Origin of the sequence: Geobacillus sp. Sah69 (assembly GCF_001414205.1) — a bacterium.
Lineage (GTDB): Bacteria > Bacillota > Bacilli > Bacillales > Anoxybacillaceae > Geobacillus > Geobacillus stearothermophilus.
This window is the reverse complement of the sequence record NZ_LLKS01000048.1, coordinates 1-57,671: the sequence shown is the minus strand read 5'-3', so window position 1 is coordinate 57,671 and position 57,671 is coordinate 1. Positions and strand designations below refer to the sequence as shown.

Genomic DNA, 57,671 nt, shown 5'->3' with positions numbered 1-57,671 from the left:
AACGACCGCTTGTCCCGCTCCTTTTTTATCCAACTGATGAATGTCCGTAATGAACGATTGTTTTCCGCTGTCTGTCAATGGCTTTCCTCCTTCCGAGATGAACGATGTTGTCACCCTTTATGTATTGTACACGATCAGTGGACGAATCCAAAGAAACTTCGCACAATGGAACAGTGTTCCCCAAACCGTATAAAAAGAAAAGCCTAAGCTGGCGATGCACAGTCGTATCCTCCTAACCAATGGGAAAGATATAAACAATCGCCATCGCTTAGGTTGTTTCCATTTTCTTCTGGCCATAAAAAACATGGAAGGCTCGTCCATTGCAGCTACGAAAGGATTTCAATAAAAAAGCTCTTCAAGGGCTTTTTTTTACACCACCGTTGTAACAAAAATAGTTACAACAAAAAATCCCTAAGGAGGTTCAGTACAATGAAACTGTTAGTCACCGGCGCCACAGGAAAACTCGGCACAAAAGTGGTCGAGGCGCTGCTGAAATCCGTGCCCGCCAACCAAATCGCCGTCAGCGTCCGCCAACCGGAAAAAGCCGAACATTTTCGCGCTCAAGGAATCGATGTTCGCCACGGAGACTTCGACCGTCCGGAAACACTGGACACTGCCTTCCAAGGCATCGACCGGTTATTGATCATCTCGACGGATGGGGACAATGAAACAAGAATCCGCCAGCACACAAATGCAGTTGAAGCGGCCAAACGCGCCCAAGTCGGATTCGTTGCGTACACAAGTCTAGCGAAGGCAAGCGAAAGCCGTCTCTCTCTTGCCGAAGTGCATCGGGTCACGGAAGAAGCTATTATCAAAACAGGCATCCCGTATTCGTTGTTACGCAACAACTGGTACTTGGAAAATGAAATCGGAACCATTCAAGCCGTTTTGGCAGGAGCGCCTTGGGTGACGTCGGCGGGCGCAGGAAAAGTCGGCTGGGCTCTTCGCCAAGACTACGCGGAAGCTGCAGCCGCCGTCTTGGCAGGAAGCGGTCATGAAAACACGATCTACGAGCTGTCCGGCCCGCTGATGACCCAAGAACAACTAGCGGCCGCCCTCGGCGCTGTCCTAGGCAAAGAAGTACCGGTGCAACAAGTGGATGACGCTGCCTATGCCGACATCATGAAAAACGCCGGTCTGCCGGAACCGCTCGTGTCGTTTCTCGTTGACATCCAACGCGGCATCCGGGAAGGCTCCTTAGAAGTCGAAAGCAACGATTTCGAAAAACTGCTCGGCAGACCAGTGACGCCGATCAACGAAGCACTGACGCAAATCGTCCATGACATTCGGAAAACAGCCCATTGATTTCCGCAAAAACCGGCCGCTCGGCCGGTTTTTCCAAATGCATCTCCCTCGCTCAACTTTCCGTTTGATTTTAACACCAAAAGCAGTGGGTGGAAACAGACGAAAAGCCCTGATGACGACAAAATCGCATCGTATTCGCGGAGACGCAAAGGCGATTCAAGCGATGGATATCTCTGCATGCCTCTTATCACTCTGTGAGGAAGGAGAACGGGAAGATGGGTCCTTTCCTCTCTTGCGCGCAGTGCACAAATCGGAAGGGTGTCCCAAAAGCAACGGAACACCCTCCACTTGAGAATCATTGCTATTCACGTACTAGGCAGCCTAAACACGGACTGCTTCGGCAAAGCAACCGTTATAAAGCTTCCTTTTTATTTTCTTCAGCTTTCTTATACCCATTTTCCCAGAATGTGGCGTTCTTGATTCCGTATTTCGACGCGTTGAACTCCGGATCTTTCCCTTGCTTCAGCTGTTCTTCATAATCTTTCAAGGCCATATAGGCCGGTTTAAACAACAACAAGATCGCAATCAAGTTGAGCCACACCATGATGCCAAGCCCGATGTCGCCCATCGCCCACGCCGTCGTCGCCGTTTTGACCGTTCCATAGAACGTGGCCGCCAAAAAGACGAGCTTCAAGGCAAAGAAGGCCGTTCCCCTCTTTTCACTGCGCACCAAATAGGCGAGGTTCGTCTCGGCAATATAGTAATACGCGTACATCGTCGTAAACGCGAAGAAGAACAGAGCGATCGCAATAAAGGCCGACCCGAATCCCGGGAAGAGCGTGTCCACCGCCGCCTGCGTATACCCTGCGCCCGGTTCCACCCCTTTCAAATGCTCGACAATCGTCTCTCCCGTTTTTTCATTGATCACATTGTATTGACCTGTAAACAAAATCATCAGCGCCGTCGCCGTCACGACCAAGAACACATCCAAATAGATCGAAAATGCCTGCACAAGCCCCTGCTTCGCCGGGTGGGACACTTCCGCCGCCGCTGCCGGGTGGGCGCCCGTCCCTTGCCCCGCTTCATTCGCATAAAGGCCGCGTTTGACCCCCCACATCACCGCCGAACCAAGAATGCCGCCAAACACTTGATCAGCGCCAAACGCGCTTTTGAAAATCAAACCAAACACATCCGGGACTTTTTCAATATTGGCCGCAATAATGGCAATCGCGACCAACAAATAGCCAACTGCCATAAACGGCACGACAATTTCCGCCGTTTTCGCGATCCGCTTCACTCCGCCAAAAATCGTAAAGCCAAGAACGGCAATCACGAAAATTCCCGTCACCAATTTCGGAATGCCAAACGCATTCGAAAAGCTGTCGGCAATCGAGTTTGCTTGAATTCCCGGCATCAGCACCGCCATCGAGAGAATAATCGCCGCGGCGATCACCACCGCAAACCATTTCCAGCCAAGGCCTTTTTCAATGTAGAACGCCGGACCGCCGCGGTATTGTCCGTCTTGTTCCTCTTTATAAATTTGCGCCAGCGTCGACTCGACATACGCCGTCGCCGCTCCGATAAAGGTGATCACCCACATCCAAAAGACCGCGCCCGGCCCCCCGTACGCAATCCCCGTCGCCGTCCCGGCCACGTTCCCGACGCCGATGCGGCCGGACAACGACATCGTCAACGCCTGGAAAGAAGACACCCCGGCCTCAGAACTTTTCCCCGTCGTCACAAGCCGGACCATCTCTTTCACATGGCGGATTTGCAGAAAACGGGTGCGAATGCTAAAATACAAACCGCAACAAACAATGAATGCAATCAAAAAAGGACTCCATAGCCACCCGTTCACCGTTTCTACAAGCTTTTCAATCAACCCAATCCCTCCTATGCCAGCTGATTATTTTTGTTGTACAACACACAGATAATATTATAAATATTACACATTTCAGCTTCAATAATTTTTTCATATATCATTCTTTTCTGCATTTTCTTTATATTTCCTGCGCTTGTCCTCGTGTAGAAAAATGAACGACTTTCTTCGCTTTTTTTAAAATAACTTTGAAGCCCAAAAATGATAGATGAGGCAAGACAGAGAAATCCGCCTCGAACGGTCCCCTAATGCCAGTCCTTGAGGCCTTGAGCGCGAGCCCCATCTCCCCCAATGATCCCCATCTGAATCGCCGCAAACGCAAAGCCGAACACACAGAACAGCGTGTTCGTCTTTGGCTGTTGTTACATATAGCCGATGAGAAACACGACAAAACCCGCTAATCCGACCGATGCGACGAAGAGGCCAAAGGCGATCCGTTTCGCGGCTTTGCTCTTTTGGACAACACCATACACGAGCAACACGATCGACATGATCAACAAAAGCAAAATGAGAGACGAAATGCTCACGTTCAGCGCTCCTTATCATGCACTGCCACTTGTGGTGAAGAGCCTATTCTTTAACTTTTAGCAATCGCATGCTGTTTAATGTTACGATTAATGTTGCTCCCATATCGGCAAATATCGCTAACCATAGCGTTAACCAACCAGGCACAATTAACAGTAATGCCAATGCCTTAATCCCTAAAGAGAAAGTAATGTTTTGCTTAATAATCGCTAAAGCTTTGCGGCTCAATTTAATCGTATATGGCAATTTGCTTAAATCATCAGACATTAAGACAATATCGGCTGTTTCTAGGGCTGTATCGGTTCCAGCACCACCCATTGCCACACCAACGGTTGAAGCTGCAAGAGCTGGTGCATCGTTCACACCATCTCCAACCATCGCCACGCTTTGATGCTTGTCACGAAGCTCTTTGATGAAATTCAGTTTATCTTCTGGAAGTAAATCGGCTTTAATATCGGAAACGCCGACTTGTTTTCCGATGGCTTCGGCTGTTCTTTGGTTATCTCCCGTCAGCATCACCGTTTTTTCAATACCGACTTGATGAAGTTTTCGAATAACCTCTTTGGATGATTCTCTTATTTCGTCTGCCACGGCAATTAACGCCAGAATTTCTTTTTCCGTCCCTAATATCATGACCGTTTTCCCTTGTGTTTGAAGGGTTGTAATTTGTTCTTTTATTTCTGATTGGATGCCATTTGGAAGAAGTTCTTCAAAAAGACCTGGACTTCCGACATAATACATTGCGTTATTTACTTTGGCTTTGACCCCTTTACCTGTAATGGATTGGAATTCTTCAACCGATACATCATTAAAATTCAATCCATCTTCTTCTGCTTTTCTTATAATGGCGGAAGCAAGTGGATGTTGTGAGCCTTTTTCAATGGCTGCTGTAATGGTCATTAGTTCATTTTCATCGCCATTATAAGTGACCACATCGGTGACGGAAGGAACACCTTTTGTTAATGTTCCTGTTTTATCAAAAGCGATGACTTTTAGAGATCCTGCTTCCTCTAAATAAATACCACCTTTAATTAACACACCGTTTTTCGCTGCATTTCCAATGGCAGTTACAATCGAAACAGGCGTGGAAATAACCAACGCACACGGACAACCAACCACTAATACAGCTAGACCTCGATAAATCCATTCGCTCCAATCAGCACCCATAAATAATGGAGGAATAACGGCTAGTAAAAGAGCAAAAATGATAATGGCTGGTGTATAGTATTTGGCAAAACGATCTACAAACGCTTGAGAAGGTGCTCGTTCTGCTTGAGCTTCTTCCACTAAATGGATGATTTTCGAAAGAGTTGTATCTTCCACTCGTTTTGTCACTTTTACTTCCAATAACCCTTCTTCATTCAATGTTCCTGCAAAGACTTCATCACCGACTGTTTTGGTTACTGGAACACTTTCTCCCGTAATGGCAGCCTGATTTAATGTAGATGTACCCTTGATGACGATTCCATCCATCGCTAATTTCTGACCAGGCTTTACGATCATAATATCTCCGACTTGAATATCGTCAACAGGGACCATCATTTCTTCATTTCCGCGACGAATTAATGCTTCTTTTGGAGCAATATCCATCAACGATTCAATGGATTGACGAGCTTTATCCATGGAATAACGCTCTAAGGCTTCGCTAATGGCGAATAGAATAACAACCGTTGCACCTTCTCCCCATTCACCAATCGCTGCAGCTCCTAAAATCGCCACTGTCATCAGCGTATTCATATCAAAATTCAATCGAACTAGGTTTTTGAAACCTTTTATAAATAACGAATATCCACCGATTAAAATTGCTGCAGCATATCCAATTGTCGCAAAGATATGCTCTTCTCCGTATTGCTTCCCTAAAAACCAACTGATCACAAGCAAAACGGCGGAAATATACACTTTAATGTTCTCTTTTTGCTTCCAAAAAGGTTCACGCTTGACTGCTTTTTCTTTATCTTCCCGAACCTTTAAGTTTTCAAAAGCCCCTGCTTTTTCTAATTCTTCGATGGTTGTTGTACCCCAAACGGTAATTTTAGACGCTCCAAAGTTTACTTTAGCATCCTGAACACCTGGCAATGATTTTACATTATTTTCAAACTTTGCCGCACAGTTTGCACAAGTAAATCCTTGAACACGGTAGGTTTTCGCTTCTGATTTAGATAATTTTGCTTGTTGTTCAGACACGGACTTTCACCTCTTTATCATGTACTAACGCAATCATGATTAACTGCTTAATATGGTCATCATCCAGCGAATAAAATGCTAGCTTTCCTTCTTTTCGATACTTTACAATCCCTTGTTTATAAAGAGTCCGTAAATGATGGGAAGTTGTTGCAACAGAAGCCCCGATGATATTAGCAATATCACATACACATAACTCTTCATCTTGGCAAAGTGAATAGACAATTTTTGCCCTATTTTCATCTGCCAGTGCTTTAAACAACAGGACAACACTGGATATATCTTCTTTTTGCAATTCCCCTTGTATTCGATTGACTTTTTCTTCGTCATAACAATAAATTTCACATGTATCTTTCTTACTCATTCATTATCCCCCTTTCATATTCAAATTTCCGTTTGAATATATTATACCCCCATTTCTTTATATTATTCAATATTTATTTGAATTAAAAACAAAAAAAGAATGGAATTTAAAAAAATCAACCCAATATTTACCGTGCGATTCATTTAATTAGCTACATCAAAAAATTCTATTAGCTAAAAACAATAAACCTCATTATCCGCAAAAAGATAATGAGGTTTACTATTTCTTAACCAAAGAATGTTTGGAACAATAAATATGCGTTTAAGCTGATAATCACCATCGCTACCATCCAAGCAAGAACTTTCAACCATAATGGATTTGCGAACTCGCCCATTTTCTTTTTATCGCTAGTGAATTGAACGAGAGGCACTACCGCGAAAGAGAGCTGTAAAGAAAGAATAACTTGGCTCAAAATAAGTAATTGAGCCGTTCCGCTTTCGCCATAAAGAGCAGTTACAACAACGGCTGGGACAATGGCGATCAATCGAGTGATCAGCCTTCTTAACCAAGCAGGAAGGCGAATGTTTAGAAAACCTTCCATCACAATTTGACCAGCTAAGGTTCCTGTTAATGTGGAGTTTTGACCAGAAGCCAACAAAGCAACTCCAAATAAAATACTTCCAAGTGTTGTTCCAAGCAGTGGAGCAAGCAAGTGATAAGCATCTTCAATCTCCGCAACATCTTTCATTCCTGCTTTATGGAATGTAGCAGCAGAAACAATAAGGATAGATGCATTAATAAATAAAGCGAAAAAGAGTGCAATGGTTGAATCCCAAGTGGCATATTTGATCGCTTGTCGTTTACCCGAGCTGGTTTGTTCGTATTGACGTGTCTGCACAATGGAAGAATGCAGATAAAGATTATGAGGCATTACGGTTGCACCTAAAATACCGATTGCAATATAGAGCATGGATGGATTGTTAATAATCTCTGGGCTTGGAACAAATCCCTTCAATATGCCACCTACATCTGGCTTAGAAAGAAAGATTTCAGTCACAAAGCAAGCACCAATGGTTAGAATTAAAACAATTACCAACGTTTCAATATAACGAAACCCTTTATTCTGTAATAGCAATACGACCAGTACATCCAGAGCTGTAATAATCACTCCATATATTAACGGAATGCCAAACAACAATTTCAAAGCGATTGCCGAACCGATCACTTCGGCTAGATCACAAGCTGCGATTGCCAACTCGCATAAAACCCATAAGATCATTGCTACAGGCTTGCTGTAATGGTCGCGACAAGCTTGGGCTAAATCCCTTCCCGTTACAATTCCCAACTTGCCAGCCAATGCTTGAAGCAATATTGCCATTAAATTGGAAAGCAAAATAACGGAAAGCAACGTGTATCCGAACTGGGAACCTCCTGCGATATCAGTCGCCCAGTTTCCCGGGTCCATATACCCCACGGCAACTAAGTATCCTGGTCCAGCAAACGCAAGAAACTTTTTCATCCAAGAACCCGTTTTTGGTATACGCAAACTTCTATATACTTCGGGCAACGTTGGTTGCGTCCGTTTATTTCTCCAACCTTCTTCAACTGCTAACGGCAGTTTTTTTATATTTTCACTCATGATGATCACCTCATGATTGGTTTTTGCTAAATATTTTGCATAAGGGAAACTTTTAAGGTAAAAAAATTTGCTCCTACACTTAGAATTAGATATATGTAAGAGCAAAGAAAATGTTGCCTAAATAAATTGTACATCAGAAACTTTTTTAGTCAATGGAAACTTTTATCGCTTATTAGTCTAGGCTCGCTAAAATATTGAACAAGGTACTGACCTTGCTCTATATTGATCATATTTTTCGTTAGACTTTCATTTCCCCATGATGGATTTGAGAGGTTTCAATTTGAATGGTTGTATGCTGAATTTTAAAGTGTTCCTCAATAAAATGGATCGCTTCTTGTAAAACCTTTTGGCTGTCTTGATGATCTTCAATCAAAATATGGCAACTTAACGAGTCCAATCCTGAAGTAATGGTCCAAATATGAAGGTCGTGAACGTTAATCACTCCTTCAATACTTTCTAAGGCTTTTTTCACTTCATTTTGGTCAATGGTAATTGGCGTTCCTTCCATCAAAATGTGAACCGTATGTTTAATCACTCCCCAGGCACCTTTCAAGATTAATAAGGCAACCAAAACGGAAATAATGGGATCTGCGACATACCAACCAAAGAGCCACATGACGAGTCCTGCAACAATGGCTCCAACAGAACCTAAAGCGTCACCGATTACATGAAGATAGGCACTACGAAGATTGACATTATTTTTCACATCCCCTTTTCTCATTAACGCCCAGGCACTTAAAAGATTGGCAAACAGACCAATGGAAGCAATCAGCATCATAGAGCCGCTAGCTACGGTTGGTGGGTTGTAAAAACGCTGAATCGCTTCCCATACGATAAATCCAGCGATAACAAACAAGGTAACTCCATTAAATAAAGCGGCTAAGATTTCAAAACGATAAAAACCATACGTTTTATTCGGCGAAGCTGGTTTGGTGGCAAACCAAATAGCCACTAAGCTAAGAACAAGTGAACTGGCATCACTAAGCATATGACCAGAGTCAGAAAGAAGGGCTAGGCTGTTTGTAATTAAACCTCCGAAAAACTCTAATAACATAATTCCAGCGGTAATGAGAAGGGCAATCATAAGCCCTTTTTTATTCCCTTCTCTGCCGTGATCGTGGTGATGATGGTGTCCGTGGTGATGATGGTGACCATGGTGGTCGTGAGAATGATGGTGATGATGATGCATGATAAAACGCCTCCCTCTAGAAATGTTGATCTATCAAGGCTTTTCGGCCTCTCAGGGGTGTCCAAAAAATATTTTTCGACAAAATCCCTTACATCCTTTTTCAGTTTTGTGGATATCTTACAGACCTAGGGTGCGCTTCGCGGCCACGGCTGGGGATATTTTCCTTCCGTGGAGGAAGCATATTCGATGCACCCTTTGGATCTCCGCGTCGCTGATGAGGACGAACCCTCCCATGTCTCCGGGCGTCTTCGCGCCAACATTCCCTCGTTCGGTCTCGTCATCAGGCGGAGGCCGGCCAAGCTCCTTTAGGGACTCAAGGTCGAATGGATGAAATCACGCCAGCTTCTCCGGTGTCATCTCGTTGTCCAACGATTCTTCCGTTCGCAGGGGGGAGGCCTTAGGCCGCCCGTTGCACCTGGGACAAGACGTCCTGTTTCATTCGCTCCGCGTCAAACGCTTGTTTCTTCGTACAAATCGCAAACAGCACATTCAACAGCTTCCGGCACAAGGCGACGATGGACTGCTTTCCGGTCAGCGGATTGACGGATCGGGTCGTRTAATACTCATGCAGCTCGCGAAACGCCTCGTTATGCCGAATCAGCGGAATCATCGCCCGAAACAGCACCGAGCGCARCCGTTTCCGTCCCCGTTTGGAGATGTGCTTTTGCCCTTTGCGCTGGCCGGAGGAGTTCTCCTTGAGCGTCAGGCCCGCCAACTTCACCAATTGGCGCGGGTCCCGATAATGGGCGAAGCTGCCGATCTCCGCCAGCAGATCGATGATCGTGGCGTCTCCCAACCCGTCGACCGTTTTCAACCATTGGTACTCCATCGTCGTTTGAACCAATGCCTTCAACTCGGCGTCCAGTGCAGCGATCTCCGCCTCCAATTGGCGGTATCGGCGGACGAGCGCGGCGATCTCAAACCGGGCCATCGCTGTCCCTTCCGTCACCCCAATGGAGTCCTTCGCGGCGTTGATCAACGCCTGAATTTTGGCCTTCTGCGGGCATTTCATCCCTTCGCTTTGCCGGTACACCTCGATGAGCTCCTCGGCGGTCCGACCCGCCATATCGGCCGGAAGCGGCGTCCACTCCAACACCGAAAGCGCCGTTTTCCCCAAGTCACGAAACACGGTCCAAAACTCTGGAAAATACCGATCCGTCCAGCGGACGATCGCGTTTTTCACCGCCGTCTGTTCCTTGCGGAGCTTCTCTTTGAGCGTGCTTCCCACGCGCAAATCGGCTTCRATCTCGTGCAGCAGCCGGGGAACGAGGAATCGTCCGTCTTTTGCCAGTCTGGCAATGACCAGGGCGTCTTTGGCGTCGTGTTTCGTCGGCAGGTTGTCATCAAGTTCTTTCGACCGGCACACATGCGCCGGGTTGACCATGACCAACGGGATCCCGTGCTCCTCGAGGAAGTAGGCCAGGTTCAACCAGTAGTGCCCGGTCGGCTCCACCGCGACGATCACCTCTGACTTCCCAAACGCTTGCATCGCCTCCTGAATCGCTTTATACAGCTGCTGAAACCCCTCTTTCGACTGGAAGATCGGGAACGACTTGCGAAGCACGCGCCCCCGGTCATCCACGAAGCAGGCGTAGTGGGTTCGTTTCGCGATATCGATGCCCACGACAAGCGTTTGTTCCGTAACTTGATCAATTTTATAGTTTTGTGTACAATTCATCTGAAGTCCTCCTTGGCATGATGGTAGGTATTGTTTGACACCCCTGCATCATACCAAGAGGGCTTTTTTTGATCAAGTCCCCGGAAAAGCTCCTAACGGGAATGCTCCTTGTACTTCTCTTTTTTTCCACCTTTTCGTCCGTTTATTCACGTTATTGTTGACATCGGACAATTCATCGAAATGACCCGTGGTGCATAAAATGGAATCATGCCGATGCGGGGAGGGCTAGCGCCTTGGGGAAAATGGCGGCAGCCCACGAGATCCGCAAGAAAAAAGAACGGGCGATCCAAAGAACAATGCGAACAGTTCGGCGAAGAACAGTTGCCTGTCATTTTGATAAGGAAAGGATTGGTTCGTATGTGTGGCATTACTGGATGGGTGCATTTCGGGCGCGATTTGCGCCGTGAGCGGAAAACGATTGCCGAGATGACAGAGACGCTCGCGAAACGCGGGCCGGATGATACAAATACATGGCTTGACGTCCATGCCGCGTTCGGGCATAAGCGGCTCGTTGTGGTTGACCCGGCTGGCGGCAAACAACCGATGATCCGGAACAAAAACGGACGGCGTTACACAATCGTTTACAATGGCGAGCTGTACAATACGGAAGACATCCGGAAGGAGCTGTTGCATAAAGGTTACCGGTTTGACGGCCACTCCGATACGGAAGTGCTGCTCGCCGCTTATATCGAATGGAAAGAACAATGTGTTGACTGGCTCAACGGCATTTTTGCCTTTGCCGTTTGGGATGAAGAACGGGAGCAGCTATTTATGGCGCGCGACCGGCTCGGGGTCAAACCGCTGTTTTATCGCCAAGATGCCAAGGAGCTTTTGTTCGGATCTGAGATCAAGGCGATTTTGGCCCATCCGGATGTGAAAGCGGAAGTCAATTATGAAGGCTTGGCGGAAGTATTCGGGCTGGGGCCGTCGCGCACGCCGGGGCACGGCGTGTTTTGCGGCATCCAAGAATTGCGCCCCGCGCACGCGTTGACTTTCTCACGCAACGGGCTTCGCATTTGGCGGTATTGGAATGTCGAAAGCGACGTCCATCGCGATTCATTCGAGGAAACGGTCGAAAAGCTGCGCTTTCTATTGACGGATGCGGTCACGCGCCAACTCATTTCCGATGTGCCGGTCTGCACCTTCCTTTCTGGCGGGGTCGATTCGAGCGCCATTACGGCGATTGCCGCCAATGCCTTTGCGACAGCTGGAAAAGGGCCGCTGCACACCTACTCGATCGATTATGAAGGAAACGACCAGTATTTCAAAGCCAACGCTTTTCAACCAAACACGGATGCGCCATTTATCGAACAGGTGTCAAACAAATTTCAAACGGTTCATCATCGCTGTGTGATCACGCAAGAAGAGCTGTTCCGCCATTTGCATGAAGCCGTCATCGTCCGCGACGTTCCAGGCATGGCCGATGTCGATTCTTCGCTTCTTTGGTTTTGCAAACAAATTCGCAACCGGTTTGTCGTCAGCTTATCAGGGGAGTGCGCCGATGAAATTTTCGGCGGCTATCCATGGTTTCATCGGCCGGACGATTTGTCTCGGAAAGGATTTCCGTGGATGCGTTCGGTCGACGCGCGCATGGGTCTATTAAAAGATGAGTGGCGGCAAAAGCTTCGCCTTGACGACTATGTGCAAATGCGTTATGAACAAACGCTTGCTGAAGTGCCGCGTCTCGAGGGGGAAAGCGCCGAGGAGGCGAAGCGGCGTGAGCTGTTTTACTTAAATATGATTTGGTTTATGACGACACTGCTTGACCGGAAAGACCGGATGAGCATGGGAGCAAGCTTGGAAGTGCGCGTGCCGTTCGCTGACCATCGCATTGTCGAATACGTTTGGAACATTCCGTGGGATATGAAAATGTATGGAGGACGAGAAAAAGGCCTTTTGCGAAAAGCGCTCGAGGGATTGCTTCCCGAAGAGGTGCTCTACCGGAAAAAAAGCCCCTATCCGAAAACGCACCATCCTCTATATACGAAACTTGTCAAGCAATGGCTTGAGCAGTTGCTCCATGACCGCTCTTCGGTTTTGCACGAGTTTTTCGACCGGGAAAAATTGTTGGCGCTCATTGAAACAGAAGGGAAGTCGTTCCAAGTGCCGTGGTTTGGGCAGCTCATGACCGGTCCGCAGCTGCTCGCTTACCTTGGCCAAGTGCACGTTTGGTTTGATCATTACGGCATTCGCATTAAAGAATAAGAGCTGCGCCTACGCGCAGCTCTTATTCGATTTGGCGGCGCTACGCCATTTTTGCTTGTGGTACCATCGTTTTTTTCATCCAGACGCGCGACCGCCAGCGCCAAAGCATCAACAGTCCGCGAAGCCATTCGTCGGCGATGAACGACAGCCAAATGCCGACGAGGCCAAATCCGAGGGCGATGCCAAATACGTAAGCAATGGTCACGCCGACGCCCCACATCGACAAAATGCCCATATAGACAGGGAATTGCACATCGCCAGCGGCACGAAGCGAGCTGATAATCACTAAATTAAATGAGCGCCCCGGTTCAAGGATAATCGTTAACAGCAACAGTTTGCGGCCAAGAACAATCATTGAGCGGTCATCGGTAAAGAGCGACAGCAACGGTTCGGCAAACCAATAGGCGGCTGCGGCCAGCAACACTGAGATGGCGATGGCGCTGTACAAACTTTTCAAGCAGCGGGCGTAGGCTTCCTCGTATCGCCCGGACCCGACGAAGTGGCCGACGAGAATTTGCGTTCCTTGGCTGACGGCGATGCCGAATAAAAACACAAACATCATAATGTTTTGCGTGTATACACGGACGGTCAATGCCTCAGCGCCAAGCCATGTAATGAAATACGTAATGACCATTTGCGCCGTATTGTACGAAAGATGTTCCCCGGCTGCCGGAACACCGATTTTCAGCAGTGAGCGCAAATAGTGAAACGGAAGGCGGTGAAACGCCCTTGGTGCGAGCGAAATGTTTGTTCGTTTGCGCAACAAAGCAAGAAGTGCGAGAAAGGCCATGCCACGGCTGGCGGCGGTCGATATAGCAGCCCCTTGGATGCCGAGGGCGGGCAGGCCAAACAAGCCAAAAATGAGGACCGCGTTGCTGATGACGTGCAAAACGTTCATGCCAACCGCCACATACATCGTGTCACGGGTGAAGCCATAGCTTTTCAAAATGGCGCCGACCGTCATCATCAGCGCTTGGATGAACAAAAATCCACCGACAATCGCCAAATAATGTTTTCCTTCATCGAGCAGCTCGGCGGGCAAGTCCATCATTCGCAAAATCGGCTCGCTGAATGCGGCGAGAATGGCGCTTAACAACAATCCGAACAACAAATTGGCCACGAGGGATACAAGCGATACGTCAACGGCTTCTTGCTCTCGGCGGGCGCCTAAATATTGAGCAACAAGCACTGCTGTCGCTAAAGCGACGAAGTTGAACAGCACGATCGTTAACGCGATGATTTGGTTCGCCACCCCGACGGCAGCAACCGCGTGATCTGAATACTGGCTGAGCATCAGTGTATCGGCGTTGCCCATCACCATATAGAGCAGCGTTTCAATAAAAATTGGCCACGTCAAGGAAAACAGTGACCGCGTTTTGGCCTCATGGCGCATGTTGAGACAACTCCTTTTTCTTATTCCGACTTGAACGATATATTCAGTTTAGCTAGTTTGTTGCATAATGGAAAGAGAAAGAAGCGATTTTGCTTGCACATTTCCGACAAAAGAGGGGAGAGGCCGATGGATATGGTCACATTTTCCATGCCGCCGCTGCCGGTGTTCATCAAAGGGGCGGAAAGTGTATTTCTGGAAGGAAAGAAGCATTTCCGCCGCACATTTTCCGTCTTTGATTTGCTTTACGTGAAACGAGGCTGTTTGTATATGACAGAAAACGGGCGTGAGTTTGCGGTTGGCAGTGGACACTATTTGTTGTTGATTCCGGGAAGGGAACATTACGGACACCGCCCATGCGAAGAACGGACGGAGCTGGTTTGGCTTCATTTTTTGCTGCCAGACTTTGCGGTTGTTTCCGATTGCGGTGTCAGCCGGCAGATCGTGATCGAAAAGGAGGCGACATACACCGAGCCGATCCAATACCGGCTCTCCATCCGTCAATATGGCGAAGTCAAGCAGCGCGAGCGGGTGGAACAGCTGCTAAGTCAAATCGTGGAACAAAACATTCGGCGGGATATCGATCAGCCACTCCGGCAGCTGCTGTTGTTCATCGAATTCCTTTGGCACTTGCAAAAACAAGAGCTTTCCGTCCCGAGTGCGTCTGAACAGATCAGCGCCGCGGTGGTTGCGTATATCGAGAAACATTTCAGCGAGCCGATTACACTGGACATGCTCGCGCAGGAGCTCCGATTCCACCCGGACTACATCACACGCTGCATGCAAAAAACGATGGGCATGGGATTGAGCCGCTACTTGGCACATTATCGGTTGTCAAAGGCAAAGCAATGGTTGGCGGAGACGAACGAGACGATTGAGGCGATCGCCAAGCGGGTTGGCATTGACGATGGCGCCTACTTTTCGCGCCTGTTTAAAAAGGTGGAAGGAATCACGCCGACCGAATATCGGCGTATGGCGCGGCGTAATTGACCTTCTTCTATGCCGGTGGTATAGATGGGGACGGTCAGCAAAAGATCAAACCGGTGCAGCTTGTCCTCTGCACCGGCAACCGATATGTTTGTCCGTAACCGCCCGCTCAGTCGCCTTACCAGCTTTCGACCGCGTAAAGCACAAACCCGTACGGCGGCAAGGAGACGCAAAGTGTTTCCGCCTCTGCAGCGAATCGCTCCCCTGTCAGAAGGTTGACCAGCCATTTTCCACGCGCATCGATCGGCATGGGAATTTCTGCTGCTTCGTTGCTCCGGTTGATGATGATCATGACCGTTTCATTGCCATCCGTTTTTTCATAAACAAGATGGTTCGATTCATCATCGGCGGCGAGAAAAGCGACATCGCCGCGTCGAAGCGCCCGATATTGCTTGCGAAGAGCGATCAGTTGCTTGACATGTTCATACAGTTCTTTGTTTTGCTTCTCTGGATCCCACACCATACATTTCCGGCACTCCGGATCGTTTCCGCCCGTCATGCCGATTTCATCGCCATAGTAAATGCACGGCGAACCAGTGAACGTCAGCTGGAACAAAAACAACAACTTCGCTTTGCGGACGTCGCCGCCGCAAACCGTAAGCAGCCTTGGTGTATCATGGCTGCCAAGCAAGTTAAACGCCGCTTCGTTCACCTGTTTCGGATACGAATGAAGCAACCGGACCATGATATCGGCAAACTGGCGGGCGCTGATTTCCTCTTTCGCGAAAAAGCGAATCGCTCCGTCCGTGAACGGGTAGTTCATGACGGCGTCAAATTGGTCGCCGCGCAGCCACGGCATGGCGTCATGCCAAATCTCGCCGAGAATGTACACATCGGGCTTTAGCGCCTTCACTGCCTGCCGGAATTCGCGCCAAAATTGATGATCGATTTCGTTTGCCACATCGAGCCGCCAGCCATCAATATCAAACTCGCGAATCCAGTATGTCGCGACATCAAGCAAGTAGCGCTTCACTTCCGGATGAGCGGTGTTGAGTTTCGGCATGTGCGGCACGAACGCAAATGTGTCGTAGTTCGGGCGCGGCTCGGTTTGGAGCGGAAACTCGCGAATATGGAACCAATCTTTATACCGAGAGGCTGCGCCGTTTTTCAACACATCTTGAAACGGGGCAAACTCATAGCCGCAATGGTTGAAGACTGCATCGAGCATGACGCGGATCCCTTTTTCATGGCAGCGCTTGACAAGTGTTTTCAACGTCTCTTTGTCCCCAAAGTGCGGGTCGATTTCAAAATAATCAGCGGTGTCGTATTTATGGTTCGACGGCGCGCGGAAAATCGGCGTCAAGTAAAGGCCGGTGATGCCAAGGTCAGCCAAGTAATCGAGATGGTCGATAATTCCTTGCAAATCCCCCCCAAAAAAACTTGTCGGCGTTGGGTCTTCGCTTCCCCACGGCCGCGCTCCTTCCGGACTGATGGCCGGGTTGCCGTTGGCGAACCGCTCAGGGAAAATTTGATACCATACGGTGTCTTTTACCCAGCCCGGCGCTTGGAATAGGTCGACCCGATGAAGAAAGGGGAAGCAAAAGTAGTAAGCGGTGTCGTCGCTCGGAGCTTCATGGTAAAATCCTTTTTCCGTATAGACCAGTTTCTCGCCCCCAGCTCGAAGCACAAACCCATAGCGCAGCCGTCGATATGGCGGTTTGACTTCGGCGAGCCAATAGTCAAACAACCCGTCGCTCCCCGTTTTCCGCATCGGCATCGTTTGAAACTGCCAGGCGCCATCGTGCCATTCGTACGGGTCGCCGTGCAACAGCTCCACCCGATCAACATCATCTTTTTTTGTCTGAAGCCGAAGATGAAGCGTTTCGCCATCATAGGCATAGGCGAAGTTGTCAGTCGGGCGGTGGTGAATGGCTTCTTTTTGCATCATCGTTCCCCCTCTTGAATCCAATTTGGGTGAAAGCAATCGTTTGCATGATAGACTTCCGTTAAACAAAGCGTACACCAATGTAAAAAAAAGTCAAAATTTCATAAAAAATAAGCTTGTAAAATGAAAAATAGACGATATAATAGAAGTTGAAAGGTGCAATCGTTTTCATTGGAGTGATTGCGATTTTAATGCGCAAACGGTTTCGCTACGGTTGCACCGAAAAAGAGTCGATCAAAAGAGGAGGGAGAGCATGAAGAAAACATTGTCTTTGTTTCTCATGGCTGTGCTGCTCGTGGGCGTGCTCGCTGCCTGCGGACCGAAACGGGACGTTCAACAGCCGAAAGAAAGTCAAGGAACGACCGAAAAGGCGGAAAAACCGGACAAATTGGTCGTTTGGGTGAACGACGACGAAAAGCAGAAACTAGCATTAAAAGATATTTTCAAAAAGTACACAGAAAAAACCGGAATCAAAATCGAGATGGTTGCGGTCAGCATGCTCGATCAAACGAAAAAACTAGCGCTCGACGGACCGGCTGGCAAAGGGCCGGATGTGTTCTACCAGCCGCATGACCGCATCGGCGACATTGTGCTGCAAGGATTGGCCGATCCAGTCGACCTTGGCGATGCGAAAGGCGAGTACAGTCCGACGGCCATCAAGGCGGTCACCTATGACGGAAAGACGTATGGCGTGCCGATGGTCGTTGAAACATACGGCGTGTTCTACAATAAAAATTTAGTGCCGGAAGCGCCGAAAACGCTGGATGACTTGATGAAGATCGCCAAGGAAAAAACGAATGCGGCCAAAGACCAATACGGCTTTTTAATGGAAGCGGCGAACTTCTATTTCGTTTATCCGTTCTTTGCTGGCTACGGCGGCTATGTGTTTAAAAATGAAAACGGCAAATACGACACAAGCGACATTGGGCTCGCGAATGATGGAGCCGTCAAAGGAGCCGAGCTCGTCCAATCGTGGTTTAAAAACGGCTACATTCCGAAAGAAATCACCGGCGATATTATGAACGGGCTGTTTACAAAAGGGAATGTGGCGGTTGCCATCACCGGACCATGGAACATCGCGTCGTATAAAGAAGCGCTGGGCGACAAATTAGCGACCGCACCGCTGCCGGTCTTAGACAACGGCGAGCATCCGAAATCGTTCGTCGGCGTGAAAACATGGATGTTATCAGCCTATTCGCAAAACAAAGAATGGGCGGTCGATTTCATGAAATTTGTGACGAACGAAGAAAACTCGCTCCACTACTATGAAGTGGCCGGTGAAATGCCAGCAAACCAAAAAGCGTTGACGAACGAAAAAATCACGAACGACCCGCTGATCGCCGGTTTTGCGGAGCAAATCCAAATTATGCTGCCCTTAGCCAAGCCGATTTTGGCCGTTGTCGCGTTGTTCAACTTTATGGCGCCGTTCACCGACTTTTTGCTGCCGTCGATCGTGTTGCGCGACCCGGACAAATTTACGCTGGCGGTCGGGCTGTTTAACTTCATCAGCGACCGGTTTGCGAACAACTTCACCCGCTTTGCCGCCGGCTCGATTTTGATTGCCGCGCCGATCGCCGTCGTCTTTTTGTTCCTGCAGCGGTATTTGATTTCCGGCTTAACGGCCGGTGGCACAAAAGGGTAAGAACCGCTGTCATAGAATAGTGGGCTTACCCGTTTCCGAATGAGCAAATGAATCGGGAAGGGAGGAATGGAAATGGGGAACCGGCTCTTTATGCTGCTCGTCCTTCCGTTCCTTCTTTTTTATGCCTGGCCGGTGCAGGCGGCGGAGAAAGAAGAACGGACGTGGCAAGATGAAGCGATTTATTTCATTATGGTCGACCGGTTTAACAATATGGATCCGACGAATGACAAGGGCGTCAATGTCAACGATCCGAAAGGGTATTTCGGCGGCGACTTGAAAGGGGTGACGGCGAAACTCGATTACATCAAGGAGATGGGATTTACGGCCATTTGGCTGACGCCGATTTTCGAAAACATGCCGGGCGGATACCACGGGTATTGGATCAAAGATTTTTATCGCGTCGATCCGCATTTCGGCACGCTGGATGATTTGAAGACGCTTGTCAAAGAAGCGCACAAGCGCCATATGAAAGTCATCTTGGACTTTGTCGCCAACCATGTCGGCTACGACCATCCATGGCTTCGCGACCCGGCGAAAAAAGATTGGTTCCATCCGAAAAAAGAGATTTTCGACTGGAATGATCAAACACAACTAGAAAACGGATGGGTGTATGGGCTGCCGGATTTAGCGCAGGAAAATCCAGAAGTCAAGAAATATTTAATCGATGCGGCCAAATGGTGGATCAAAGAAACGGACATTGACGGCTATCGCCTCGATACGGTGCGCCATGTGCCAAAATCATTTTGGCAGGAGTTCGCCAAAGAAGTGAAATCGGTGAAACAAGACTTTTTCCTTCTTGGCGAAGTGTGGAGCGACGATCCGCGCTATATTGCCGAGTACGGCCAATACGGCATCGACGGTTTTGTCGATTATCCGCTGTATGGCGCGGTGAAGCAGTCGCTTGCTAGGCGCGATGCATCGCTCCGGCCGTTGTATGACGCCTGGGAATACAACAAAACGTTTTACGACCGCCCGTACTTGCTCGGGACGTTTTTGGACAATCACGATACCGTGCGGTTTACGAAACTTTCGATTGACAACCGCAACAATCCGATTTCACGCATCAAGCTGGCGATGACGTATTTGTTCACCGCCCCCGGCATCCCGATCATGTATTACGGAACGGAAATCGCCATGAACGGCGGCGAAGACCCGGACAACCGCCGCTTGATGGATTTCCGCGCCGATCCGGAGATCATTGATTACTTGAAAAAAATCGGCCCGCTCCGCCAACAGCTGCCGTCTTTGCGGCGCGGCAATTTTACGCTCCTGTATGAAAAAGACGGCATGGCGGTGTGGAAACGGCAATATGAAGATGAAACAACGGTTATCGCCATCAACAACACGGGCGAAACGCAGCACGTTCACCTAACGAACGACCAGCTGCCAAAAAACAAGGAACTGCGCGGCTTTTTATTGGACGATCTCGTCCGCGGCGATGGCGACGGATACGATCTTGTGCTCGACCGCGAAACGGCGGAAGTGTACAAACTGCGGGAAAAAACCGGGATCAACATCCCATTTATCGCGGCGATTGTCGCCGTCTACGCGCTCTTTCTCCTATTTTTGTACTTAGTGAAAAAACGGGCGAAACGGATTCATGAATAAATGAAGGAAAGGAGGGAGCTTATGACCGTTACGATTAAAGATGTGGCGAAACGCGCGAACGTTGCGCCGTCAACCGTCTCGCGCGTCATCGCCGACAGCCCGCGCATCAGCGAGAAGACGAAACAGCGGGTGCGCGAAGCGATGAAAGAGCTCGGCTATCACCCGAACTTTATTGCTCGCAGCCTCGCGAGCCAAATGACGCAAGTGATCGGCATCGTCATGCCGAGCTCCGCCGACCAGGCGTTACAAAACCCGTTTTTCCCGGAAGTCATCCGCGGCATCAGCAAAGCCGCCCATGAAAAGCGATATGCTTTGCAAATGTCGACCGGGGAAAAAGAAGGTGAGATTTACGAACGGGTCGTGGAGATGCTGCAAGGACGGCGCGTCGACGGCGTTATTTTGCTTTACTCGCGGCAAAACGATAAGCTCATGAAGTACTTGTTAAAGCATGGCTTTCCGTTCGTCGTCATCGGCAAACCGCACCAAAAAGCGGAACAAGTGACCCATGTCGACAACGACAACGTCCAGGCGGGGAAAGATGCGGCAAACTGGTTGATCGCCCGCGGGCACGAACGCATCGCGTTTGTCGGCGGCAATCCGCAATATTTGGTGACCGTCGACCGCCAAACCGGCTACGCCGCGGCCTTGCAGGAGGCGGGGCTTCCGTACCGGCCGGAATACGTCGTCCATGCAGAATTTTTGCAGGAAGGCGGCCAAGAGGCGATGAAGGAGCTTCTTTCGTTGCCTGAGCCGCCGACCGGGCTTGTCGTCGCCGATGATCTCATGGCGCTCGGCATCTTGAAAACGCTTGATGAAATGGGCCTCGGCGTCCCAGAAGATGTATCGATCGTCAGCTTCAACAACACGCTGCTCGCCGAAATGTCGCGTCCGCCGCTCACCTCGATCGACATCGGCATTTTCCAGCTCGGCTATGAAGCGGCAAAACACTTAATCGAAAAAATCACCAACCCGAATGAACCGATCAAGCGCATCATCATCCCCCATCGTCTCGTTGAACGGGGGTCGTGTGCACAGCGTTAGAAAGAAGCGGTGTTGGCAAAGAGACGTCCGTCGTATTGGCGGGCGTTTTTTTTTGTTTTCGAGCATGTTGGAAGTGAAAGTGAGTGGATCGGGAACGGTTGAGTCCGTAACGAGCACGGACATTCAAGCTGACGGCAGCAAAGAAGTGGATGAAGTGCTCGTTTCCGAAGGGGAAACCGTGACGAAGGGGGAAGACCTCATTACATTTACTGATGGCAGCGATCCGATTGAAGCGCCAGCAGCTGCACGGCTGTGCGCCAAACGGTGAAAACCGGCATTAGCAATGAAGACAACATTGAAATTACCGATGGATTGAGCGAAGGGCAAATCGTGCAGTTGCCGAGCGTTTCTACTTCCTCCAGTACGAATAATCCAGGGCGGCAAGAAAGAATGATGTGCTCACCTTGGCGCGTTCAGACTCGAATCAGTTGGAAATGCAAAAAGAAGCGTTTCGGCTGGATGAATTGGTCCGCGACATTGGCGAACAGTACAGCGAGATCGCTTCGTACCAGCAGAAAACGATGAGCGTCGAAGCGCAAATCCCTATTGAGTGGGTGGGCGACCGTGAACGCATCCATCAATTGATCGTCATTTTGGTGGTGGGTAGTTCACCGTAAAAAAATCCACCCCATTCCGGGGCGGACTGAGAGAAGAGGGGCCCTTGCAAAGAAGTGGAGGAACATCGTAGCTTTATCGTATCGGTTTTTTTACAATGATTCTATATTTTTGTAAGAAAAGATAACGAAGTTTTGTCAAAAAGGATTGACCGCAGCGACTGAGATGGTCAGCCGCTGACGAATTTTCCGCCATCGACGTGCAGCATTTGTCCGGTCATGTACGACGACTCATCGCTCGCCAAAAAGACGTAGCACGGAGCGACTTCGCACGGTTGGCCGGGACGTTTCATCGGCGTGTTGGCACCGAATGTGGCGACTTGCTCGCTTTTGAACGTCGACGGGATGAGCGGCGTCCAAATCGGGCCTGGGGCGACGCCGTTGACGCGAATGCCTTGGCCGACGAGCGCTTTGGCGAGCGAGCGGGTGAGGGTGACGATTGCGCCTTTTGTCGCCGAGTAGTCGATGAGCTGTTCGTTTCCTTCGTAGGCGGTGACCGAAGCGGTGTTGATAATGGCGCTTCCGTTCTTTAAGTGCGGGAGCGCCGCTTTCGTTAGGAAAAAGTAGCCGAATACGTTCGTGCGAAACGTTTTTTCCAGCTGCGCGGCGGTGATGTTGAGAAAGTTCGGCTGCGGGTGCTGTTCAGCGGCGTTATTGACGACGATGTCAAGCTTGCCGAACGCTTCGATCGTCTGTTTCACCGCCTCTTTGCAAAACGCTTCATCGCCAATGTCTCCCGCAATGGCCAGACACCGTCTTCCTTCCTGCTCGACGAGCCGTTTCGTTTCGTCGGCATCTTCATGTTCGTTGAGATAGAGAATCGCCACATCGGCCCCTTCTTTGGCGAAATGGACCGCGACCGCGCGGCCGATGCCGCTGTCGCCGCCGCTGATGATGGCGGTTTTGTTTTTGAGCTTGCCGCTTCCTTTATAACTATCTTTGATCGTGACCGGCTGCGGGTTCATCTCCGTTTGCAGGCCGGGCTGGCGCGTCTGGTGCTGCGGGGGCAGCGTTGTTTGTTGCTTTGTGACCATGTTTGTTCCTCCTTAGCATGTATTGTCATCGTTAGTATGGGACGGAGGAGGGGAATTATGTGCCAAGAGGGGATGGATCGTGCTGTTCAATAGATCTGGAAATTTGGGAAACATGTTTTTCTCTTCTGTTTTTTCGTTTCTTGCCATAGAAGTCTTGGGGGATTAGACAATCTTTACTTTTTGATTAAGCAAAGATAAAATGATTAGCAAAGAGGGAAGGAGGATTTGTGATGAAGCCATCCTCACATGAAACGTATACGTATTACTCCACACTTTCTTCGAAACATCAAGTGACGATTCCAATGAAGATCAGAGAAGTGCTTGGGGCAGAACCGGGAGACCAAGTCGCGTTTGTTTATGGGGAAAATCAAGAGGTGACGTTAAAGGTGAAAAAGAAAGATGCGTTGCTATCTTTGTTCGGCACCATGCCGCCTAGGGGGGACAGTCGTCCGATGACATGGGAGGATATTCGCAAACAGGCGAAAGAGGAACGGATGTCCAAGAGGGAAAAGAACGAGGAGTAGATGATAGGGAGAAGAGGATGAAAGGTGTATATTTTAGATACGAACATCATCATTCGTTTTTTAACCAATGACGATGAAGAACAATCTTTGGTTGCCTATCGGGTATTTGAAAAGGCGGTCAACGGTGAATTTGCGTTCCTATTGCATCCTCTTGTCGTGGCGGAATGCTGCTGGGTGCTCGAGTCGAAACGGTACGGGTATACGAAAGGAGAAATCGCAAGTAAGCTGAAGCAAATCATGGAGGCTTCTTGTATTAAGACGATAGACAAAGAAGTTGTTGGAAAGGCATTGGACGATTACGCCCGTTGCAGTGTCGATTTTGCTGACGCGTATCTTTCGGCGCTGGCGCAGCACACTTCATCCATCCAAGGGATCATCACCTGGAACGAAAAAGATTTTCGTCGGCTTGGCGTGGAATGCTATATGCCTGAATCCATCATTTGAATCAATGATGGTTGACACTTGAACAAACATCGCGATTTTCCCAGAGCGCCAATCCCCGTCTTTTTTTGCTGCAAAACGGGAAACGCCAAGGTGCGTAAAAAAAGCAAACGAGCTGGTTCACATAGCCCAGCTCGTTTCTCATTTTGCTTATAACACATTGAAATACCGTGCCTCTGGATGGGCGAAGACGATCGCCGAAACCGATGCTTCGGGTTCCATCATATAGCCGTCGGTGAGACGGATGCCGATGTCTTCTGGATGAAGCAGACGGAACAGTTTCTCCTGGTCTTCCAAGTTCGGACAGGCCGGGTAGCCGAACGAGTAGCGCTGGCCTTGGTATTTGGCGGCGAAGCGCTCTTCCATCGTAAAATCCGGGTCGTCCGGGAAGCCCCAACGGTCGCGCATAATTTGGTGGATGCGCTCGGCGAATCCTTCGGCAATCTCGAGCGCCAACGCTTGGATGGCATGGCTTTTCAAAAATTCGCCTTCGTCTTTCCACTGTTGGGCGAGTTCGCGGACGCCATGACCGGCCGTGACGGCGAACAAGCCGACGTAATCCATTTCGCCGCTTTCTTTCGATTTCAAATAATCGGCGAGGCAAAGATGCGGCGCCCGCGGTTGGCGCGGAAAGTCGAACGTCTCGAGCACAGTTTTGCGATCAACCGGATCGTAAACGTAGACGCGGTTGCCGTCGCTTTGCGCCGGGAAGAAGCGGTAGACGCCGGCGGGTTGAATCCAGCCGCGTTCTTTCGCTTCGGCAACGAGTTCGTCGACGACCGCTTTTAACGCCAACGCTTTTTCGTCCCGTTCTTCAAGCAGCCGCTTCACTTTTCCTTTCAAGCCGAGGTGGTGGCCGAGCACCATTTGCCAGTTGACGTACGGCAACACATGGTCAAGCGGCACGTTTCGCAGCACGTGGCGCTCGAGGTCGGCCGGGACATACACCGGCACATCGGTCGAGACGTTCGATTTGAACGCGGTGGCGACCGCCGTTGGCCGTGTCGGCTCGTTTTCGGTCGCTTCTTTTTTCTTGTAGTCAATCTCGCCTTGCTGGAGTTGGTTGGCGAGCGCGAGCCCGTCCATGGCGTCTTTCGCGTACAGGACGACGCCGTCGTATTCGGGTGCGATTTTGTTTTCGGTAAATTTGCGCGTCAAGGCGGCGCCGCCGACTAAAATGGGCGTTGAGATGCCGGCTTGCCGCAAATCTTGGGCGGTGACGACCATCTGTTGGGCCGATTTGACAAGCAAGCCCGACAACCCGATGATGTCGGGCTGATGTTCGCGCACCGCTTCAATGAGTTGCTGCGGAGCGACTTTAATGCCGAGGTCGATCACCTCGTAGCCGTTGTTGCTTAAAATGATGTCGACCAAGTTTTTGCCGATGTCATGGACATCGCCTTTGACGGTGGCGAGAATGACTTTTCCTTTTGTGCTTCCTTCTTTCTTTTCCATATACGGCTCTAAAAAGGCGACGGCCGCTTTCATCACTTCCGCGCTTTGCAATACTTCAGCGACGATAAGCTGGTTGTTGTTGAACAGCCGCCCGACTTCATCCATGCCGGCCATGAGCGGACCGTTGATGATGGACAGCGGATCGGAGTAGGTCTCAAGCGCCTTTTCCAAATCGGGAATGAGCCCGTCTTTCGACCCTTCAATGACGTAGCGGGCGAGCCGCTCTTCCAAGCTCAAGTTCTCCTCAGCCGGCTTGGCGGCGGTGATTTTGCTTCGGTAAAATTCGATAAAGGTGTTTAATGTTTCATCGCTCGTGTCAAACAAAAGCGCTTCGGCCATCCGCACTTCCTCTTCCGGAATCGAGGCGAACCGCTCAAGCTTCTCAGTGTTGACGATCGCATAATCGAGCCCAGCTTGCGTGCAATGGTACAAAAAGACGGAGTTGAGCACCTCGCGCCCGGCCGGCGGCAAGCCGAACGAGACGTTGCTGATGCCGAGCATCGTCAAGCACTCCGGCAGTTGCTCTTTAATGAGGCGAATGCCTTTGATCGTTTCGTTCGCCGCGCCGATGTATTGCTCATCACCGGTGCCGACCGGGAAGACGAGCGGATCGAAAATGATGTCGCGCGCCGGCACCCCGTAGCGGTTCACGAGCAAGTCATACGAACGCAAGGCAATTTCCAGCTTCCGTTCGGCGGTGACCGCCATTCCTTGTTCATCGATCGTGCCGACGACGACAGCGGCGCCGTATTTGTGCAAGAGAGGAACGACTTTCGCAAACCGCTCCTCGCCGTCTTCCAAGTTGATCGAATTGATGATCGCTTTCCCTTGCGAGTAGGTGAGGGCGCGCTTGATGACGCGCTCGTCGGTTGAATCGATGACAAGCGGCACTTTCACTTTTTTCACGACTTCGCGGACGAACTGCTCCATGTCATGGAGTTCGTCGCGGTCTGGGTCGGCGAGGCAAATGTCGATGACATGGGCGCCGTTTTTCACTTGTGCGCGGGCGATTTCCGCCGCTTCTTCGTATTTCCCTTCGGCGATGAGGCGCTTGAATTTGCGCGAGCCGATGACGTTTGTCCGCTCGCCGACAAAGAGCGGGCGCATCGTTTCCTCATAAATGAGCGCCTCGATGCCGGAGACGGCGTGGACGTCAAACGAAGACGGGATCGCCCGCGGCGGGATGCCGCGCACCGCTTCGGCGATGGCGCGAATATGGTCCGGCGTCGTGCCGCAACACCCGCCGACGATGTTGATCCATCCCTTTTCGGCAAAGCGGCGGATTTTCTCTGCCAACATCTCCGGCGTTTCATGGTAGCGGCCTTCCTCATCCGGCAGACCGGCGTTCGGGTAGCAGCTGACCGCCGTGTCAGCGAGCGAGGCGAGCGTGCGCAAATGGTCGGTCATAAACTCGGGGCCTGTCGCGCAGTTTAAGCCGACGGCGATCGGCTTCATATGGCGCACCGAGATGAAAAACGCATCGATCGCCTGCCCGGCGAGTGTCGTGCCCATCGGTTCGATCGTGCCGGAAATCATGAGCGGCACGCGGCGACCGACCGCCTCAAACGCCTTCGAAATGCCGAGAAAACCGGCTTTGACATTCAGCGTATCTTGGCACGTCTCGAGTAGGAGAAGGTCGACGCCTCCTAAGAGCAGTCCGCGCGCTTGTTCTTCGTAGGCGGCAACGAGTTCTTCAAACGTTGCGCCGCCTGTCACCGACAACGTTTTCGTCGTCGGCCCCATCGAACCGGCGACAAAGCGCGGCCAGTCCGGGGTGGAGAACGACTCAGCCGTTTGTTTGGCGAGTTTGGCCGCTTCGATGTTCAGCTCAAGCGCCAAATGACCGAGGCCATATTCGTCAAGCACAATGCGCGTCGCCCCGAACGTGTTCGTTTCAATGATATCAGCACCGGCTTCTAGGTACGCTTCGTGAATGCGGCGGATAACATGCGGGGCGGTGAGGGTCAAATATTCGTTGCACCCTTCATACGCCTCGCCGCCAAAGTCGGCGGCCGATAGGTTGGCGTTTTGGATCATCGTGCCCATGGCGCCATCGATGACAAGAATTTTTCTTTGCAGTTGCTGTTCTAAGGTGACGTTAGCCATGAACAACCTTCCTTTCTTTGGCGGCCGCTTCTTTTTCGTGAATGTAGCGGACGAGCTCGACCGTCATGTCGTAGCGCAAGAACGGCGTGATCAAATAAATGCCGTTAAACAAATCAAACGCCGCGTCAATGAGCGATTTGGCGATGGCAATTCCTTCGCGCGCCGCTTCTACTGGGTCGCCGCTGCAGGCGGCCATGCGGGCGCGAATCTCGTCCGACAGAGTGATCCCCGGCACTTCATGATGCAAAAAGTCGGCGTTGCGCGCGCTCACAAGCGGCATAATGCCGATGTAGATCGGCGTGGCGAGATGTTTCGTTGTTTCGTATATTTGCACGATTTTTTCTTCCGAGTAAACCGGCTGGGTCAAGAAATAGTGGGCGCCGCATTGAATTTTTTTCTCCATTCGCTCAACTGCTTTATCCAAATGGCGGACGTTCGGGTTGAACGCAGCGCCGATCGAGAAGTTCGTTTTTTGCCCAAGCGGTTTGCCCGAGTACGACAGCCCTTCGTTAAACTGGCGGATCAAGCGGATCAAATCGAACGATGATAAATCATACACCGACGTTGCTCCTGGGAAGTCGCCGATTTTCGACGGGTCGCCGGTAATGGCGAGCACGTCGGTGATGCCGAGCGTATGCAAGCCCATCAAATGCGACTGCAGGCCGATCAAATTGCGATCGCGGCATGTAATATGCACAAGCGGGCGGATGCCGAGCTGCTCCTTGATGATCGTGGCGACAGCGGCGTTGCTGATGCGCGGCGTGGCAAGTGAGTTGTCAGCTAACGTCAGCGCGTCGATGCCGGCGTCATGGAGCGCTTTCGCCCCAGCGAGAAACTTGTCAATGCCGAGTTGCTTCGGCGGATCGAGTTCGACAATGACCGAGCGGCGCGTGCGGGCGAGCTCGGGAAGCGGAGTCGGCGCGGGCCGATCGGCTTGCACCGATACAGATGCTGTGCGCCGCTTCACCGTTTTTTCCGTCACCGGCGTCCGGTCGGCGAGCGCCTTTGCCATTGCCTCAATATGTTTCGGCGTCGTGCCGCAGCACCCGCCGATCAAGCGCACCCCTTGATCGCGGAACGCTTTGGCCGCCTCTTCAAAATATTCCGCGTTCGTTTCATAGACAAGCCGGCCGTCGCGGTAATCCGGGAGGCTCGCGTTCGGATACGCCGACAAAAATGCGCGATTGGGCAGGGGCACTTCCTCAAGCGACTGAATCATATAGTGCGGACCAAGCCGGCAGTTGAGCCCGACAACATCGGCCCCGAGCGCCTCCAGGCGGCTAAGGGCGTCCGCGAGCGGCGTGCCGTCTTGCAAAACGCCGACTTCATGGAGCGACACATGGGCGATAATCGGCAAGTCCGTCTCTTTGCGCGCGATGGCAAGCACCGTCTCCAACTCTTCCAAATCGTAATACGTCTCCAGCAGCACACCATCAACCCCTTCGGCAAGCAGCACAAACAGCTGCTCGCGAAACGTCCGTTTCACTTCGTCAAGCGGTACGACGCTTTTGTTTAACGTGCGCAGCCCTCCGATCGTTCCGAGCACGTACGCCCCCCCATTGGCTGCTTGCTTCGCCAGTCTTACAGCGGCCCGATTGATCGCCGGCACCTCGTCTTGCAAGCCGTAGCGCGCGAGTTTCACATAGTTGGCGCCGTATGTATTCGTCTGAATGACATCGGCGCCCGCCGCGATATACGCTTCATGAATATGAATGATTTCGTCTGGATTCGATAGATTCAATTCTTCAAAACAACGGTCGACGCCATGCGAATATAACAGCGTCCCCATCGCTCCGTCGGCGATGAGAATGCGTTGTTTCAACTCATCGAGCAGCCCCACGTTTGATTCCCCCATTTCGTTGTAGTAAAAGAAAAAAGCCTTCTAAGAAGAAGACTTTTCGTTCGCTTCTTCTTATCTTCCAGGCTGTTGCCTGTCTGGATTTAGCACCTTGGCCGCGGCCAGGTTGCTGAGGGTTCACCGGGCCAGTCCCTCCCCCTCTCTTGATAAGAATGTCCGTATGCGGTTGTTTATTTCGTCTTGACTATTACTATATAATTTAATGTATTTTTTGAAATTATTCAATACGGTGAAGAAGGAAATTTCAAAAGTTAAAGAGATTCAGATAAAAAGAGCGGCTCGCGTCAAGGGCTCGCGCTTTCCCGCATCGGGGGCAAAACTGAAAATCACGCTGCACATGTTCTCCGCAGTATGGGCAATACTTGTTTGTTTTCTCTTCGCCTCCAAATCGGACGTTCAGTGGGTCGGGCTCTTTCTCGCTGACGACAATGTCCAATAAGGACATGCGTTGTTTTCCCGTCGCATTTTTGTAATGGTAAATTGCTTGAAATACACCGATGGCGATGACGACAAGGCCGAAAAACGGAAAAAAGCGGGCGGCGGGAAACGGCGAGTCCGCGGTGATGGAGAAGGTCATCACCATCCAAAAGATGCCGAACAACACAGCGGCGATGCTGCCGAACAGCCCTTGCATCGACGGGCCGCGGCCGGGTTTGATGCTTTTCAAGTGGATTCCTTCTCCATTCGTTTCATGTTGGTTGGGATTATTATACCATATGATGATGTAGGAAACATGGGATGACGGTAACTATTCAGCCACATCATAAAGTGAGCTGAATATTTTTTGCTTTTCCTGTCTATGATGTGAATATTGATAGACAAGGAGGTGAATCACATGTTGACGGTACAACAAGCTGTATTTACAGTTGAGGGCTTAATCGGCAAAGTYCAACAACAAAAACAGCTCATTCATCAACTCRTTCAAGAAAATGAACATTTGCGTCACGAAAACAAACAACTACGCAAAGAAAATGAACAACTGAAGTACCGTGTTCAAGAGCTGGAAGCACGCACGAAAAAAAACAGCTCCAATAGCCATTTGCCCCCATCTTCTGACCGTTTTGAGAAAAAGCGTTCCTCCCGCGAGCCGTCTGGCAAAAAGCCTGGTGGGCAAGAGGGACATGAGGGGAAGACGCTCCGTCAAGTGGAACATCCACATCATCGTGTCGTCCACCGTGTGCATACGTGTCAAGGATGTGGAGCTTCTTTGCGTGAMGTCAAACCGTTCAAAGTCGATATCCGTCAAGTGTTTGATGTCCCTCCTGTGGCGATCGAGGTGACACAACATGAACGTGAAGTGAAATCGTGTCCACATTGTCGATGCGTGCAACAAGCCGAATTCCCATCCCATGTCACGAATCATGTGCAATACGGTCCACGGCTCACGGCGCTCGTTGTTTATTTACATCATATCCAATTGATCCCGTACAAGCGTTTAAGTGATACAATCGAAGCGTTATATCAACACTCGATTAGTACAGGAACCCTTGCCAATATGGTGAAACGAGGACGCGAAGCGCTGGAATCAAATATGGACATCATCGAAGACGCCTTACTTGAATCCAACATCCTGCATGTCGATGAAACGAGTTTGCGCATCAATGGGAAACTCGCATGGGTGCATGTCGCGTGTACATCGAGATATACATACTTGGCTCCTCACGCTTCTCGTGGAAAAAAAGCGACCGATGATATCGGGATTCTTCCCCGATATGAAGGGACGATGATGCACGATGCGTTCGGTACRTATCCGAAATACACACATGCCACCCATGCCCTTTGTCATGCCCACCATTTGCGTGAGTTAAAAGGATTCATCGAACAGGGGCATACGTGGGCGATGCGCATGACCACGTTTCTGTTAGCCGCCAAGCAAGCCGTCGAAGCCCATCACGGTGCACTTTCCGAAGAAGAAGCGAGACGGTGGGAACGAGTGTATGATCGCATCCTAGAAAGAGCACAACACCGATTAGAAACGATGACGCCTCTTCCGAAAAAAGCACTCGCTTTTGTTCGACGCCTTCAAAAACGAAAGGAAGAAGCGCTGCGTTTCTTACGTGAAGTACATGTTCCCTTTGATAACAACCAAGCCGAACGCGATCTTCGCATGGTCAAAGTCAAAGAGAACATTTCGGGTACGTTTCGCGAAGAAACATTCGCGCAGTCGTTTTGCATCGCAAGAAGCATCGTTTCCACACTGACGAAACACGAAAAAAACGTGTGGGATTCGTTATGTCTTCTGTTGGCAGGCGAAACGATCGATCGAGTTCTTTCCGCTACCTAGGGCATTTTCTATGACCGAAATGCCCTATTTGTGCTGGGCTTTTTTATACACTAGCACTGGGGTGAATAGTTACAAAAAAGGAGCCTCTCCGGATGAAGAGGCTCCCAGGCCAAGTTTGCAGCCATTTCCCGCGCAATACTCGGCCTCCCGTTAAAACGTGTGCGCCAAGTCTTTCGCCCGAGCGATGGCGTTCGCTTTAATTTCTTCCGCCTTTTCCGGCACCGCCGCATGCCCTTCGACAAACAACCCTTCAAATGACGGAACACCGAAAAATTGCATGATGACGCTTAAATACCGATGGCCCATTTCCATTTCCGCCGCCGGGCCTTCGGAGTAGAAACCGCCGCGCGCTTGAATGTGGAGCGCTTTTTTATCAGTAAGCAATCCGACCGGCCCTTGTTCCGTATATTTAAACGTCTTGCCGGCGACCGCCACGGCGTCAATATACGCCTTTAACACCGGCGGGAACGAAAAGTTCCACATCGGCGTGACGAATACATATTTGTCGGCGGAAATAAACTGCTCGCACAGCTCGTTCATCCGCCCGACTTTCGCTTTTTCTTCGTCAGACAGCTCTTCAAACGATTTCCCGGAGCGAAGTTTGCCCCAGCCGCTGAACACGTCGACGTCGATTTCCGGAATGTATTCCTTGTATAAATCAAGATGAATGACTTCATGATCCGGATGCACTTGTTTGTATGTGTCGATAAACGCTTTTCCGACCGCCATGCTGTAAGACTGCGTGTCGTCGTGCGGATGGGCGGTGATGTACAATACTTTTGTCATGATGCATACTCCCTTTCGTGATGATCTCGGCACTTTAGTGTTTGCACTTTGTTCAAGCGGCATTTACTTATTTTGAATTCAAATATCTCCAATCAGAGATAATTATATAAAGATCCGACACATTTGACAAACGATTTGACCGCAAAAAAAAATTGCCTTTCTCCAAGGCAATGTTACTCGCTTTGTTCCACGACAAACGGGTTGCCGCTGATTTGTTTTCGTATCTCATCGGTGAGCGTAAACGGTTCGCTTTTGATAACGCTTTCATCATCGCCAGGCGGATGGCCGCTTCCATCGTAGTAAATCGGTTTCCATTCCATCATGGTGAACCCCCTTGATCCATGCAGAAACTCGTCTATACTCTTATTTTACCATTATATACAGCGAACATCCATCTATTTTTTGAATTTTTTTCTAAAAAATCAGTTCCATCCCCATACACGTTCTTAAAAAAACGCCGGGGTTTCGTCGCTGCCCCGGCGTTCATGGCATCAAAAGGCGATTTTTTCCTCTAAAAAGGCTTTGAGCTCCCCAATCGGCAGCCGCACTTGCTCCATCGTGTCGCGGTCGCGCACGGTCACTTGGCCGTCTTGTTCAGACTCGAAATCGTATGTGATGCAAAACGGCGTGCCGATTTCATCTTGGCGGCGATACCGCTTGCCGATCGAGCCGGTTTCGTCATAGTCGACCATGAAATGTTTCGCCAGCTCTTCATAAATGCGGTGCGCCCCGTCCGCGAGCTTTTTCGACAGCGGCAAGACAGCCGCTTTGTACGGCGCAAGCGCCGGATGCAAGTGCATCACCGTTCTCGTCGTGCCGTCTTCCAGCTCTTCTTCGTCATAGGCGTCGATCATAAACGCCAGCGTGACGCGGTCAGCGCCAAGCGACGGCTCAATGCAGTACGGGATGTAGCGCTCGTTCGTTTCTTGGTCGAGATAATGGAAATCCTCGCCCGAGTATTCCATATGCCGCTTCAAATCGTAATCCGTGCGCGACGCGATGCCCCACAGCTCGCCCCAGCCGAACGGGAAATGGTACTCGATGTCCGTCGTGGCGTTGCTGTAGTGGGACAACTCTTCTTTCGCATGGTCGCGCAGGCGGATGTTATCCTCCTTCATGCCGAGCGACAGCAGCCAGTCCTTGCAAAACTGTTTCCAATAGTCAAACCATTGCAGCTCCTCACCGGGCTTGCAGAAAAACTCGAGCTCCATCTGTTCGAATTCGCGCGTGCGGAACGTGAAGTTGCCCGGCGTAATCTCGTTGCGGAAGCTTTTGCCGATTTGCGCGATGCCAAACGGCAATTTTTTGCGCATCGTGCGCTGGACGTTTTTGAAGTTGACGAAAATGCCTTGCGCTGTCTCTGGACGCAAATAAATTTCGTTGGCGCTCGACTCGGTGACGCCTTGGTACGTTTTGAACATTAAGTTGAACTGGCGAACGTTCGTGAAATCGCGGCTGCCGCATTCCGGGCAGGCGATGTCGTATTCCTTGATGAGTTCATCCATCTTGACAAGCGGCAAACCGTCGACGATCATCTCGATCCCTTTTTCCTCGAGCGCCTTCTCAATCAGCTTGTCGGCGCGGTGGCGCGCTTTGCACTGTTTGCAGTCGACCATCGGATCGTTGAAGTTGCCTAAGTGACCGGACGCTTCCCACGTTCTCGAGTTCATTAAAATGGCGGCGTCGAGCCCGACGTTGTACGGTGACTCTTGGACGAACTTTTTCCACCACGCCCGTTTGATGTTGTTTTTCAGCTCGACGCCAAGCGGGCCGTAATCCCACGTGTTCGCCAGCCCGCCGTAAATTTCCGAGCCCGGAAACACGAAGCCACGATGCTTGGCATGTGCGACGATTTCTTCCATTGTGACAGCCATCGTGTTCATCCTCCTTCAATGTGATGTCCACCAATCAAAAACGCCCTCGCCCCTAGGCCTGACGCCTAGGGACGAGAGCGTAGCTCCCGCGGTTCCACCCTAGTTGATGCGCAAATCACGCATCCCCTTTTTGCCATTTCCGCTCCGGACTGCCGTTTCATTAACCGTCTTCACCGGGCTCCCACCGCCCCCGGCTCGCTTGGGAAGAGAGGGTTAACTACTATTGATCCGTCATCGCGATCCATATATGATTTTGTCCACTATCATAGCAAACCAGAAAGACCTATGTCAATGGTCGCTCGCATTTTTTTGCGCCCAAAACCGCGACACGACGGGCTTCCCGTCCCAGATGACTTCGCTTTTCGCCCGGCGCTTCGCGACTTCCGGCTCGTCAAGCAAGAGCCAAAAATTTTTCATCGGCAAGTCCCCAAGCCCATGCTTCTCGCAAAGCCGCCGCAAATATTGGCGCCGCTTGTCGTTCATATGTCGCGACACGTTGTCGCCGTCCGGGCTGAACGCGTACAACACGGTCGCCGCCGCGACACGGGCGACGCGACAGACGACCGCCGCGCGCAAAAAGAAGTCCCAATCCCAATAATGGTGAACGGACGGGTCAAAATCGCCGATGTTGTCATGAAGCGCCTTCCGATAAACGCTCCCGGACGGCACATACGTCGAAAACGTCCGCATCGCTTCCAAATCATACTCATAGGCAAATAAAAAACGGGCGGATGGAACACGCTGGTCGTTTTCCACCCGATACTGGACAATTTCCGCATCGGCATAGGCGAAGTCCGCATGCTCGAGTGCCGCGGCCATCCGCTCGAGATGGCACGGCAACACTAAATCGTCGTCGTCGCAAAGCATGATGAATTCGCCGCGCGCCGCCTTGACGCCTTCGTTGCGGGCGGCGACATGTCCTTCGTTGTCGCGGCGGTCGATGAGACGAACGTCAAGCTCCGGGTACAAGGCGACGACATCATGAACGGGGATGCCGCCGTCATTGACAATGATCACCTCAAAATGGCGGTATGTCTGCCGGCTCAACGCCTCGAGCAGCTCGGCAAGCGGATACGGGCGATTGTACGTCGGGATGACGACCGATACGAACGGGCGCAAGGAATCCACCGCCTCTCTTCATGATCCGAACAAAAAAGGGCTTACCCTTAAGGTATAGCCCTCCGTTTGATTTGTCAACTTAAGCGAGCTCTTGCTGCTTCGTCTCTTTGCCGAGGACGGCGACAGAAAGAACGGCGACAAGAACAGCGAGGCAAAACAGCGTGAAAATCATCGTCACCGACACCCCTTGGGCGACAAGCGAGCCGACCAACAGTGGGCCAAAAATGCCGCCGATGCGGCCAAACGCCGCCGCCATGCCGGCGCCGGTCGCACGAATCGACGTCGGATACTGCTCCGGCGTATACGCATACAGCGCTCCCCAAGCGCCGAGGTTGAAAAACGACAAGAAAATGCCGGATGCCATCAGCCCGACGAGCGACTCGGCCGTGCCGAAAAAGTAAGCGCTCAATGATGTGCCAAGCAAGTACGTGACCAAGACAAATTTCCGCCCCGCCCGCTCGATCAGCCATGCGGCGCTGAAATAGCCGGGCAATTGCGCCAGCGTCATGATGAGCACGTACTCAAAACTTTTAATCAAGCTGAACCCTTTCATGACCATGACACTCGGCAGCCATAAAAACATGCCGTAATACGAAAAGACGACGCAAAACCAAAGGAGCCAAAGCATGACCGTCTCTTTCCGATAAGGAGCGGACCATACTTTGACGATATTGCTCCACACCGTCTCCTCTTTTTGCGCGGCCGCAAACCGCGGCGAATCGGGCAGGCGGAGGCGCAAATAGATCGCATACAGCGCTGGAATCGCCGCCAGCCATAACGCCGTCCGCCATCCGTAAGCCGGGATAACGAAATACGAGATGAGCGCTGCCAATAGCCACCCGCCGGCCCAAAAGCTCTCGAGCAGCACGACAGCCCGGCCGCGATCCTTAGCTGGCACCGCTTCTGAGACGAGCGTTGACGCGACCGGCAGCTCGCCGCCAAGTCCCATGCCGATCAAAAAGCGGAGCGCCAAAAACGCCGCCAACGTCGTCGTCAGCGCCGACAGCCCACTGCCAAGCGAGAACAGCAACAATGTGAAAATAAAAACGTTTTTCCGCCCGATCCGGTCCGCAAGCAATCCGAACACGAGCGCCCCAACGGCCATGCCGATCGAGTTGACGCTGCCGATCCAGCCGACTTGGCTGGCCGTCAAATTCCAGTCTTTTTGCAAGGCGGCCATCAAAAACGACAGCATCCCGACGTCCATGGCGTCAAACAGCCAACCGAGACCGGCAATGCCTAACAGCTTGCGCTGGGAAATCGCGGTTTGGTTCATGTGTATCTTCCTATCATTATTAGTGTAAAGACATATTCATTATAAAAGAAAATCATTGGCCTGTGCACTATACGGTTGATAATTTTTGCGAAAAATCAGCTCGAAGCCTTGAATAACAGGATCAAACACCAACATCGCGATCCAGCCATCGTTCCATGGTTGGAACAAAAAGTTCGGCTAAAATCAGCTGCCATGCTTTTCATGATAGGCGCCAGTACAACCTTTTGGCAAAGCATCAAATCCTTTCTTCGTTCCCTCGTTCATGATGTTGATTTCGACCTCACATTTCGCACCCTTCCGACGAAAATCGGGAGGATTTTTTCGTTCCGATGTCGAATGAATCCTTGACACACAAGGAAAGTGAAGGAGTTTTTCTCTCATGGATGTGCAAGTCGAATCGGTCTATCGCAATTCTTATTTGAATATCATAAGTGCTCTATTCAAAAAACTGGGTTTCCCCCAATCGATTGACCATCTCGTTCCCGTCGATCCGCAGTGCCAGACTCGAGTCAACGATGCCGTTCAAGCCATTCTCTACAATGTGTTTGACGGCCGGCAAGCCCTCGTTCACTTGGAACAATGGGGGCACACGATCGACCTGGAGAAACTCATCCGTTCCGGGCTCCATCCTTCCCAGTTGAATGACGATGCGTTGACCCGTCATCTCGATCGTCTGTATGAGGCCGGCATTTACCGCGTCTTTCAGCGCCGGGTGCGTCCGTTCATGACTCCCGAACACCCGTTGAAGGGTCCTGGAGGCCGCAAGCTGACCCGTCCGACGGGACAGGCGATTTTTCAGCTGTTTCCATACGTGAACGTCGTCCTGTTCAAGCTGCCGGATGGACGCATCCAACGCTCACTGGATCGCTCCCTCACCCCGGATCAGCGAAGGATTCTGCAGGGATTGGGCATGGATGAGAGCATTTACGTGTAACGTGATACGGAACGACCAGATATGGTAAAAAAAGATTTCCATCACTCGTTGTGTTGGTCGGAAAGTTATTCTAAAAAACGAAATAAAAAATCCTTTCTTTCAACCCTGTTAGGGTGCGAAATGTGAGTACTAATATGGGTTATATGAACTTTTTGTGAACGACAAATTGCGACATACTTTTACTTTTTTAACCTTTTATAGTATTCATTGAAATAAATAAACCGATAAAAGGGAGGGGGAATTTATGAAGCTGTCTATGAAGTTGTTCAAAAGAATTTTATCTCCTGTTTTAGCTCTGTCTGTTTTGGCGGTAGCAGTACCTACTTCTGTTTTTGCCGCAGAGACAAACACGGTGTCACAACTCACCCCTTCTGTGGCGAAGGTCAACACAGTGTCGCCAAAGGTAGAAACACAGGGTATCAAAACTGCAGCTCTCAAGAAAGCGGTATTGACGTTAGCAGACATGCTGGAATCGCAAGCCATTAAAAAATTGCTCGACTTTGTTGAGGACTACGGCAGTAAAAAGGTAGCAGATACTATCAGGGAATATGCCGATAATATTGCTGATACCTTGCGGACCATAGCTTCTTGGAAAGACCTTTCTATCCAAATCATTCAAGATCAAGTTAGCGGGGCGTTATATGATCTGGGAGTACCACTGAGTACAGCGAGACAGGTTGGTTGGGTCATTTCAAAATTCGTAGACTGGGTATTACTATAGTACAAGGAGGGTGCTATGAACGAGGAAAGAATCAAGGATCTTGAAGCAAAATTGAGTCTAGCCACCGACGCAATTACGTTACTCTTAGATATGGTGAACAAGGAGCACAAAAGCTTTGCGATTCTGGCCTTAGCCACTGGCTTTACTGCCGACGAGTTGGAACGCCTGGAAAAGCTGTTTTATCACGCTGGCAAATCACAGTGGGACAAGGACACATTTGTGGCAGAGTTCGAGAAGCAGCTTCCCAAAAGAAGTGCAATGTTGAGAAGCATTTTGGAAGGGCTAAAGTCAGATGGAAAGTTCGTATCGTTATGCGAGAAGTATTTGGATTGACAGAAAAAACCCGCCCATGTCGAGGCGGGTTTATTTTTCTTCAAAACATCCAAATCTTCACCAAACGATTCTGTCAATGTCAAGAGAGTATGGAGATCGCGAAACTCAAAAACCTGTCGCTACTGGCCAGCATGACCGGCGACGTTGAGTGGCAGCATGAGTTGTGCGCGAGGCTGGAGAAGTTGTCGGGATGAAAAAGGAGCCCTTCTCGCTTGATATTATCCCTCTAGTGTAGACAGTTGGGAAAATGCCCATACTGTCATGAAAAACACTGGAGGGATTTGTTTATGTTCGAGACCAAGCAAACACCGAAAGGGAAGACCACCTATTCCGTGGAGTTTAAATGGAGGGCTGTCCAGATGTACATCGAAGAAGGATGGGGATATAAGCGGATATGCCAAGAGTTATAGGGATTCCCTGCACGAAAACGATCAGACTTTGGGTAAAACGTTATCATGAACATGGTCGAAAAGGGCTCGAAGAACGGCGCGGGACATCCAAGTCTCCATTCAAGGGAAGACCCCGAAAAAAAGAGTGCAGTTTAGAGGAAGAGAATCGAAGACTGAAAGCTGAGGCGGAGGCGCAAATAGATCGCATACAGCGCTGGAATCGCCGCCAGCCATAACGCCGTCCGCCATCCGTAAGCTGGTATGACGAAATACGAGATGAGCGCCGCCAACAGCCAACCGCCAGCCCAAAAGCTTTCAAGCAGCACGACAACCCGGCCGCGGTCGGCAGCCGGCACCGCTTCTGAGACGAGCGTTGACGCGACCGGCAGCTCGCCGCCAAGCCCCATGCCGATCAAAAAGCGGAGCGCCAAAAACGCCGCCAACGTCGTTGTCAGCGCCGACAGCCCGCTGCCGATCGAGAACAGCAACAATGTGAAAATAAAAACGTTTTTCCGGCCGATCCGGTCCGCAAGCAGCCCGAACACGAGCGCCCCAACGGCCATGCCGATCGAGTTGACGCTGCCGATCCAGCCGACTTGTTCGGCTGTCAAGTTCCAGTCTTTTTGCAAGGCCGCCATCAAAAACGACAACATGCCGACATCCATCGCGTCAAACAGCCAACCGAGACCGGCAATGCCTAACAGCTTGCGCTGGGAAATCATCGGTTGATTCATGTGTATCCCCCTGTCATTATTAGTGTCAAGACACGATCTATATTCATTATAGAAGGGGAAAGGGGCAAATTCAATCATATATTGCTCATTCTCTCACAAAACGAACCGCCACACGGAAACGATCTCTCCCCTACGCCCTCGCTGGGAATGGCGCTTCTTGACCCGAAATGATAAAAAAGCCGCCAAACGACCAGCGCTTGTTTGGCAGCCTGTTTACTGCAAGTTCATCTTAACAAATCCCATTTCTCGATATCCATATGAAGATGTCCGTGGGTTCCGAACAGAATCGTTCGGTCGTCCGGATGCGGAAAAAACCGCGCAGTGAACGTCTCTTCGCCATCATTGACGAACAGTTCGATCGATGACGTATCAAGGAAAACATGAAGCGAACGAAGACGTGGCAATCGACATTGCCGCTTCTCCGTCAGCCCGTTCACAAAGCTTTTCCGTTCAAGCGTCAATACCCCTTCGTCACTATTGTAAACAAGGCGAGCCGCATGGCGAAAGTAAATTTCCATCATGCTTCCGAACAGTTCGATATTGTCGAGGCGAAGTTCGATCGCATCTCCCTCGAGTCCCGCCCATGACCTCAGCTCATTCACCACAGTGGCGCTTGGATATGCTACTTTTTGTTTGCGCAACTGTTTCAGCTCTTCCACTGGCGTCTGTCTCAGCTTGCCGCCAGTGAGGCGAAGTTCGCGCGGCAAGGTGAGCGCGTGCACCCAGCGGTGGCTCACTGTCGGCTGGCGGTCTTCATCCTGGTCCGGCACACCCATCCAGCCGATGAGGATGCGCCGCCCGTTCCGGTCAAGCATCGTTTGCGGAGCGTAAAATTCAAAGCCGCGGTCAAGCTCCTCAAACGTCCCGTGAAGGAATTCGGCCCGTTCGTAGTCGAAGCGGCCGACAAAATAACCTGACTGGTAGACGTTTTGGTAGCGCATGCCGTCCGGTTTTAATCCTTGCGGGCAGACGATGAGCACGTCTTGCCCATCTAATGGAAACAAGTCTGGGCATTCCCACATATAGCCAAACGGACCAAGCCCGTTCATGTTGCCGCCAGCAATTGGGCCAAGATGCTCCCAATGACAAAGATCAGCGGAACGAAACAGCACCGCTTTTCCATCGCCGCTTTCGCTTTGCGCCCCCAGGATCATATACCAATGGCCCTGATACCGCCATACTTTCGGATCGCGGAAATGGGCCGTATATCCGTCCGGAAGTGTAATGACGACGCCTTTTTTTGTAAAATGAATGCCATCTTCCGATACGGCCATGCATTGGTACGTTTGGCGGTTTCCTTGTTCATCTTTCACATTGCCAGTGTAAAACAGCACGAGTTTTCCATCGCAACTAATCGCACTGCCGGAATAGCAACCATCTTTGTCATACCATTCGCTTGGCGCTAACGCAATCGGCGCTGCTTGCCAATGAACCAAGTCTGGGGATGTATAATGCCCCCAGAACTTGGCGCCATGGCCGGTGCGAAACGGCATCCATTGGTAGAAGACGTGATACGTTCCGTGCCAGTCGATCAGCCCGTTTGGATCGTTCATCAACCCGACAGGAGGCATGAGATGGTAGCGAAGCCGATACCGGTCACGATTGACAAGAGTCTCATATTTTTCGACTTCAGCGTATGCTTGTTCAATAAGTTTCTGTTCCCGTTCGGATTTCATCCGCTTGTCCCCTCACTCTTCTTCTTCACGGAACTTTAGAAGGAATGTCGCCACAAACGCTGAAACGACGGCAATGGCAAAACCGATTAAGTAGTGCATTAAGTTCGTGAGCCCTTCCGGCGCAACGATGGCGATCATCGGGATGCCGGTCAACCCGTAGGCATTAGCTACTACATTCGTAAATACGACGTACGCTCCGCCGAGCGCGCCGCCAATGGCCGCAGCGATAAACGGCTTCCGGTATTTTAAGTTCACCCCGAAAATGACTGGCTCGGTAATGCCTAAAAAAGCTGACAAGGCCGCCGGCAACGCAATCTCTTTTGTTTTTGTCCGCTTCGATTTGACAAATACAGCCAAACCGGCGCCGCCTTGGGCGACGTTGGCCATCGACCAAATTGGCAGTAAATAGTTGACCCCAAGTTTCGCCAACAAGTTCGCTTCAATGGCATGAAAGCTATGATGCACACCGGTAATGACGATCATCGAGTACAATCCACCAAAGATAAGGCCAGCTAACGCACCGCCATGATGGTAAACAAAGTTCAACACCTTCGTAATCCCATCGCCAATCAAATTGCCGAGCGGACCAATGGCCAAAATCGTAATAAATCCCGTCAAAATGACGGTCACAAATGGAACAACAAGCAAACTGACCGCATGGGGAACAACTTTTCGCAATCCACGCTCCACTTTGCTCATCACATACGTCGCCAGCAAAATCGGCACGACCGTCCCTTGATACCCGACCATAGCGATATCAAAGCCAAGAAAATGCATATATTTTGGCTTGGCCTCGGCCAATCCCCACGGGTTTAATAGCGCCGGGTGAGTCATAATACCGCCGATGACCGCCCCTAAAAACGGCGTGCCTCCAAATTCTTTCGCCGCGCTAAAGCCGATTAAAATTGGCAAAATAATAAACGCCGCACTCGAAAACATATCAAGCAAAATATACAGCGGGCTGTCTGCCGCCACCCATTTGAACGCCTTCATCATCCCAAGCAAACCCATTAACAAACCGCTCGCGACAATGGCTGGGATGATTGGGACAAAAATGTTTGACAACGTCTTCGCAAAGCGGGCGAGCGGATTCATTTTTTGCTTGATGGCTTCTTGATGAGCATCAGCATCACCTTGCTGTATCCCTGCTTCCCGGACAAACGCTTCATACACTTTATTCACCACGCCGGTGCCAAAAATAATTTGAAACTGTCCGGAGCTGGAAAACGCCCCTTTAACCCCTTCAATGTTTTCAATGGTTTTTGCATCAACCTTTTTCTCGTCCTTTAAAACAAGCCGAAGCCTTGTTGCGCAATGGGTCGCGCTAATGATGTTTTCTTTCCCGCCAAGGAGCGGGATGAGTTGTTTAGCAATGTGTTCATAATTCATCGGTGAACTACTCTCCTTCTGAATGATGGTGAAATGAAAAACAAAAAAGACCTAAAACATACAAAGGGCGATCTAGCGGCATGACTCACTTGCCGTTCCCTTCATACGTTTTAGGTCTTGCCTGCTCGAAGCAGTTACAATCCCGCAATATTTCGTTGTCTGTTTTGCATTATACGGCAACTTGCTGTTTTTGTCAACGCTTTCGCAACCGTTGGATATGGAGGACGATATAGGCGAGTTCCTCCTCCGGAAAACGGATGCCATATTCCTTCTCTGCATAGCTTGCCGCTTTTTGTGTACACGCCCATTCCCTTGCATATTTTGTCTGAATGAGCGCAAGCATCTCCTCATCCATCGAATGAATCGGCTCCCCGTTTTCGATGCGGCTTAAGGCAAAGCGCAAATGAGTGAGCAGCCGCTGGTATGAAATGCTTTCCTTATCGATCGATATGCCGAGCTCCGTTTGGATAAGGTCAACGAGTTCATGAATGAGCGTCGTCTCGCGCATCGTTTTGTTCATGCTGGCGGCATCGAGTTTCGCCGTATGAATATGAAGGGCGATATGGGCCACCTCGTCATCGGGAATCTCGATGCCAAGCCGCTCTTTGATCAACTGTTTCGCCCATAGCCCAATTTCATACTCCGCCTTATATAGCACTTTAATTTCATTGAGCAATTTGTTTTGAATGCGGTAACCTTGCTTCAACCGCTCGATGGCAAACGACAAATGATCAGTCAGCGCAATATGAATATGGTCGCTGAGCGGTGCTTGCAGTTTGCCTTCCGCATAGCTGATAATTTCTTCGGCAATATCGATATGTTCTTCTGGCAACGTGCGAAGCAATTGCTGGAACTTCTCATTTTCTTCTTCCATGACGAAAATTTTCTCAATGCGGCCCGGGGGGATGAGATCGTTTTTCCGCTTTTGAAACGCAATCCCCGGGCCCATGACAATTTTCTCTTTGCCTTCATCGAGCACGACAACGGCGTTGTTGTTTAAAATCTTATGGATGCGAAACGCCATATGTCCTCCCTGCCGCCCTTATTTCATTTTCACATGAAATAAGACCGTCTCACCTTTTGCTGCCGATGTCCCTGCTTTTTTCTCCAAACTTTCAAGCGCATCACCATTCGTGATGATGATGGGCGTCACCGCGCTTTTCGCTTTCTCGCGCACAAGTGGCAAGTCGACAGAAAGAAGCCGATCGCCCCGCTTCACTCGGTCGCCGGCTTTGACATAAGCGGTAAACCCTTCCCCGTTCATCGACACGGTGTCGATGCCGACATGGATGAGCAACTCCACACCCGCTGCCGAACGCAAGCCGATGGCGTGTTTCGTCGGAAAGAGCTGAATGATTTCGCCATCGACCGGAGCGACGACATCCCCATCCGCCGGGTCGATGGCGATACCATCGCCCATCATGTTTTGCGCAAACACCGGATCCGGCACGTCTTCAAGCGGCACAATCGTCCCGTCAAGCGGTGCGGTGATCATCTCTTCCTTCGGCTGTTGCTTGCCAAACCATTTTTTGAACAACGAACATCATCCTTTCTTTTGCAGTTCATCTGAAAACAGTATACCGAAACGGAAGAAAACCGCAAGCCGTGCCGCCAAGATTCGGCGTTTTGATGCCATCGGCGGTAACATCTCCAATCGTTTTTAGCAACAAGGCGCCGAGCTCTTCTTCAACGAAATGGTCAGACATCAACTTCGCTGTCTAAATTTGCCCAATCGGATTGGCGATACCTTTGCCGTAAATATCCGGCGCCAAACCGTGCACCGGTTCAAACATCGACGGATATTTGCCGTTGACGTTCATGTTCGCCACGAGAACGGCTTTCTTGCCAATTCCGTCGCTGGGAATGACGGCAATGTCCCATTTTTTCATTCTTGGGAGAATTCCTTCTTTCCTTCCTTGGACAGAAAGCGCAGCCATTCCTTTCTTTCATCATACAATAACGGTGGTGGATTCACATTTATGATAAAATGAAACTACAAATCATATGGACGATGCGAGGGAGTCAATATGTCTTATGATACCGACCCGTTCCGCGGCGAATTTGACAGCCTTGAAGAGTTTGCCGACCGCGTCAGCGACGTGCTGAAATGCCCGGTGACGATCGAAGATGCGAACCATCGGCTCATCGCCTACAGCGCCCATGACGATTACACCGATCCGGCGCGGACGGCGACGATCATCAGCCGGCGCGTCCCGGAAAAAGTGATCAACAGCTTATGGAAACAAGGCGCCATCCCGGCGCTGCTCAAAAGCCGCGAGCCGGTGCGCGTGCCGCCGATTCATGACGTCGGCCTCGGCAGCCGCGTCGCTGTGTCGATCTGGAAAAACGATGAGGTGATCGGTTTCATCTGGGTGCTGGAAACGAACCGGACGCTGTCGCCTGAGGAGATGGAATGGCTCAAGCTTGCCGCCAAGGCAGCGAAAAACAAAGTGTTGCAGCTGTATATGCGCAAAAACAAAAAAGAAGAGCGGGTGCAGGAGCTGTTTTGGAAGTTGCTGACGAGCCATATCGCGGCCGAAGACGAGATTCGCGCCCATCTCGCTGCCATGCAAATCCCGACCGCACCGCAGTTTGCCGTTGTCGTCTTCCGCTTTGCCGCTGATTTGACCGCCGAAATGGAGCGGCAAATTTCTTATCTCTTGCAGACGACTCAGCAACTCCCGCTCCTTCTTTATACGACCGACGGCCGCGATGTGATTTTGCTTGGGGCGCCCAAAACTGACCAGCCGCTGAAAGAGCTGAGTGCATTCATCGAATCGTTCGCCGCCAAAATGAAAGAACGATTTCACATCCACGATGTGCAGTGCGGGTTTGGCGGCGTGTACGATGCCTATCGCCTCATTGAAAAAAGCTACCACGAAGCGCTCGCCGTCCTGGCGCTGAAAGAAAAGCTCGGCGATGAAATCAAGTCGGTTTACGGCTACGCCCAACTCGGTATTTACCAATTTTTTGACTTTTTGCTTGAAAAAAAACGGCAAGGAGGCTGGACCAACCCGGCGCTTGAGAAATTGCAAGCCTATGACCGCAAACATCACAGCGACTTGGTGAAAACGTTTGAAACATTTTTTGACCATAACGAAAATGTGCAAGAAACCGCCGACGTCCTCAACGTTCACCCGAACACGCTTGCTTATCGGCTCAAGCGGATTGCCGACATCGCCGAGCTTGATCTCAATGACATGAATCAAAAAATCAAATTATACATTGATATTAAATTAGCGAAATACGAAGCGCGCGGTTGAATTTGTGGAAATCCACAAAAACCGGGGGCTTCTTTCTCTTTTTTGAACAATGCCCGGCCCGTTCCGTCTCTTTTATACTATAAGTAAGGCCACTTTTGATGAGGAGGAACCATATTCATGATTATTGGAGTGCCAAAGGAAATTAAAAATAACGAAAACCGTGTCGCCATTACGCCGGCTGGCGTATTGTCGTTCGTTCAGGCAGGACATACAGTGCTCATTGAGAAAGAGGCAGGGGTTGGAAGCGGTTTCAGCGACAATGATTACGCCCGTGCCGGAGCACAAATCATCGAGCGAGCGGAAGATGTGTGGGCGCAAGCAGATATGGTGATGAAAGTGAAAGAGCCGCTGCCAAGCGAATACCGCTTCTTCCGTCCGGGGCTTGTGCTGTTCACCTACTTGCATTTGGCCGCCGACCCAGAGTTGACGCGCGCCTTAAAAGAAAGCGGCGTTATCGCCATCGCCTATGAAACTGTGCAAGTCGGCCGCACGCTGCCGCTGTTGACGCCGATGAGCGAAGTCGCCGGGCGGATGGCGGCGCAAATCGGGGCGCAATTTTTGGAAAAGCCGTACGGCGGCAAAGGCATTTTGCTTGGCGGCGTCCCTGGCGTCGCCCGCGGCAAAGTAGTCATCATCGGCGGCGGGGTCGTCGGCACGAATGCGGCAAAAGTCGCGGTCGGCCTCGGGGCAGATGTCACGATCATCGACTTGAACGCGGATCGCCTGCGCGAGCTTGACGACATTTTCGGCAACCAAATTACGACGCTCATGTCCAACCCGATGAACATTGCCGAGGCGGTCGCAGAGGCCGACCTTGTCATCGGTGCTGTCCTCATCCCGGGAGCGCGGGCGCCGAAGCTCGTCACCGAGGACATGGTGAAAGCGATGAAACCGGGGTCGGTCATCGTCGATGTCGCCATCGACCAAGGTGGCATCGTCGAAACAAGCGACCACGTCACAACACATGACAACCCGACGTACGTCAAACACGGCGTCGTTCATTATGCGGTCGCCAACATGCCGGGTGCTGTCCCGCGCACCTCGACGATCGCCTTGACGAACGTCACGATCCCATACGCCTTGCAAATCGCCAATAAAGGCGTCATGCAAGCCATTACGGACAACCCGGCGCTCGAGCTTGGCGTCAACGTCGCCAACGGCGAAATCACGTACGAAGCCGTCGCCCGCGACCTCAATTACCGCTACGTCCCGGCCCGCGAAGCGCTCGGGAAAACGTTGGCCGCCAACTAACCATGATGGACGCGGCCGACAACGCGCGCTGCCGGCCGCCTGTTCATCATTGTCCATTCCCATGATCGCCCGCTCATAGCGGGCGGCTTTTTTTATCGTCCTAAACCGACAAGGCCGCCATTTCTGCAAGTGAGCGTAGGCGGCGGGAGTATGTCACCATACCCATCAAGTTAAGAATTTTGGTCTTTGTGCATCGTCAAAAACATGGTATCCTTTCTAACGAACACTCCACGTTAGAAAGGATTTTTTTCATGGAAAAACAAATGAAAGCATGGATTCAAACCATTCGTCAACTCTTTTCTCCCGAAGAATTAACCCGTCTCGCACGGAAAACAGGCTTTATCCGGCGGCAGCGTTCGTTAACGGCGGAAGCCTTTCTGACTCTCTGTGCATGGGGAGATGGCTCACTGGCCAAACAGTCGCTTCAGCGGTTGTGTGCGGCCTTGACGCTCTGGCATGGCTGTTCCCTTTCAAGCGAAGGCTTGAATCAGCGTTTTACCGATCGGGCCGTGGCATTTTTGCGAGAAGTGTTTTTCCTTCTCCTCCTGCATCAACGTCCATTGCTTTTGTCAGCCATGGAGACCTATCGAACTTGTTTTACCCGCCTGCGGATTTTGGACTCAACCAGCTTTTTGGTTCCCGCTGACTATGGGGAAGACTATCGAGGTTCCGTTTCGTCGGGGGTGAAAATTCAGTTTGAATATGACTTGTTATCCGGCGCCTGCCTTCAGCTATGCGTTCAATCGGCCAATGACTCGGACGCTCGTTTTGCCTATCATGCCCAGCATACGATTTTACCGAATGACCTATGTATTCGGGATTTGGGCTTTTTCTCCGTTGCCGCACTGTCCGAGATCGACGCCCGCGGAGCGTATTATATTACTCGGCTCCGTTCCGATATGAAAGTGTATATCAAGGAGAATGGCCAGTGGAAGGAATGGGATTGGGAATCCCTTRGGAATCAATTAGAGGAAGGGGAATCAGTGGAAATGGAACATGTGTACATCGGACATGAACGCTTGTATGTTCCACGGTTGGTTTTCCGCCGTCTGACGGCGGAAGAATGGCAAAAACGGATGGCGTATGTGCGGAAAAAGGAAAAAAGAAAAGGGAAGGCGCTGGCACGCCAAACCCTCGAACAAAAGAAATACCACATCTTACTGACGAATTTACCACAAGAGTCGTTTGATGGTCAACAGGTTTATGAGCTCTATTCCCTGCGCTGGCAAATTGAATTGTTGTTTAAAGCCTGGAAATCCGTATTTGATTTGGAGAAAGTCAAGGAGATGAAAAAAGAACGTTTCGAATGCCATTTATACGGGACGTTGATTGCCATTTTGGTCACCCAGACGTTTCTGTTTCAAGCTCGGATGTATTGGCATCAAAAGGAAGACATTGAAATCAGTGAACGGAAAGCGCTCGATCTTCTCCAATCGTATTGGCACCAGTTGCTTTTGCGTTCGCATATGGCGGAAATCAACCTTTTCTCTCTCCTTTCCCTGTTACGAAAACATGCCAAGAAAGGTCGAAGGAAAGGGGAAGAAACGGCATCAGATATCTTAACGAAATTAGAGATATGGTAGAATTAGATATGGATATAAATACCAAATACCCCTCTTCTGGAGGGGTATTTGGTATGCCCAATAATGGATGTGATCCCCATCATTCACTGCGGGGATGAACACGAGTATCGTCTTAAAAATTTTATACCGCTAAACTTGACGGGTATGGGACCCCCCTCCTTCCTTTCCAGCCGCTAGCAGCAACGCGACACTTTGCCGCCCTTGGCATTGTAGCGCGCCTCTTGCGCCTCGCAGAAAAACTCTTTCCGCGACTTGATCGGCTCACCCGGATGATGGGTTTTCATATGCTCGACATATTTTTCATAACTCGGCACGCCGACAAGCAAGTCAAGAAACTGCCGGCGATAGGCCAACACAGTTTGCAGCCATTTAGGCATAATGCTTCGCTCCTTCTCCATCGCGCGGCACGTACGGCGCTTCTTTGAGCGGCACATGTTTGTTTTGCAGCACTTTGATCCAGATGTTCAACGCCGAGATCAACATCGCAATCACAACGAGCATGAAAATCGCACACAATGTCGCATCAATGTAGTCGTTCATAATAATTTGCCGCATTTGCGCCTCATTCGTGGCCGGCGCCAAAATTTTGCCTTGGCTCAAGCTGTCTTGGAACATTTTCGCATGCGACAAGAAACCAATTTTAACGTTTTCATGGAACAGCTTTTGATACCCCGCCGTCAGCGTGACGACCAAAAGCCATGTCGTCGGCACGAGCGTCACCCAAACATAAGCCTTTTTGCCCATTTTAAATAGAATGGTCGTCGCAAACAACAAGGCGATGCCCGCCAACATTTGGTTGGCGATGCCAAACAGCGGCCATAGGGTGTTGATGCCCCCAAGCGGATCGACGACGCCTTGGTACAGGAAGTAACCCCACGCCAACACACAAAGGGTCGTGGCGATCAAGTTCGAGGCAAGCGAATCCGTTTTGCCAAGCGGCTTGTAGAACGTCCCCATAATATCTTGGATCATAAAGCGGCCGACGCGCGTGCCAGCGTCAATCGTCGTCAAGATGAACAGCGCTTCGAACAGGATGGCAAAGTGATACCAGAACGCCATGGGCGCCTTGCCACCGATGGCGCTCGATAAAATGTGCGCCATCCCGATCGCCAACGTCGGCGCCCCGCCCGTGCGCGACAACACCGTTTGCTCGCCGACGTCCTTCGCCAGCTCCGTCAGCATGTCAGGGGTGATCGTAAATCCCCACGATGACACGACTTTGGCCGCCTGAACGACATCCGTGCCGATCATTGCCGCCGGGCTGTTGATGGCAAAATACGCCCCTGGCGTCAGGACGCAAGCCGCCACCATCGCCATAACCGCCACGAACGACTCCATCAACATCGCACCGTAGCCGATCGGCCGCGCATGGCTTTCAAGCTCAATCATCTTCGGCGTCGTGCCGGATGAAACGAGCGCGTGGAACCCGGACACTGCGCCGCAGGCAATCGTGATGAACAAGAACGGGAACAAATTGCCGGCGAAGACCGGTCCTGTACCGTCGATAAATTTCGTCACTGCCGGCATTTGCAAATCCGGCATCACAACGAAAATGCCAAGCGCCAATCCGACGATGGTGCCGATTTTCAAGAATGTGCTCAAATAGTCACGCGGCGCAAGCAGCAGCCATACCGGCAGCGCCGAAGCGACAAATCCGTAAATGATCATTAAGATCGCGATCGTTTCCCCTTTGAGCGTAAACATCGCCGAAAGCGTCGGATGCTCTGCGACGTACTGACCGGCCACAATCGACAAAATCAACAGCACAAATCCCCCAAGCGACGCCTCGGCAACACGACCTGGACGGATGAAGCGCATGTAAATGCCCATCAAAATCGCAATCGGAATCGTCGCGGCGATCGTAAACATCCCCCACGGGCTTCCGATAAGCGCTTTCACGACAACGAGCGCCAATACGGCCAATAAAATAATCATAATGCCCAAAATGCCAAGCGCTGCGATCAAGCCCGTCACCGGACCCATTTCTTCCTTAATCATTTCGCCGAGCGACTTCCCGTTGCGGCGCATCGAAGCGAACAAAATGACAAAGTCTTGCACCGCTCCGCCGAGCAAAACACCGATCACAATCCAAAGCGTCCCAGGCAGATAGCCCATCTGCGCGGCCAAAATCGGTCCGACAAGCGGTCCCGCACCCGCAATAGCGGCAAAGTGATGGCCAAATAGCACCCATTTGTTCGTCGGAACATAGTCCTTCCCGTCATTGAACACTTCCGCTGGCGTTTTCCGGTTATCATCAAGACCAAACACTTTGCGGGCGATAAACCGGCTGTAAAACCGATAAGCGACCGCATACGTGCAGACGGCGGCGACGATCAGCCATATGGCGTTGACCGATTCGCCGCGGCTTAAAGCCAAAATGGCAAACGCTGCGGCCCCAAGGACGGAAATCAGGCCCCATAACAAAATCGATTTTATCCCCTTCACACGGCTTCCCCCTTTATTTATTTGTCAAAATCCTTTATGCAACTATTATATTCATTATTCAGAAAAATTTAAAGTATTTTTTATCTTCAGCTAACATATCGTTTGGTTCTATAGGAAAGTTTTCCTTCCTTCCTATTGCAAAAAAGTATAAAACAAGGCTCTTCACTAAAAGTTGTACTTGATTTTTTCTGAACATACCCTATTTACGCTTGTGAGGGAAAATCAGCACGTTTTGCATATCTTTGTGCAGGAAACCGTATTGCTTGTCAAGTACATGTTGTGGTGAAGAGCCTAAAACAAGTCTTTTTAGTAAAAAAATGTAATTACACCCATCTATTGTCTCCAGGTCCATCTGACGGTGCAACGGACAAAGCAACGATCAACTAATACTATCTCAGTAAAGGGTTCGAAAAGGTGAAAGCGATCGAAGCATTGTTATGGAGCATTGCTTTGCCTGGATTCGGGCAACTGTTGAACAAAAAGTATATAAAAGGAATTTTGTTTATTGCGTTGGAATTTGTGATTAACACCCAATCCCATTTCAATGAAGCCATCCGCCTCAGCTTTTTGGGACGTACGGATGAGGCCGCCCGCATTGTCGATATCGGATGGCTGATGTTTTATCCATGTTTATACTTTTTTGCCATGTGGGATGCGTTTAAAGACGCTGGCGGCGGGCAAACGCCGTACTCGTTTTTGCCGTTTGTCGTCTCTGCCTACTTTGTGACGGTCGGCTTGATGTACTCGTCGCACGTGACGATCCGCGGCGTGTTTTTTGGACCGATTTGGCTGCCGATCTTATCTGTCATCCCCGGGCTCTCCATTGGATGGCTGCTGCAATTTCTGCTGCTGAAATGGAAATAGCCATCCGCTTGGTGATTGCCCAGCCACAAAAGCCGCCAATTATTCATTGGCGGCTTTCGGTTGCGTCTCTTTGGCGCTTTTTCTTTTTTTCATCGTTCCCGCCACAATGACAGCGGCAACAACAAGCAACTCAAATCCATACTTCACGGCAGGATTGGCAAAATACGCCTTTAAAAACGGCTCATCGACGATCATTTTCGCCGCCGTCCAAGCGAGGACACCGGCGCCGATCGTAATAATGATTGGGAAGCGCTCGATCCATTTTAAAATAAGCGTGCTGCCCCACACCATAATCGGAACGGAAATGAGCAACCCAAGAACGACGAGGAAAAAGTTTCCGTGCGCGGCGCCGGCGACCGCCAATACGTTGTCAAGCCCCATCAACGCATCGGCAATAATGATCGTGCGAATCGCCTCCCATAAATTTCCCCCGGCTTCAACATCGTCGTGGCCCTTCCCCTCAACAAGCAGCTTGTAAGCGATCCAGACAAGCAGCACACCGCCGACAAGCAAAAGCCCTGGGATTTTCAGCAGCCAGACGACAAAAATCGTTGCCAGCGCCCGGATGACGACAGCGCCGACCGTTCCCCAGACAACGGCCTTTTTTTGCTGATGTTTCGGCAAGTTGCGGGCCGCCAATCCAATCACAATGGCGTTATCCCCTGCCAGCAAAAGATCGATAATAATGATCGACAGCAACGCCGTCCAAAACTCCGCTGACAATACATCCATGGAACAATCCCCCTTCACAAGTTATATTTTTCCTTTAGCGAAATCGGCGCCATCTTGATGACTTGTTGCAAAATAAACAGGAAGACGGTCAAATCATCGATCAAACCAAACAACGCAATCCAATCTGGAATGAGGTCAAGCGGCAACGCTATATACAAAAGCAGCAAACCGACAGAAAACAATTTTTTTCGCATTGGCACTTCATGAGAAACGAAAAATTCGAACAAAAACGGTAGAAAACGCCGGACATGGACGATGAAGCGAAGTCGTTTCCACCATTTGCGCATGTCATCCCCTCCGCTTTTTGTTCTTTTTGAAGCTGAACCTATCTTCTTTTACGATTATCTTCCCCCTTTTGTTCCATGACATGAAAGAAGGCCTTTACCATCCTTGGTAAAGGCCTTCATAAGTAAAAGAGACCTTTACCAACATCGGTAAAGGTCTCGCTAACAACGTCGCCGTTGCCAACAAAGCCGAGGGCATGCGCCCTGAACTGACGACTTTGTTGTTAAAGCTACTCCCCTTTAACAAAAGAAACTATATTCGTTTTTATATTTTCATGATATTCAATATTTATACCTGTTGTCAACTCTTTTTCTTGGCAAGAAATGAATCCAATTTATTGCCCCGCCGTAAACTTCAAACCAATGACTCCGACAAGAATGCAAAGCAAAAACGCCACCCGCAGCGCGTTGATCGGCTCGTTTAAAAACAACATGCCGACCAAGGCCGCCCCGAGCGCTCCGATTCCCGTCCACACCGCATAGGCGGTGCCGATCGGCAACGTTTTTATCGCCAGTGAGTAAAAGCTCGCCGCCATCCCCGCAATCGTCACAACAGAAGGCCAAGGGGGCCCCCATCCGTCTTACACCGGGTCGTTATCGACGCCACTGTACGATTCAATCGCTTGATCGAGCGCCCGGTAGGCCTCAGCGAAAGCGTTTGTCGCCGATTCATCTCCCGCCTCGGCCAGCTCCATTCGCGCATTGCGCGCGTGAGTCACCGCACGGATGACATCTTCGATCATTTGCCGTTTATCCCTGGCGCTCGCTTTTAACCGTTCAAGCTCATGAATCGCCCCATCAAGACTCGTCGAGCGCGGTTCGTCAAACGATTGTTCCAGCTGCTCTTTCACACGCTCCAATATTTCTTTCATGATCGCCCATCCTTTCTCTATTCGTTGTCATCCGCTAGTGTGGGCGATTGGCGGCAAACTATGCATTACCAAGACGCTGAAATTGTGTTTACTCATCTACGTGCACATCTTTCAAACCAGCCCAAAACGCGGCGATAATCGACAGGGCGACGATGATCATCGGCGCATACATGATCAAAAATGTTTGCATTATCCTTTTCCCCCTTCCCATTTTCCTTTAACGTACGCCTTGTTAAACACAAAGAGGCGCATAAGCAAATAAAGTGACGGAATTAATAACAGGAGGCCGGCAATAAACGCGACGATCAACGCCATAGCCATCGTCTCATTCGTAAACCCGTCATAAATCGTCAAATACGGGTATAACAAATACGGATAATGTGAAATGCCATAGGCGTAAAAGGCGAACGCGTATTGAAACAACAGCGCAATAAACGCCCAGCCGAACCGCCGCTGCCGCCAAAGCAGCCAAACGGTAATGACAAAACACAAAAAGGAAATGACCAGCATCCACGCCACATTCCATAGGTTGGCGTAATGCTCGGGATTATGGTAGCGGAGCTGGTAAATAATGAGCAGCGCTGACAACATCGTCGGCCCGCTCCAAAGAAGAGCGTAGCGGCGCAACAGCGCCCGCGCCCGTTCATCCTTGGCCTCGTCCGCATAGTACGTTAAGAAAACGGCAGAAATGTAAAGAACGCTCGTCACACTGAGCAGCACAATGCTCCATGACAACGGGCTTGCAAACAGCTTCCCATAATCCAGCGTAACGCCTGAGGCGCCTACCTCCACAAACCTGCCTTCAGAAATCGTCAACACGATGGACAGGGAGGCCGGAATAAACAACCCCGTCAATCCATAAGCGATTAAATACCAGTTCCGTTCCGTCCCCCCATACGTATGAAACGCATAGTACGAGCCGCGAATAGCTAACAAAATGATGGAGATGCTCGCCGGGACAAGCAAAATAGAACCGTAATAATACGCCGTTTTCGGAAAAAAGCCGACAATGCCGACAAAGAAAAAGACAAGAAAGACGTTCGTCACTTCCCATACAGGGGAAAGATAGCGCTGAATGATGCGGTGCAAAATATGCTGTTTGTTTGCCCAATGGCTATAGGCGCTGAAAAACCCAGCCCCGAAATCAATCGAGCCAACGATAATGTACCCGAACAAAAACAGCCATAACACCGAAATGCCAATGACTTCGAGCGTCATGGCGCCACCTCCCCATTATTGGCCCGCTCTGCCAGCTCCCGTTCAACCGGGTTGCGGCGGAACATACGGATGAGCACTATTGCGCTCGCAATTACTAACACCATATACAAAAGGCAAAACAACACAAGCATCGTATCCACATGCGCCGACGATGTCGCTCCTTCCGCCGTTTTCATATAGCCACGCAAAATCCACGGCTGCCGCCCGACTTCCGCTAAGTACCATCCCGCCTCAATCGCAACCATCGCCAGCGGCCCTCCCGCCACCAGCAGTCCAAAAAACCACTTTTTCGCCGTCCACTTCCATCGGAAAATCGATCCGAGCCAATACGCGGCTGCGACAACCATTAAAAACACCCCGATCGTGACCATCACATCGAATAAGTAATGAATGTACAGTGGTGGGCGTTCATCTTCCGGAAATTCGTTCAGCCCGGTCACAACCGCCCCCGGGTGGTTGTGCGCCAAAATGCTTAACGCATATGGGATTTTAATGGCATACTTCACCTCGCCATCCTCTGTCAGCATGCCAAACAACACGAGCGGCGCGTGGGAGCTCGTTTCAAAATGCCATTCAGCGGCCGCCAGCTTTTCTGGCTGGTATTCGGCTAAAAATTTGCCCGATAAGTCGCCAATCAATACACTGGCTACCGAAAAAATAAAAGCTGTTTTCATCATTAAATGAAGTGCCTTGCGATGATAAATGTGACGATTGCCTTTCCATAAATGCCAAGCGGCGATCGAAGCAAGCACGAATGCTGACGTCATATACGAAGTCGCCAGCACATGGGCGACTTTCGTCGGCATCGCTGGGTTGAACATAGCCGCGATTGGATCGATGTTGACAAGCTCGCCGTTTTTAAATTCAAACCCTTGCGGCGTATTCATAAACGCGTTCACCATCGTAATAAACATGGCTGATGCTGAAGACCCGATTGCCACCGGGATAAGCAAAAGCAAATGTTTTTTCTGATTTTCGAACCGATCCCATGTATACAAATAAATGCCGAGGAAAATGGCTTCAAAAAAGAAGGCGAACGTCTCCATGAACAGCGGCAAGCTGATCACTTGGCCAGCCAGCTGCATAAAGTTCGGCCATAAAAGCGACAGCTGCAAGCCGATCGCTGTTCCTGTCACCACGCCGACCGCTACGGTGATGACAAAACCGCGCGTCCAGCGGCGAGCGAGTAAGATGTAATGCATATCATTTTTGCGAATCCCAACCCACTGGGCAATGGCGATCATCAGTGGAACCCCGACGCCGATCGTGGCATAAATGATGTGGACCGTCAGCGTCAATCCCGTCAAAATACGGCTAAGCAGCACCGGATCGTAACCGTTCACGATTCATCCCCCCTTATGAAAACAAGCGACCAATCAAGGAAAGCAAGACAACAGCCGCAACAGCAAAGCTAACGAACACAAGCGTTTTTTCATGCCGCTTCCACATATCTACCCCCCCGAGCGAACAAACGGTATTGTCAAAAGTGTATCCTCCACACTCACGGTTTTCCCTTGAGTTTCAACGGTTGAACGAAAAAAAGCTTGCCACCCCCGTTGTTTTCGGCCATCATTGAGGTAACGACACCCAACAGCCAAAACAAAGGAGTGACAAGCTTTGTTACCTCAATTATTAGCCTATTTGCTCGAAATAATCAAGACCCAATATCAAATCATTGTGTATTTGATGGGTGTGATCGTGGGAAAATCCTTGAATCTCGAGGACTTGGACGAACCCATCCAAAAGCCGTACCGGAAACTTCAGGTCGATGACCTTCCGATCATCGATGTGCCGGAAACCCTTGATTACCGGAAGCTGTTGGCAGACTATGAAGCCCAGCACGGACGTCCTTTACGGCCCATCCAGCGCCGCGCGAATGCGAAACACCGTGTTCCGGATTCGTTGACCTGCCCTCGCTGCCAGGCTCCCTCTTCTTACCTGTACGCCAATAACGGCGGAAAAGGGCAATACCAATGCAAAGTGTGCCAGTGCCGGTTCAACCACCGAAATCGGTTCACCAAGCAAGCGGTCTTTCGCTGCCCGCACTGCAAAAAGACGCTGGAAAARATCAAGGAACGCAAAGAATACMACATCTATAAGTGCAAGAACAACGMTTGCCCGTTTTACCAGGCCAACCTTCGCCGGATGACCAAGAAGGAGCGCCAACAGTTTCAACAGGATCCTCAAGCCTTCAAGGTGCGGTATTTGTTTCGA

48 protein-coding genes, 4 pseudogenes and 2 riboswitches (1 of these 54 running past the window's edge) are annotated in these 57,671 nt (G+C 50.5%); of the genes and pseudogenes, 19 read left to right on the top strand and 33 right to left on the bottom strand.

What is annotated here, in order from left to right:
- Positions 1–78 carry the 5' portion of a 23S rRNA (uracil(1939)-C(5))-methyltransferase RlmD gene (gene rlmD, locus AP057_RS11755; protein ID WP_055358814.1) on the bottom strand. The gene continues 1,311 nt to the left of window position 1, outside the view, so the window shows 78 of its 1,389 coding nt (coding positions 1–78); it begins with the start codon at positions 76–78; the stop codon falls past the left edge of the window.
- Between the two features lie 351 nt (positions 79–429).
- On the opposite strand from rlmD, the gene AP057_RS11750 reads away from it, so the two are divergent.
- A complete protein-coding gene (locus tag AP057_RS11750; protein WP_055358813.1) occupies positions 430–1,305 on the top strand; it encodes an SDR family oxidoreductase in 876 nt (291 codons plus the stop codon).
- Positions 1,306–1,657: 352 nt separating this feature from the next.
- Here the strand turns inward: AP057_RS11750 and AP057_RS11745 are convergent, their stop codons facing one another.
- From AP057_RS11745 to AP057_RS11720, 7 genes are all read right to left on the bottom strand, one after another.
- A complete protein-coding gene (locus AP057_RS11745; RefSeq protein WP_055358812.1) occupies positions 1,658–3,127 on the bottom strand; it encodes a sodium:alanine symporter family protein in 1,470 nt (489 codons plus the stop codon).
- Between the two features lie 359 nt (positions 3,128–3,486).
- Entirely contained in the window at positions 3,487–3,651 is a 165-nt protein-coding gene (locus AP057_RS17555; protein ID WP_200910072.1) for a hypothetical protein, read from the bottom strand.
- 43 nt (positions 3,652–3,694) lie between these two features.
- On the bottom strand, positions 3,695–5,833 hold the full coding sequence (locus tag AP057_RS11740) for a heavy metal translocating P-type ATPase (RefSeq protein WP_055358811.1): 2,139 nt from the start codon (positions 5,831–5,833) through the stop codon (positions 3,695–3,697).
- Positions 5,826–6,194: a metalloregulator ArsR/SmtB family transcription factor gene (locus AP057_RS11735; protein WP_055358810.1), complete on the bottom strand. Its 369-nt coding sequence runs from the start codon at positions 6,192–6,194 to the stop codon at positions 5,826–5,828. Before AP057_RS11735 ends, AP057_RS11740 begins: the two co-directional genes overlap by 8 nt.
- 226 nt (positions 6,195–6,420) lie before the next feature.
- Positions 6,421–7,773 (bottom strand): Nramp family divalent metal transporter, encoded by a 1,353-nt coding sequence (locus AP057_RS11730; protein WP_081106616.1) that lies wholly within the window; start codon positions 7,771–7,773, stop codon positions 6,421–6,423.
- Positions 7,774–8,011: 238 nt separating this feature from the next.
- Positions 8,012–8,962: a cation diffusion facilitator family transporter gene (locus AP057_RS11725; RefSeq protein ID WP_055358809.1), complete on the bottom strand. Its 951-nt coding sequence runs from the start codon at positions 8,960–8,962 to the stop codon at positions 8,012–8,014.
- Positions 8,963–9,359: 397 nt separating this feature from the next.
- On the bottom strand, positions 9,360–10,640 hold the full coding sequence (locus AP057_RS11720; protein ID WP_055358808.1) for an IS110 family transposase: 1,281 nt from the start codon (positions 10,638–10,640) through the stop codon (positions 9,360–9,362).
- Positions 10,641–10,997: 357 nt separating this feature from the next.
- On the opposite strand from AP057_RS11720, the gene asnB reads away from it, so the two are divergent.
- A complete protein-coding gene (gene asnB, locus AP057_RS11715) occupies positions 10,998–12,845 on the top strand; it encodes an asparagine synthase (glutamine-hydrolyzing) (protein WP_055358807.1) in 1,848 nt (615 codons plus the stop codon).
- 40 nt (positions 12,846–12,885) lie between these two features.
- Here asnB and AP057_RS11710 read toward each other — a convergent pair whose 3' ends face one another.
- Positions 12,886–14,238, bottom strand: a complete 1,353-nt coding sequence (locus tag AP057_RS11710) for an MATE family efflux transporter (RefSeq protein WP_055358806.1) — start codon at positions 14,236–14,238, stop codon at positions 12,886–12,888.
- A gap of 126 nt (positions 14,239–14,364) precedes the next feature.
- Between AP057_RS11710 and AP057_RS11705 the strand changes: the two genes are divergently transcribed.
- Positions 14,365–15,225, top strand: coding sequence for an AraC family transcriptional regulator (locus AP057_RS11705; RefSeq protein WP_055358805.1), 861 nt, complete (start codon positions 14,365–14,367; stop codon positions 15,223–15,225).
- 115 nt (positions 15,226–15,340) lie between these two features.
- Here the strand turns inward: AP057_RS11705 and AP057_RS11700 are convergent, their stop codons facing one another.
- Positions 15,341–17,107 carry an alpha-glycosidase gene (locus AP057_RS11700; protein ID WP_055358804.1) on the bottom strand — a complete coding sequence of 589 codons (1,767 nt, stop codon included), beginning with the start codon at positions 17,105–17,107 and terminating at the stop codon, positions 15,341–15,343.
- 253 nt (positions 17,108–17,360) lie between these two features.
- On the opposite strand from AP057_RS11700, the gene AP057_RS11695 reads away from it, so the two are divergent.
- From AP057_RS11695 to AP057_RS17895, 5 genes are all read left to right on the top strand, one after another.
- Positions 17,361–18,749 (top strand): extracellular solute-binding protein, encoded by a 1,389-nt coding sequence (locus tag AP057_RS11695; RefSeq protein ID WP_304437682.1) that lies wholly within the window; start codon positions 17,361–17,363, stop codon positions 18,747–18,749.
- 72 nt (positions 18,750–18,821) lie between these two features.
- Entirely contained in the window at positions 18,822–20,357 is a 1,536-nt protein-coding gene (locus tag AP057_RS11690; protein WP_055358803.1) for an alpha-amylase family glycosyl hydrolase, read from the top strand.
- Complete coding sequence (locus AP057_RS11685) at positions 20,358–21,398, top strand: LacI family DNA-binding transcriptional regulator (RefSeq protein WP_152968886.1); 1,041 nt, start codon at positions 20,358–20,360, stop codon at positions 21,396–21,398.
- A 52-nt stretch (positions 21,399–21,450) separates the two neighbouring features.
- Complete coding sequence (locus AP057_RS17900; protein ID WP_055358799.1) at positions 21,451–21,666, top strand: efflux RND transporter periplasmic adaptor subunit; 216 nt, start codon at positions 21,451–21,453, stop codon at positions 21,664–21,666.
- A gap of 136 nt (positions 21,667–21,802) precedes the next feature.
- Positions 21,803–22,015: a hypothetical protein gene (locus AP057_RS17895; RefSeq protein WP_055358797.1), complete on the top strand. Its 213-nt coding sequence runs from the start codon at positions 21,803–21,805 to the stop codon at positions 22,013–22,015.
- A gap of 167 nt (positions 22,016–22,182) precedes the next feature.
- Here AP057_RS17895 and AP057_RS11670 read toward each other — a convergent pair whose 3' ends face one another.
- A complete protein-coding gene (locus AP057_RS11670; protein ID WP_055358796.1) occupies positions 22,183–23,046 on the bottom strand; it encodes an SDR family oxidoreductase in 864 nt (287 codons plus the stop codon).
- 230 nt (positions 23,047–23,276) lie between these two features.
- On the opposite strand from AP057_RS11670, the gene AP057_RS11665 reads away from it, so the two are divergent.
- The gene (locus AP057_RS11665) at positions 23,277–23,570 is read left to right on the top strand and encodes an AbrB/MazE/SpoVT family DNA-binding domain-containing protein (RefSeq protein WP_013523104.1); all 294 of its coding nucleotides are present in this window, start codon (positions 23,277–23,279) and stop codon (positions 23,568–23,570) included.
- A gap of 24 nt (positions 23,571–23,594) precedes the next feature.
- The gene (locus AP057_RS11660) at positions 23,595–24,014 is read left to right on the top strand and encodes a PIN domain-containing protein (protein WP_015374075.1); all 420 of its coding nucleotides are present in this window, start codon (positions 23,595–23,597) and stop codon (positions 24,012–24,014) included.
- A 147-nt stretch (positions 24,015–24,161) separates the two neighbouring features.
- On the opposite strand, the gene metH is transcribed toward AP057_RS11660, so the two are convergent.
- From metH to AP057_RS11645, 3 genes are all read right to left on the bottom strand, one after another.
- Positions 24,162–27,572 carry a methionine synthase gene (metH, locus tag AP057_RS11655; RefSeq protein WP_055358795.1) on the bottom strand — a complete coding sequence of 1,137 codons (3,411 nt, stop codon included), beginning with the start codon at positions 27,570–27,572 and terminating at the stop codon, positions 24,162–24,164.
- A complete protein-coding gene (locus tag AP057_RS11650; RefSeq protein WP_055358794.1) occupies positions 27,565–29,412 on the bottom strand; it encodes a bifunctional homocysteine S-methyltransferase/methylenetetrahydrofolate reductase in 1,848 nt (615 codons plus the stop codon). The genes metH and AP057_RS11650 overlap by 8 nt, the downstream gene beginning before the upstream one ends.
- Before the next feature lie 69 nt (positions 29,413–29,481).
- Positions 29,482–29,583: riboswitch (SAM riboswitch) on the bottom strand.
- Positions 29,584–29,674: 91 nt separating this feature from the next.
- Positions 29,675–30,097: a zinc-ribbon domain-containing protein gene (locus tag AP057_RS11645; RefSeq protein WP_050368310.1), complete on the bottom strand. Its 423-nt coding sequence runs from the start codon at positions 30,095–30,097 to the stop codon at positions 29,675–29,677.
- 168 nt (positions 30,098–30,265) lie between these two features.
- Between AP057_RS11645 and AP057_RS11640 the strand changes: the two genes are divergently transcribed.
- Complete coding sequence (locus AP057_RS11640) at positions 30,266–31,714, top strand: IS66-like element ISBst12 family transposase (RefSeq protein WP_055358793.1); 1,449 nt, start codon at positions 30,266–30,268, stop codon at positions 31,712–31,714.
- A gap of 150 nt (positions 31,715–31,864) precedes the next feature.
- On the opposite strand, the gene AP057_RS11635 is transcribed toward AP057_RS11640, so the two are convergent.
- The 5 genes from AP057_RS11635 to AP057_RS11620 all read right to left on the bottom strand — a co-directional run bounded on the left by AP057_RS11635 (position 31,865) and on the right by AP057_RS11620 (position 36,769).
- Complete coding sequence (locus AP057_RS11635) at positions 31,865–32,500, bottom strand: FMN-dependent NADH-azoreductase (RefSeq protein ID WP_015376094.1); 636 nt, start codon at positions 32,498–32,500, stop codon at positions 31,865–31,867.
- Positions 32,501–32,673: 173 nt separating this feature from the next.
- Complete coding sequence (locus AP057_RS17550; protein ID WP_200910071.1) at positions 32,674–32,823, bottom strand: hypothetical protein; 150 nt, start codon at positions 32,821–32,823, stop codon at positions 32,674–32,676.
- A gap of 168 nt (positions 32,824–32,991) precedes the next feature.
- Complete coding sequence (locus tag AP057_RS11630) at positions 32,992–34,374, bottom strand: glycine--tRNA ligase (protein WP_055358791.1); 1,383 nt, start codon at positions 34,372–34,374, stop codon at positions 32,992–32,994.
- Positions 34,375–34,662: 288 nt separating this feature from the next.
- Entirely contained in the window at positions 34,663–35,493 is an 831-nt protein-coding gene (locus AP057_RS11625; protein WP_152968885.1) for a glycosyltransferase family 2 protein, read from the bottom strand.
- A 79-nt stretch (positions 35,494–35,572) separates the two neighbouring features.
- The gene (locus tag AP057_RS11620; protein ID WP_055358789.1) at positions 35,573–36,769 is read right to left on the bottom strand and encodes an MFS transporter; all 1,197 of its coding nucleotides are present in this window, start codon (positions 36,767–36,769) and stop codon (positions 35,573–35,575) included.
- Between the two features lie 379 nt (positions 36,770–37,148).
- Between AP057_RS11620 and AP057_RS16460 the strand changes: the two genes are divergently transcribed.
- The 3 genes from AP057_RS16460 (at position 37,149) to AP057_RS11605 (ending at position 38,757) form a co-directional block, all read left to right on the top strand.
- Complete coding sequence (locus AP057_RS16460; RefSeq protein WP_080985723.1) at positions 37,149–37,703, top strand: DUF4277 domain-containing protein; 555 nt, start codon at positions 37,149–37,151, stop codon at positions 37,701–37,703.
- A 244-nt stretch (positions 37,704–37,947) separates the two neighbouring features.
- Positions 37,948–38,424 carry a hypothetical protein gene (locus AP057_RS11610; RefSeq protein ID WP_013146667.1) on the top strand — a complete coding sequence of 159 codons (477 nt, stop codon included), beginning with the start codon at positions 37,948–37,950 and terminating at the stop codon, positions 38,422–38,424.
- Between the two features lie 15 nt (positions 38,425–38,439).
- A complete protein-coding gene (locus tag AP057_RS11605) occupies positions 38,440–38,757 on the top strand; it encodes a hypothetical protein (RefSeq protein WP_013146668.1) in 318 nt (105 codons plus the stop codon).
- Positions 38,758–39,328: 571 nt separating this feature from the next.
- Here the strand turns inward: AP057_RS11605 and AP057_RS11590 are convergent.
- The 6 genes and pseudogenes from AP057_RS11590 to AP057_RS17885 form a co-directional block, all read right to left on the bottom strand.
- A pseudogene (locus AP057_RS11590) lies at positions 39,329–39,880 on the bottom strand (MFS transporter); the annotation flags it as partial.
- A gap of 224 nt (positions 39,881–40,104) precedes the next feature.
- Entirely contained in the window at positions 40,105–41,556 is a 1,452-nt protein-coding gene (locus AP057_RS11585) for a sucrose-6-phosphate hydrolase (protein WP_055358788.1), read from the bottom strand.
- 12 nt (positions 41,557–41,568) lie between these two features.
- Positions 41,569–42,945 (bottom strand): sucrose-specific PTS transporter subunit IIBC, encoded by a 1,377-nt coding sequence (locus tag AP057_RS11580; RefSeq protein WP_055358787.1) that lies wholly within the window; start codon positions 42,943–42,945, stop codon positions 41,569–41,571.
- 193 nt (positions 42,946–43,138) lie between these two features.
- Complete coding sequence (locus AP057_RS11575; protein WP_055358786.1) at positions 43,139–43,969, bottom strand: PRD domain-containing protein; 831 nt, start codon at positions 43,967–43,969, stop codon at positions 43,139–43,141.
- 18 nt (positions 43,970–43,987) lie between these two features.
- Entirely contained in the window at positions 43,988–44,482 is a 495-nt protein-coding gene (locus tag AP057_RS11570) for a PTS glucose transporter subunit IIA (protein WP_055358785.1), read from the bottom strand.
- Positions 44,483–44,507: 25 nt separating this feature from the next.
- Positions 44,508–44,771 (bottom strand): annotated as a pseudogene (locus tag AP057_RS17885) (isocitrate/isopropylmalate family dehydrogenase); the annotation flags it as partial.
- Positions 44,772–44,972: 201 nt separating this feature from the next.
- On the opposite strand from AP057_RS17885, the gene AP057_RS11560 reads away from it, so the two are divergent.
- From AP057_RS11560 to AP057_RS11550, 3 genes are all read left to right on the top strand, one after another.
- The gene (locus tag AP057_RS11560; protein ID WP_055358783.1) at positions 44,973–46,208 is read left to right on the top strand and encodes a CdaR family transcriptional regulator; all 1,236 of its coding nucleotides are present in this window, start codon (positions 44,973–44,975) and stop codon (positions 46,206–46,208) included.
- Positions 46,209–46,325: 117 nt separating this feature from the next.
- Positions 46,326–47,459 carry an alanine dehydrogenase gene (gene ald, locus AP057_RS11555; RefSeq protein WP_055358782.1) on the top strand — a complete coding sequence of 378 codons (1,134 nt, stop codon included), beginning with the start codon at positions 46,326–46,328 and terminating at the stop codon, positions 47,457–47,459.
- Between the two features lie 251 nt (positions 47,460–47,710).
- A complete protein-coding gene (locus tag AP057_RS11550; RefSeq protein ID WP_055358780.1) occupies positions 47,711–49,042 on the top strand; it encodes an IS4 family transposase in 1,332 nt (443 codons plus the stop codon).
- Positions 49,043–49,215: 173 nt separating this feature from the next.
- Here AP057_RS11550 and AP057_RS11545 read toward each other — a convergent pair whose 3' ends face one another.
- Entirely contained in the window at positions 49,216–49,419 is a 204-nt protein-coding gene (locus AP057_RS11545; protein ID WP_015374005.1) for a YbdD/YjiX family protein, read from the bottom strand.
- The gene (locus tag AP057_RS11540; protein ID WP_055358779.1) at positions 49,412–51,487 is read right to left on the bottom strand and encodes a carbon starvation CstA family protein; all 2,076 of its coding nucleotides are present in this window, start codon (positions 51,485–51,487) and stop codon (positions 49,412–49,414) included. Before AP057_RS11540 ends, AP057_RS11545 begins: the two co-directional genes overlap by 8 nt.
- 414 nt (positions 51,488–51,901) lie before the next feature.
- Between AP057_RS11540 and AP057_RS11535 the strand changes: the two genes are divergently transcribed.
- A complete protein-coding gene (locus tag AP057_RS11535) occupies positions 51,902–52,351 on the top strand; it encodes a hypothetical protein (protein ID WP_055358778.1) in 450 nt (149 codons plus the stop codon).
- A 39-nt stretch (positions 52,352–52,390) separates the two neighbouring features.
- Here AP057_RS11535 and AP057_RS11530 read toward each other — a convergent pair whose 3' ends face one another.
- The 6 genes and pseudogenes from AP057_RS11530 to AP057_RS11505 form a co-directional block, all read right to left on the bottom strand.
- The gene (locus tag AP057_RS11530; protein ID WP_055358777.1) at positions 52,391–53,083 is read right to left on the bottom strand and encodes a TerC family protein; all 693 of its coding nucleotides are present in this window, start codon (positions 53,081–53,083) and stop codon (positions 52,391–52,393) included.
- 14 nt (positions 53,084–53,097) lie between these two features.
- The gene (locus tag AP057_RS11525) at positions 53,098–53,370 is read right to left on the bottom strand and encodes a YkvA family protein (protein WP_033013877.1); all 273 of its coding nucleotides are present in this window, start codon (positions 53,368–53,370) and stop codon (positions 53,098–53,100) included.
- 161 nt (positions 53,371–53,531) lie between these two features.
- Positions 53,532–53,618: riboswitch (yybP-ykoY riboswitch) on the bottom strand.
- A gap of 84 nt (positions 53,619–53,702) precedes the next feature.
- Positions 53,703–53,936, bottom strand: a pseudogene (locus AP057_RS11520) (multidrug efflux SMR transporter); the annotation flags it as partial.
- A gap of 12 nt (positions 53,937–53,948) precedes the next feature.
- Positions 53,949–54,239, bottom strand: a complete 291-nt coding sequence (locus AP057_RS11515) for a hypothetical protein (protein WP_033013879.1) — start codon at positions 54,237–54,239, stop codon at positions 53,949–53,951.
- A 189-nt stretch (positions 54,240–54,428) separates the two neighbouring features.
- On the bottom strand, positions 54,429–55,457 hold the full coding sequence (locus AP057_RS11510) for a cytochrome d ubiquinol oxidase subunit II (RefSeq protein ID WP_055358776.1): 1,029 nt from the start codon (positions 55,455–55,457) through the stop codon (positions 54,429–54,431).
- A complete protein-coding gene (locus AP057_RS11505) occupies positions 55,454–56,800 on the bottom strand; it encodes a cytochrome ubiquinol oxidase subunit I (protein ID WP_049625100.1) in 1,347 nt (448 codons plus the stop codon). Before AP057_RS11505 ends, AP057_RS11510 begins: the two co-directional genes overlap by 4 nt.
- Before the next feature lie 274 nt (positions 56,801–57,074).
- Between AP057_RS11505 and AP057_RS11500 the strand changes: the two are divergent.
- A pseudogene (locus tag AP057_RS11500) lies at positions 57,075–57,671 on the top strand (transposase); the annotation flags it as partial.

Coding starts and splice junctions, on each gene's coding strand:
- AP057_RS11710 (WP_055358806.1), bottom strand. CDS start 14,238: ATGCGCCATGAGGCCAAAACGCGGTCACTGTTTTCCTTGACGTGGCCA.
- AP057_RS11515 (WP_033013879.1), bottom strand. CDS start 54,239: ATGAAAGAAATATTGGAGCGTGTGAAAGAGCAGCTGGAACAATCGTTT.
- AP057_RS11735 (WP_055358810.1), bottom strand. CDS start 6,194: ATGAGTAAGAAAGATACATGTGAAATTTATTGTTATGACGAAGAAAAA.
- AP057_RS11580 (WP_055358787.1), bottom strand. CDS start 42,945: ATGAATTATGAACACATTGCTAAACAACTCATCCCGCTCCTTGGCGGG.
- AP057_RS11585 (WP_055358788.1), bottom strand. CDS start 41,556: ATGAAATCCGAACGGGAACAGAAACTTATTGAACAAGCATACGCTGAA.
- AP057_RS11620 (WP_055358789.1), bottom strand. CDS start 36,769: ATGAACCAAACCGCGATTTCCCAGCGCAAGCTGTTAGGCATTGCCGGT.
- metH (WP_055358795.1), bottom strand. CDS start 27,572: ATGGCTAACGTCACCTTAGAACAGCAACTGCAAAGAAAAATTCTTGTC.
- AP057_RS11690 (WP_055358803.1), top strand. CDS start 18,822: ATGGGGAACCGGCTCTTTATGCTGCTCGTCCTTCCGTTCCTTCTTTTT.
- AP057_RS11730 (WP_081106616.1), bottom strand. CDS start 7,773: ATGAGTGAAAATATAAAAAAACTGCCGTTAGCAGTTGAAGAAGGTTGG.
- AP057_RS11530 (WP_055358777.1), bottom strand. CDS start 53,083: ATGGATGTATTGTCAGCGGAGTTTTGGACGGCGTTGCTGTCGATCATT.
- AP057_RS11700 (WP_055358804.1), bottom strand. CDS start 17,107: ATGCAAAAAGAAGCCATTCACCACCGCCCGACTGACAACTTCGCCTAT.
- AP057_RS11695 (WP_304437682.1), top strand. CDS start 17,361: ATGAAGAAAACATTGTCTTTGTTTCTCATGGCTGTGCTGCTCGTGGGC.
- AP057_RS11525 (WP_033013877.1), bottom strand. CDS start 53,370: ATGCGCAAATGGTGGAAACGACTTCGCTTCATCGTCCATGTCCGGCGT.
- AP057_RS11575 (WP_055358786.1), bottom strand. CDS start 43,969: ATGGCGTTTCGCATCCATAAGATTTTAAACAACAACGCCGTTGTCGTG.
- AP057_RS16460 (WP_080985723.1), top strand. CDS start 37,149: ATGGATGTGCAAGTCGAATCGGTCTATCGCAATTCTTATTTGAATATC.
- AP057_RS11705 (WP_055358805.1), top strand. CDS start 14,365: ATGGATATGGTCACATTTTCCATGCCGCCGCTGCCGGTGTTCATCAAA.
- AP057_RS11605 (WP_013146668.1), top strand. CDS start 38,440: ATGAACGAGGAAAGAATCAAGGATCTTGAAGCAAAATTGAGTCTAGCC.
- AP057_RS11560 (WP_055358783.1), top strand. CDS start 44,973: ATGTCTTATGATACCGACCCGTTCCGCGGCGAATTTGACAGCCTTGAA.
- AP057_RS11725 (WP_055358809.1), bottom strand. CDS start 8,962: ATGCATCATCATCACCATCATTCTCACGACCACCATGGTCACCATCAT.
- AP057_RS11750 (WP_055358813.1), top strand. CDS start 430: ATGAAACTGTTAGTCACCGGCGCCACAGGAAAACTCGGCACAAAAGTG.
- AP057_RS11635 (WP_015376094.1), bottom strand. CDS start 32,500: ATGACAAAAGTATTGTACATCACCGCCCATCCGCACGACGACACGCAG.
- AP057_RS11670 (WP_055358796.1), bottom strand. CDS start 23,046: ATGGTCACAAAGCAACAAACAACGCTGCCCCCGCAGCACCAGACGCGC.
- AP057_RS11545 (WP_015374005.1), bottom strand. CDS start 49,419: ATGCCTAAATGGCTGCAAACTGTGTTGGCCTATCGCCGGCAGTTTCTT.
- AP057_RS11610 (WP_013146667.1), top strand. CDS start 37,948: ATGAAGCTGTCTATGAAGTTGTTCAAAAGAATTTTATCTCCTGTTTTA.
- ald (WP_055358782.1), top strand. CDS start 46,326: ATGATTATTGGAGTGCCAAAGGAAATTAAAAATAACGAAAACCGTGTC.
- AP057_RS11665 (WP_013523104.1), top strand. CDS start 23,277: ATGAAGCCATCCTCACATGAAACGTATACGTATTACTCCACACTTTCT.
- AP057_RS11685 (WP_152968886.1), top strand. CDS start 20,358: ATGAAGGAAAGGAGGGAGCTTATGACCGTTACGATTAAAGATGTGGCG.
- AP057_RS11630 (WP_055358791.1), bottom strand. CDS start 34,374: ATGGCTGTCACAATGGAAGAAATCGTCGCACATGCCAAGCATCGTGGC.
- AP057_RS11510 (WP_055358776.1), bottom strand. CDS start 55,457: ATGACGCTCGAAGTCATTGGCATTTCGGTGTTATGGCTGTTTTTGTTC.
- AP057_RS17550 (WP_200910071.1), bottom strand. CDS start 32,823: ATGATGGAATGGAAACCGATTTACTACGATGGAAGCGGCCATCCGCCT.
- asnB (WP_055358807.1), top strand. CDS start 10,998: ATGTGTGGCATTACTGGATGGGTGCATTTCGGGCGCGATTTGCGCCGT.